This window comes from Paenibacillus lutimineralis (assembly GCF_003991425.1).
Classification (GTDB): domain Bacteria; phylum Bacillota; class Bacilli; order Paenibacillales; family Paenibacillaceae; genus Fontibacillus; species Fontibacillus lutimineralis.
The window spans coordinates 205,344-263,014 of record NZ_CP034346.1; the positions used below are offsets into that span (position 1 = coordinate 205,344).

The 57,671-nt window shown below is 44.2% G+C and carries 53 protein-coding genes, 1 tRNA gene and 1 other RNA gene (2 of these 55 cut by a window edge); 36 read left to right on the forward strand and 19 right to left on the reverse strand.

What is annotated here, in order from left to right:
- Both EI981_RS00970 and EI981_RS00975 read left to right on the forward strand, forming a co-directional pair.
- Positions 1 to 205 carry the final stretch of an ABC transporter permease gene (locus EI981_RS00970; protein ID WP_126994634.1) on the forward strand. Its footprint begins 602 nt before the window's first position, so 205 of the gene's 807 nt are visible here — the last part of the coding sequence; the start codon falls outside the window, past its left edge; its stop codon occupies positions 203 to 205.
- 714 nt (positions 206 to 919) lie between these two features.
- Positions 920 to 1,957 carry an ABC transporter substrate-binding protein gene (locus tag EI981_RS00975; protein WP_193556471.1) on the forward strand — a complete coding sequence of 346 codons (1,038 nt, stop codon included), beginning with the start codon at positions 920 to 922 and terminating at the stop codon, positions 1,955 to 1,957.
- A gap of 100 nt (positions 1,958 to 2,057) precedes the next feature.
- On the opposite strand, the gene EI981_RS00980 is transcribed toward EI981_RS00975, so the two are convergent.
- Positions 2,058 to 3,260, reverse strand: coding sequence for a DUF418 domain-containing protein (locus EI981_RS00980; RefSeq protein WP_227011637.1), 1,203 nt, complete (start codon positions 3,258 to 3,260; stop codon positions 2,058 to 2,060).
- A 130-nt stretch (positions 3,261 to 3,390) separates the two neighbouring features.
- On the opposite strand from EI981_RS00980, the gene EI981_RS00985 reads away from it, so the two are divergent.
- The 4 genes from EI981_RS00985 (at position 3,391) to EI981_RS29330 (ending at position 8,117) form a co-directional block, all read left to right on the forward strand.
- Positions 3,391 to 4,104, forward strand: coding sequence for a response regulator transcription factor (locus EI981_RS00985; RefSeq protein WP_126994638.1), 714 nt, complete (start codon positions 3,391 to 3,393; stop codon positions 4,102 to 4,104).
- The gene (locus EI981_RS00990) at positions 4,101 to 5,891 is read left to right on the forward strand and encodes a HAMP domain-containing sensor histidine kinase (RefSeq protein ID WP_126994641.1); all 1,791 of its coding nucleotides are present in this window, start codon (positions 4,101 to 4,103) and stop codon (positions 5,889 to 5,891) included. Before EI981_RS00985 ends, EI981_RS00990 begins: the two co-directional genes overlap by 4 nt.
- Before the next feature lie 2 nt (positions 5,892 to 5,893).
- Entirely contained in the window at positions 5,894 to 6,586 is a 693-nt protein-coding gene (locus tag EI981_RS00995; protein WP_126994643.1) for a YqeB family protein, read from the forward strand.
- A gap of 382 nt (positions 6,587 to 6,968) precedes the next feature.
- Positions 6,969 to 8,117 carry a PdaC/SigV domain-containing protein gene (locus EI981_RS29330; RefSeq protein WP_126994645.1) on the forward strand — a complete coding sequence of 383 codons (1,149 nt, stop codon included), beginning with the start codon at positions 6,969 to 6,971 and terminating at the stop codon, positions 8,115 to 8,117.
- A gap of 73 nt (positions 8,118 to 8,190) precedes the next feature.
- Here EI981_RS29330 and clpP read toward each other — a convergent pair whose 3' ends face one another.
- Positions 8,191 to 8,778: an ATP-dependent Clp endopeptidase proteolytic subunit ClpP gene (clpP, locus tag EI981_RS01005; protein ID WP_126994647.1), complete on the reverse strand. Its 588-nt coding sequence runs from the start codon at positions 8,776 to 8,778 to the stop codon at positions 8,191 to 8,193.
- Positions 8,779 to 8,977: 199 nt separating this feature from the next.
- Positions 8,978 to 9,052 (reverse strand) — tRNA-Arg (locus EI981_RS01010).
- Between the two features lie 247 nt (positions 9,053 to 9,299).
- On the opposite strand from EI981_RS01010, the gene EI981_RS30165 reads away from it, so the two are divergent.
- The 17 genes from EI981_RS30165 to EI981_RS01095 all read left to right on the forward strand — a co-directional run bounded on the left by EI981_RS30165 (position 9,300) and on the right by EI981_RS01095 (position 29,342).
- Positions 9,300 to 9,530, forward strand: coding sequence for an RHS repeat-associated core domain-containing protein (locus EI981_RS30165; protein WP_418789032.1), 231 nt, complete (start codon positions 9,300 to 9,302; stop codon positions 9,528 to 9,530).
- Between the two features lie 218 nt (positions 9,531 to 9,748).
- Complete coding sequence (locus EI981_RS01020) at positions 9,749 to 10,768, forward strand: LacI family DNA-binding transcriptional regulator (protein WP_126994649.1); 1,020 nt, start codon at positions 9,749 to 9,751, stop codon at positions 10,766 to 10,768.
- A 105-nt stretch (positions 10,769 to 10,873) separates the two neighbouring features.
- Positions 10,874 to 11,833, forward strand: coding sequence for an ABC transporter permease (locus EI981_RS01025; protein ID WP_126994651.1), 960 nt, complete (start codon positions 10,874 to 10,876; stop codon positions 11,831 to 11,833).
- Between the two features lie 13 nt (positions 11,834 to 11,846).
- Entirely contained in the window at positions 11,847 to 12,734 is an 888-nt protein-coding gene (locus EI981_RS01030) for a carbohydrate ABC transporter permease (protein ID WP_126994653.1), read from the forward strand.
- Between the two features lie 59 nt (positions 12,735 to 12,793).
- Positions 12,794 to 14,437: a type 2 periplasmic-binding domain-containing protein gene (locus EI981_RS01035; RefSeq protein WP_126994655.1), complete on the forward strand. Its 1,644-nt coding sequence runs from the start codon at positions 12,794 to 12,796 to the stop codon at positions 14,435 to 14,437.
- Positions 14,438 to 14,544: 107 nt separating this feature from the next.
- A complete protein-coding gene (locus EI981_RS01040; protein ID WP_126994657.1) occupies positions 14,545 to 15,888 on the forward strand; it encodes a glycoside hydrolase family 30 protein in 1,344 nt (447 codons plus the stop codon).
- A gap of 310 nt (positions 15,889 to 16,198) precedes the next feature.
- Positions 16,199 to 17,254, forward strand: coding sequence for a sugar-binding transcriptional regulator (locus EI981_RS01045; protein ID WP_126994659.1), 1,056 nt, complete (start codon positions 16,199 to 16,201; stop codon positions 17,252 to 17,254).
- Between the two features lie 80 nt (positions 17,255 to 17,334).
- Positions 17,335 to 18,345: a type I glyceraldehyde-3-phosphate dehydrogenase gene (gene gap, locus EI981_RS01050; RefSeq protein WP_126994661.1), complete on the forward strand. Its 1,011-nt coding sequence runs from the start codon at positions 17,335 to 17,337 to the stop codon at positions 18,343 to 18,345.
- A gap of 255 nt (positions 18,346 to 18,600) precedes the next feature.
- Entirely contained in the window at positions 18,601 to 19,782 is a 1,182-nt protein-coding gene (locus EI981_RS01055; RefSeq protein ID WP_126994663.1) for a phosphoglycerate kinase, read from the forward strand.
- A gap of 38 nt (positions 19,783 to 19,820) precedes the next feature.
- Positions 19,821 to 20,573 (forward strand): triose-phosphate isomerase, encoded by a 753-nt coding sequence (gene tpiA, locus EI981_RS01060; protein ID WP_126994665.1) that lies wholly within the window; start codon positions 19,821 to 19,823, stop codon positions 20,571 to 20,573.
- Position 20,574: 1 nt separating this feature from the next.
- Complete coding sequence (gpmI, locus tag EI981_RS01065) at positions 20,575 to 22,122, forward strand: 2,3-bisphosphoglycerate-independent phosphoglycerate mutase (protein ID WP_126994667.1); 1,548 nt, start codon at positions 20,575 to 20,577, stop codon at positions 22,120 to 22,122.
- A gap of 81 nt (positions 22,123 to 22,203) precedes the next feature.
- On the forward strand, positions 22,204 to 23,493 hold the full coding sequence (eno, locus tag EI981_RS01070) for a phosphopyruvate hydratase (protein ID WP_126994669.1): 1,290 nt from the start codon (positions 22,204 to 22,206) through the stop codon (positions 23,491 to 23,493).
- Between the two features lie 302 nt (positions 23,494 to 23,795).
- Positions 23,796 to 24,029, forward strand: a complete 234-nt coding sequence (secG, locus tag EI981_RS01075) for a preprotein translocase subunit SecG (protein ID WP_126994671.1) — start codon at positions 23,796 to 23,798, stop codon at positions 24,027 to 24,029.
- A gap of 225 nt (positions 24,030 to 24,254) precedes the next feature.
- Positions 24,255 to 27,086: a ribonuclease R gene (rnr, locus tag EI981_RS01080; protein ID WP_126994673.1), complete on the forward strand. Its 2,832-nt coding sequence runs from the start codon at positions 24,255 to 24,257 to the stop codon at positions 27,084 to 27,086.
- A gap of 610 nt (positions 27,087 to 27,696) precedes the next feature.
- Complete coding sequence (smpB, locus tag EI981_RS01085) at positions 27,697 to 28,176, forward strand: SsrA-binding protein SmpB (protein ID WP_126994675.1); 480 nt, start codon at positions 27,697 to 27,699, stop codon at positions 28,174 to 28,176.
- A gap of 157 nt (positions 28,177 to 28,333) precedes the next feature.
- Positions 28,334 to 28,698, forward strand: a transfer-messenger RNA (tmRNA) gene (gene ssrA, locus EI981_RS01090).
- A gap of 191 nt (positions 28,699 to 28,889) precedes the next feature.
- On the forward strand, positions 28,890 to 29,342 hold the full coding sequence (locus tag EI981_RS01095; RefSeq protein WP_227011638.1) for a hypothetical protein: 453 nt from the start codon (positions 28,890 to 28,892) through the stop codon (positions 29,340 to 29,342).
- A 148-nt stretch (positions 29,343 to 29,490) separates the two neighbouring features.
- Here EI981_RS01095 and EI981_RS01100 read toward each other — a convergent pair whose 3' ends face one another.
- Together EI981_RS01100 and EI981_RS01105 are read right to left on the reverse strand one after the other, a co-directional pair.
- Positions 29,491 to 30,312, reverse strand: coding sequence for an alpha/beta fold hydrolase (locus EI981_RS01100; protein ID WP_126994679.1), 822 nt, complete (start codon positions 30,310 to 30,312; stop codon positions 29,491 to 29,493).
- 27 nt (positions 30,313 to 30,339) lie between these two features.
- Complete coding sequence (locus EI981_RS01105; RefSeq protein WP_127004227.1) at positions 30,340 to 30,567, reverse strand: ribbon-helix-helix domain-containing protein; 228 nt, start codon at positions 30,565 to 30,567, stop codon at positions 30,340 to 30,342.
- Between the two features lie 170 nt (positions 30,568 to 30,737).
- On the opposite strand from EI981_RS01105, the gene EI981_RS01110 reads away from it, so the two are divergent.
- Entirely contained in the window at positions 30,738 to 31,349 is a 612-nt protein-coding gene (locus EI981_RS01110) for a DUF4352 domain-containing protein (RefSeq protein ID WP_126994681.1), read from the forward strand.
- A 206-nt stretch (positions 31,350 to 31,555) separates the two neighbouring features.
- On the opposite strand, the gene EI981_RS01115 is transcribed toward EI981_RS01110, so the two are convergent.
- Positions 31,556 to 33,574 (reverse strand): LTA synthase family protein, encoded by a 2,019-nt coding sequence (locus tag EI981_RS01115; RefSeq protein WP_162616044.1) that lies wholly within the window; start codon positions 33,572 to 33,574, stop codon positions 31,556 to 31,558.
- 299 nt (positions 33,575 to 33,873) lie between these two features.
- Here EI981_RS01115 and EI981_RS01120 point away from each other — a divergent pair, with 299 nt between their 5' ends.
- Positions 33,874 to 35,568 (forward strand): methyl-accepting chemotaxis protein, encoded by a 1,695-nt coding sequence (locus EI981_RS01120; protein WP_126994685.1) that lies wholly within the window; start codon positions 33,874 to 33,876, stop codon positions 35,566 to 35,568.
- A 13-nt stretch (positions 35,569 to 35,581) separates the two neighbouring features.
- Here the strand turns inward: EI981_RS01120 and EI981_RS28895 are convergent, their stop codons facing one another.
- The gene (locus tag EI981_RS28895; RefSeq protein WP_162616045.1) at positions 35,582 to 35,725 is read right to left on the reverse strand and encodes a hypothetical protein; all 144 of its coding nucleotides are present in this window, start codon (positions 35,723 to 35,725) and stop codon (positions 35,582 to 35,584) included.
- 57 nt (positions 35,726 to 35,782) lie between these two features.
- Between EI981_RS28895 and EI981_RS01125 the strand changes: the two genes are divergently transcribed.
- The 8 genes from EI981_RS01125 to EI981_RS01160 all read left to right on the forward strand — a co-directional run bounded on the left by EI981_RS01125 (position 35,783) and on the right by EI981_RS01160 (position 45,056).
- Positions 35,783 to 36,577 carry a helix-turn-helix domain-containing protein gene (locus EI981_RS01125; protein WP_126994687.1) on the forward strand — a complete coding sequence of 265 codons (795 nt, stop codon included), beginning with the start codon at positions 35,783 to 35,785 and terminating at the stop codon, positions 36,575 to 36,577.
- A gap of 88 nt (positions 36,578 to 36,665) precedes the next feature.
- Positions 36,666 to 37,055 carry a DUF8051 family protein gene (locus EI981_RS01130; protein WP_126994689.1) on the forward strand — a complete coding sequence of 130 codons (390 nt, stop codon included), beginning with the start codon at positions 36,666 to 36,668 and terminating at the stop codon, positions 37,053 to 37,055.
- A 531-nt stretch (positions 37,056 to 37,586) separates the two neighbouring features.
- Positions 37,587 to 39,353, forward strand: a complete 1,767-nt coding sequence (locus tag EI981_RS01135) for a sensor histidine kinase (protein ID WP_126994691.1) — start codon at positions 37,587 to 37,589, stop codon at positions 39,351 to 39,353.
- A gap of 21 nt (positions 39,354 to 39,374) precedes the next feature.
- Complete coding sequence (locus tag EI981_RS01140) at positions 39,375 to 40,958, forward strand: response regulator (RefSeq protein ID WP_126994693.1); 1,584 nt, start codon at positions 39,375 to 39,377, stop codon at positions 40,956 to 40,958.
- Between the two features lie 157 nt (positions 40,959 to 41,115).
- A complete protein-coding gene (locus tag EI981_RS01145; protein ID WP_227011639.1) occupies positions 41,116 to 42,390 on the forward strand; it encodes an ABC transporter substrate-binding protein in 1,275 nt (424 codons plus the stop codon).
- A 74-nt stretch (positions 42,391 to 42,464) separates the two neighbouring features.
- Positions 42,465 to 43,352, forward strand: coding sequence for a carbohydrate ABC transporter permease (locus EI981_RS01150; protein WP_126994695.1), 888 nt, complete (start codon positions 42,465 to 42,467; stop codon positions 43,350 to 43,352).
- A complete protein-coding gene (locus EI981_RS01155) occupies positions 43,352 to 44,188 on the forward strand; it encodes a carbohydrate ABC transporter permease (RefSeq protein WP_126994697.1) in 837 nt (278 codons plus the stop codon). Before EI981_RS01150 ends, EI981_RS01155 begins: the two co-directional genes overlap by 1 nt.
- Positions 44,189 to 44,201: 13 nt before the next feature.
- On the forward strand, positions 44,202 to 45,056 hold the full coding sequence (locus EI981_RS01160) for an MBL fold metallo-hydrolase (RefSeq protein ID WP_126994699.1): 855 nt from the start codon (positions 44,202 to 44,204) through the stop codon (positions 45,054 to 45,056).
- Between the two features lie 67 nt (positions 45,057 to 45,123).
- Here the strand turns inward: EI981_RS01160 and EI981_RS28900 are convergent, their stop codons facing one another.
- The 5 genes from EI981_RS28900 to EI981_RS01180 all read right to left on the reverse strand — a co-directional run bounded on the left by EI981_RS28900 (position 45,124) and on the right by EI981_RS01180 (position 48,866).
- Positions 45,124 to 45,291: a hypothetical protein gene (locus tag EI981_RS28900; protein WP_162616046.1), complete on the reverse strand. Its 168-nt coding sequence runs from the start codon at positions 45,289 to 45,291 to the stop codon at positions 45,124 to 45,126.
- 60 nt (positions 45,292 to 45,351) lie between these two features.
- Positions 45,352 to 46,101: a hypothetical protein gene (locus EI981_RS01165; protein WP_126994701.1), complete on the reverse strand. Its 750-nt coding sequence runs from the start codon at positions 46,099 to 46,101 to the stop codon at positions 45,352 to 45,354.
- Positions 46,098 to 46,970, reverse strand: a complete 873-nt coding sequence (locus EI981_RS01170) for an ImmA/IrrE family metallo-endopeptidase (protein WP_126994703.1) — start codon at positions 46,968 to 46,970, stop codon at positions 46,098 to 46,100. The genes EI981_RS01165 and EI981_RS01170 overlap by 4 nt, the downstream gene beginning before the upstream one ends.
- Positions 46,964 to 47,326: a helix-turn-helix domain-containing protein gene (locus tag EI981_RS01175; protein WP_126994705.1), complete on the reverse strand. Its 363-nt coding sequence runs from the start codon at positions 47,324 to 47,326 to the stop codon at positions 46,964 to 46,966. The genes EI981_RS01170 and EI981_RS01175 overlap by 7 nt, the downstream gene beginning before the upstream one ends.
- Before the next feature lie 550 nt (positions 47,327 to 47,876).
- Entirely contained in the window at positions 47,877 to 48,866 is a 990-nt protein-coding gene (locus tag EI981_RS01180; RefSeq protein ID WP_126994707.1) for a zinc-binding dehydrogenase, read from the reverse strand.
- A gap of 129 nt (positions 48,867 to 48,995) precedes the next feature.
- Here EI981_RS01180 and EI981_RS01185 point away from each other — a divergent pair, with 129 nt between their 5' ends.
- Positions 48,996 to 49,859 carry a LysR family transcriptional regulator gene (locus tag EI981_RS01185; protein ID WP_126994709.1) on the forward strand — a complete coding sequence of 288 codons (864 nt, stop codon included), beginning with the start codon at positions 48,996 to 48,998 and terminating at the stop codon, positions 49,857 to 49,859.
- Here EI981_RS01185 and EI981_RS29925 read toward each other — a convergent pair.
- The 5 genes from EI981_RS29925 to EI981_RS01210 form a co-directional block, all read right to left on the reverse strand.
- A complete protein-coding gene (locus EI981_RS29925; protein ID WP_162616047.1) occupies positions 49,842 to 50,267 on the reverse strand; it encodes a sulfatase-like hydrolase/transferase in 426 nt (141 codons plus the stop codon). The two genes, EI981_RS01185 and EI981_RS29925, sit on opposite strands and share 18 nt — an antisense overlap.
- Positions 50,264 to 51,019 carry an LTA synthase family protein gene (locus EI981_RS29930; RefSeq protein ID WP_250645656.1) on the reverse strand — a complete coding sequence of 252 codons (756 nt, stop codon included), beginning with the start codon at positions 51,017 to 51,019 and terminating at the stop codon, positions 50,264 to 50,266. Before EI981_RS29930 ends, EI981_RS29925 begins: the two co-directional genes overlap by 4 nt.
- Positions 51,020 to 51,033: 14 nt before the next feature.
- Entirely contained in the window at positions 51,034 to 51,360 is a 327-nt protein-coding gene (locus tag EI981_RS01200) for a hypothetical protein (RefSeq protein WP_126994716.1), read from the reverse strand.
- Between the two features lie 76 nt (positions 51,361 to 51,436).
- Positions 51,437 to 52,540 (reverse strand): hypothetical protein, encoded by a 1,104-nt coding sequence (locus EI981_RS01205; RefSeq protein ID WP_227011640.1) that lies wholly within the window; start codon positions 52,538 to 52,540, stop codon positions 51,437 to 51,439.
- A gap of 160 nt (positions 52,541 to 52,700) precedes the next feature.
- A complete protein-coding gene (locus tag EI981_RS01210) occupies positions 52,701 to 53,096 on the reverse strand; it encodes a VOC family protein (RefSeq protein WP_126994718.1) in 396 nt (131 codons plus the stop codon).
- A 260-nt stretch (positions 53,097 to 53,356) separates the two neighbouring features.
- Here EI981_RS01210 and EI981_RS01215 point away from each other — a divergent pair, with 260 nt between their 5' ends.
- Positions 53,357 to 55,147 carry a cadherin-like beta sandwich domain-containing protein gene (locus EI981_RS01215; RefSeq protein WP_162616048.1) on the forward strand — a complete coding sequence of 597 codons (1,791 nt, stop codon included), beginning with the start codon at positions 53,357 to 53,359 and terminating at the stop codon, positions 55,145 to 55,147.
- 30 nt (positions 55,148 to 55,177) lie between these two features.
- Positions 55,178 to 56,707: an S-layer homology domain-containing protein gene (locus EI981_RS01220; protein WP_126994722.1), complete on the forward strand. Its 1,530-nt coding sequence runs from the start codon at positions 55,178 to 55,180 to the stop codon at positions 56,705 to 56,707.
- A gap of 102 nt (positions 56,708 to 56,809) precedes the next feature.
- Here the strand turns inward: EI981_RS01220 and EI981_RS01225 are convergent, their stop codons facing one another.
- Both EI981_RS01225 and rnhA read right to left on the reverse strand, forming a co-directional pair.
- Complete coding sequence (locus EI981_RS01225; RefSeq protein ID WP_126994724.1) at positions 56,810 to 57,148, reverse strand: hypothetical protein; 339 nt, start codon at positions 57,146 to 57,148, stop codon at positions 56,810 to 56,812.
- Positions 57,149 to 57,189: 41 nt separating this feature from the next.
- Positions 57,190 to 57,671 carry the 3' portion of a ribonuclease H gene (gene rnhA / locus EI981_RS01230; RefSeq protein ID WP_126994726.1) on the reverse strand. The gene runs 163 nt beyond the window's last position, so the window shows 482 of its 645 coding nt (coding positions 164-645); its start codon lies beyond the right edge, outside the window; it ends in the stop codon at positions 57,190 to 57,192.

Below are 57,671 nucleotides of genomic sequence, written 5' to 3' on the forward strand. Positions count from 1 at the left end.
CTTCATGGTTAGCTTCTTCGTCAGCGGTCCAAATTCGACAACTCTGCCGATTTATATCTATGGACAGGTGAAAAGGGGTATTTCCCCGGAAATTAACGCATTATGTACGATATTGATTATCGTCAGCGTGACATTGATATTCCTGGCCCAATTTATTTTGAATAAGGGTAAGGGGCAAAAGAAGCAATCTGTACTTCCTTTCTAGAGAGGTAGTTCAAAAAGCCGCTTTTGATAAGAAAACCGATCGAAGTTATTCAAGGGTGAGCGACCGCGATTCAAAGGTAGGTTTTCTTGCGATATAGAATTTCATCAGCTACGCTGATAACGAATAAATTCTATATCTAACACGAAGTAACACTGAAAGCATATTCGACATCGAATCTTGAATTCAGTCGGGCCTTCCGGTGCTCACGTACAAACTACGTACGCTGCGCTCCTCAGTCCCTAGCTTCATCCAACCTTCTCGGTGCTGAAAACCGTCTTTTTGAACCTATACTGGAAGAGGAAGTTCAAAAAGCCGCTTTTGATAAGAAAACCGATCGAAGTCATTCAAGGATGAGCGACCGCGATTCAAAGGTAGGTTTTCTTGCGATATAGAATTTCATCAGCTACGCTGATAACGAATAAATTCTATATCTAACACGAAGTAACACTGAAAGCTTATTCGACATCGAATCTTGAATTCAGCCGGGCCTAAGCAAATGCTTACGGAGTAATGTTTCCTATGGAAACATCTCAGGTACTCACGTACCAACTACGTACGCTGCGCTCCTCAGTCCCTAGCTTCACCCAACCAAACCGACTTTTTGAACCTATTTGGAAGAGGTAGTTCAGGAGTTCGCTTTTGATTACGAAGTAAGAAAACTTTTTAAATATAATAAAGTTTTATGAAAGAGAGGAGATAAAGGAATTGAAAAGAATGAAGTGGGCTGGCTTGTTGCTGGCAGTAATGATGGTAGTTGGTTTGTTGTCCGGTTGCGGATCGTCTAAGGAGACGTTGAACATCTACAGTTGGGCAGACAATTTCGATATGGACGTCATTAAGGATTTTGAGAAGCAATACAATGTCAAGGTGAAGTATGATGTGTTCGCGAACAATGAGGACCTTCTGGCCAAGATCAAGGCAGGGGGTACGGGGTATGATCTGATTCAGCCTTCCGATTACATGGTTGAGACGATGATCAAGCAGAATTTGCTCGCTCCGCTCGATATGAACAACATTCCGAACTTTGAGAATATTGCTGATGCCTATAAGAATCCAACATTTGATCCTGGAAATAAATATTCCATCGTCTATATGTCAGGCGTAACGGGTATTGCTTACAATACAAAGTACGTTAAGGATGAAATTGATAGCTGGGAAGATCTCTGGGATCCTAAATATAAAGGCAAGGTTATTCTACTCGACGATAATCGTGAGATCATCGGAATGGCATTGAAGAAAGCCGGACATTCCAATAGCTCGAAGGATGAGTCGGAGATTACTGCAGCTGTTAACGATCTGAAGACACTACTGCCAAGCGTGCTCGCTTTTGATACAGATAATATTAAGCAAAAAATGATTCAGGAAGAGGGCTGGATCGGTACTGTATGGTCCGGGGATGCTTCCTTCATTGCTAAGGACAATCCGGATATCGCCTTCGTTATTCCGAAGGAAGGTAGTACAATCTTTGCGGATAACTATGCGATTCCTAAGGATGCCAAGCATAAGGAACTGGCCGAGAAGTTCATTAACTTCATGCTTGAGCCTGAAGTAAGTGCGAAGAACTATGAATCCATCGGATACAGTGATCCGAATAAGAATGCTACTCCGTTCCATAGTGCGGAATACAATGCTGACAAGATGATTAACTTGTCTGAGGACGAATTGTCACGTACAGAGTGGCTCGGCGATGTAGGCGATAAATTGAGTCTGTACGACCGGTTCTGGACTGAACTGAAGAGCGGTCGGGAATAAATCACGGATAGATTATAAGAATAGGCCTTCCCTTAAGCAGTTGAATGCTGAGGGAGGGCCTTTTTTGAGTCTCGTTTCAGATATTTACTATAAAAAAAGTTTACATTTCTACGGCTGGAGTGGTCTTCTTCCGCTTCGCCTTGCCGCTGAACGAGAAATAGGTCCACATACGCATAATCCGTTCAATCGCGCCAGATTTGAAGTGAGAATTATACCAAATGCTTACAAGCATCTGTAAGGCATAGATCAAGAACGCCAGTGCGCAGCCTAGAATAATGCCTATTTTACCGAACCAGCCTAATCCGTAGCCATAGAAAATCGTTGTGCAGATCACAGTTTGCATCAAATAGTTGGTGAGCGACAGCTTGCCTACAGCTTCAAAATATTCAAATAACCGTGACGAGGAGAATTTGGAATAGGTAAAGGCAAAAGCCATCATGTAGCCGATGGACAACAGGCTTCCTCCAACCAGCAGTCCAGTTCCCGCACCGATCTCCTCAGGATACAGGAGGTTGTATGATTTGAACAGAAGTCCAAGCGGTAGAAAAATCAGCATATATTTGCGGTAGATTGCGCCTTTCTGTTCAGGATCGGCAAACCACTGTCTTTTCGCAGCATACATGCCAAGCAGAAATAAAGGCATATGCAGCATCGGTGCAATCATGGTTAAAACCAACATTTCTGCTGGTGATTTGCCCATTGGATCGGCGGTTGCTCGATCATGCTTGATCTCCGCATAGCTTCCTTCGGCGTAAAGCGTAACTGTATTTTTAACATATGCCTCTATGCGCTGGTTCGTTTCCTGAGTACTCTTGGCTTCTTTATTTCCCGGAAATATCCCTAATAACCCCACCAATGTGAGCAAAACACAGGACCAAATGATCAGTGTCTTGGGTTTACGGTTCATAAAAATGAGAAGCAAAACCCCAATCATACCATAATAGAGCAAAATATCTCCTTCCCACAGAAAGGTACTGTGAAGGAACCCAATAACCCCTAGCAAAGCGAATCTGCGTAGTAAAGGCAGGCCAGCCTTCCTTTTCTTTGCGTTCAGGCTTTCTTTCATTTTAATCATGCCAAATCCGAATACAAACGTAAAAATCGGCATAAAACTTCCTTCTACTAACAATTGAACGAATTTATGAGCCGTTGATTCGACGGTTGTTACATGAAATAGATGAAGCAAATCCTTCCCATGCATCCCGTACTGAAAAATCAGCATATTGGCAAGTAGAATGCCAAGGAGACTGAACCCGCGTAAACAATCGATCAAACGTATCCTTTTACTTTTCAAATTGATCACCTCGGAATCAGTCTAACAGTGGGCATTGAACCGGAAATAAAGTTCAGCTTAACATTTGTTGAACAGCCAAAAATTTGTTTAGCTCGAATTAAGATCCGTCTGGTACAATGCTGTCTGAGGTGGTTATCAGATGTATAATGCCAAGATTCTGTTGGTTGATGATGAAAAGGCGATTGTTCAATTAATTGAAATGGTGCTGCGCAAGGAGGGCTTCCGCCATATTTATACGGCGTATAACGGTAAGGAAGCTTTGGAGATCGTTAAGCGTCACATGATAGATATTATTTTGCTGGATGTCATGCTGCCCGATCAGACGGGCTTCGATTTATGTCCGCAAATTCGTAATGCTTCTGATGCCCATATTATTTATTTAACGGCTCGAACTTCGGATCTCGATGTGTTGACAGGTTTTGCGACTGGCGGGGATGACTACGTGACCAAGCCGTTTAACCCGCTGGAGATCGCCGCCCGTGTGAAGGCAAGGCTGCGTAGAGGTGTTGTAACGCCTATACCGTCTAGACTGGAGGAGAGTCGCAGCCGTTACGAATTTGGCCGATTTGTTCTCGATGAGTTTTCGGGCATGCTGCTCGTAGAAGGTCAGGAGGTCCCTTGCCCAGCTCAGGCATATCAACTGCTGTTGTTCCTGTGCAAGCATCCCGGCATCGTCTTCTCGAAGGCGCAGCTCTATGAAGAGGTATGGGGAATGGACGGACTTGGGGATGACAACACCGTAATGGTGCATATTCGCAAGATTCGTGAGCGGATCGAAAAGGATCCGGGCAATCCCGAATACCTGCTGACGGTCCGCGGCCTCGGTTACAAGCTGGTGAAGGTGAGCATATGAGGAAGATCAGAACCCGTCTTGCCCTGCATTTTACCTATCAGCTATTGCTGCAGTGGGTGTTGATTATGCTGACCATGACGATTCTATTGCTGATCTTGTTCAACTATTTAGCCAACAACGATTTGAAGCGCACCTTCTCTACAGGGGCCGTGGATGCGATCAAGTCGGAGACCTTTATTCATAATGATGAAGTGAAGATGAACCGTCGCTGGAAGAATTTATTGAACGAGCAGGGATATTGGCTTCAGGTCGTCAATGATGCAGGGCGTGTGATTTATTCCTTGAATGCACCTACGGATTTGAAGACGATATACGGGGCTACGGAGCTGCTGAATATTCAGGAGACGCGCCGGTTTGATTCCTACCGGGTGATGGCCTCGCTGGAACCGGAGACGGATGGTTCGAAATCTGTCCTATATTTATTGGGAAGACAGGATCTGGGTACGAAGCTGCTGGATGAATGGTATCAGAAGTATAACCGGAACGGGCTAGTTCGAGAGGATGCCATGGCAGGGCTGGAGCAGCAGTTGGATGGCAATGACGATTATTTGCAGGTCGTGGATAAAGACGGGGTAATACTGCAATCTATCGGGCACTCGGACAATAGTGAAATAAATAGATATCAACCCCTTGACTTGGTGTCGATTCGCTCGGAGCCAGGCATCTATCCGACGGAATTATCAGCTCAGTATGATGGCGATACAGGCTATACTTGGCTACTGCATCAAGGTAAACCAGGGCGGACTATAGAGAAACAGTCAATTTTTTATGACATTATCTTGGCACTTGTTATTTTTGGGGCCGGTGTCATGGTGGTGACGTTGGCGGTGTCGATCTGGCATGGATACCGTTACGGGCAACCGCTAACTCTGTTCGCCAGCTGGTTCGAACGGATGAGCGAGGGCAGGTACAGTGAAGCGCTGACGGAGAAGGAACGTAAGAAGGTATTCCGGCGTAACGGCAAAATCCGCATGCGGTACAGACTTTATAAAGAGGTTATCGCTGGATTTTACGAAATGGCTACCAAGCTGGATGCCTCACAGCGGGATCGTAGGCTGCTGGAACAAACTCGGGAGGAGTGGATGGTCGGCATTTCCCATGATCTGAGGACGCCGCTATCGTCGATTCAAGGTTATGGTCATCTGTTGGAGAGCGGACAATTCACCTGGAATGAAGCCGAGCTGAAAGAGATGGGCAAGGTCATCCGGGAAAAAGGCGATTTTATGCTGGAGCTGCTCCAGGATTTCTCGTTAACCTTTCAGATTAAAAACAATGCAGAACGAATGGTGCTGGAGCCGATTGAGATGAACGAGTTCGTTCGTCGTTCTGTCCTCCGGTATGTCAATGATGCTACGATTGATACGGCAATGTTCTCTTATGAGGAATATGACGATGAACTGACTATAATGGCAAATCCAAAGTGGTTCCGGCGTATGCTGGACAACATTATTACCAATGCCGTGAAGCACAATCCTGAGGGAACGGAGATCACAGTAAGCACCGGTGCTGAGGGAGATTACGCCTGGATTTGTGTATCAGACAATGGCCAGGGAATGGATGAAGATACGCGGAGCAATCTGTTCGAGCGGTATTATCGTGGCACAAGTACGGATGAGACAACCGATGGTGCAGGCCTGGGCATGAGTATCGCCCAAGCGATCGTAATTGCCCATAAAGGGCAGATTCGGGTAGAGTCGGAGCCGCAGCAGGGTGCCAAGGTGATCATGAAGTTCCCGCGGAAAATAACGAAAGAAACGGCAGATGGTTGTTCAGGAAGGGGAGAATAACGTTGCATAATCAATCGCAATGGACGGAGCTAGGGGTCTCCAGGAAGGACAAAATAATAATTTGGACATTGTTTCCGATTCTCGGGGCAGTGGCTGGCTGGTTTATTCCAGTGCTGGCCAAATGGGTAGTAGCATTACCGTGGTTTCCTTTTCAGGGGCTGTTCAAGTTGATCTCTTCTATGCACGGGGCATGGGGATCGACCGTGATGACGGTGCTTGGCTTTGTTGGCGGAGGGGTTCTTGCCATGATTGCTGTTAAGGAAAGTTTGCAGATTCGTCTCTCTGATCGGGAAGTCCGGTTGAAGATTCACGATGAGGAGCGAGTCTTCGAGAGGCAGGAGGTGTCCGCAATCTTTCTGGATCATAAGCAGTTGGTCCTCTTAGATATGAATGGTCGCGAACTTCTCCGGGAAGAAGCGGATGGGAAGCCAAAAGCTTTAGCTGAGGCGTTCATCCGGGCTGGATATGACTGGCGGGAGCGAGACCCATTTGCTCATGAATATGCGCGATGGGTAGCCGATACTCCAGGGCTGTCCCCAGGTGCAAACGCATTATTCCTAGCAAGGGAGAAAGCTATCGGTAGAGATGATAAAGAGGATGCAGAGGATTTGCGCCAGGAGCTTTCCAAGTTGGGTGTTACGGTTCGTGACGAAAAAAAGCGGCAGTATTGGCGCATGCATGGACGAAGACCCTGAGTTGATCATGCTAACGAAACTACCAATCGTTATTTGGGCATAAAGTAGCCTTTAAAAAATCTAGCGAAACAGGATATCGCTATTTGAAGAAAAAAGGTCTTTTTTAACCCCAATTAGCATGAATAACGCTCCACAGTTTCGTTAGATTTAAATAATGCGTATTTGCCTTCAATAGCGTTTCCTAGTTTCGTTAGATTAAGTCCGAAGTAGATTAAACATGTTACGGATTTCGTTCTTCCATAGGTAACTAACCCAAGCTGAATATTTTTCTCCTAGTTCTAATTATCGTCCACTATAAAAGCAACAATATGTCGTTATTTGCATGATTTATGGATGATAGGGGAAAAATTGGGATAGCTATGAAAGGAGGACGAGAAGTCCAATGACAACTAGGATCTCAAAGGTGATCGCTGCTGCTCTGGCTGTTGTGTTAATAGCTGTAATTACTATAAGCGGTCTGGAAGGCTCTGTAGCCGCATTGGCTGCTGCATCGAACAACATAACAGGTAAAACAGGCGGATCAGCGACCAAGCTGCAGGGGGCAACTGTGCGGAACTCTGACCAGGAGCCTGCTTATGTGCAGATTACCTTAAAGGGCAAGCCGCTCAAGCTGCAGGGCATACAAGGGCAACAGGATGTGCTTGTTCCGCTGGAGCTCATCGAGAGAGGATTAAAGGTAAAGGTCAAATACGATAAAGGCAGCAATCGCTACTTCTTGAGACGGGATCATGTTGTAGTCCAACTTACCCCAAAAGAGGATGGAGCCTGGGCGGTTGTAAACGGGAGTACACAAGTGCTTCCGTATGAATGGAATGAGCTGAATGGGCAGCCTTATGTATCGGTCAAGGTGCTGACGGATCATCTGGGATTTACCTCGACCTATGATGCGTCCAAGAAGACGTTGGACCTCGTTCCACATAAGCTGAACAACATCAGAGTGACTACCCGTGTGGTCGATAAATCGATCCCGGAGGCCACGATCAAAGTGGAGTACCCTCAGGTCAGTGAATTAAAGAATAAGAGCGCAGAGCGGAAAATTAACGGTATTCTGCAGAGCAAGACGGATGAATTTATCAAGCAATCGCTGCAAGAGACGAAGTCAGGTCCTCCAGTAAGTGGACACACTTATCAATTCTTAGGCAACTATACGGTAACCTTCAATCGCGATGGGCTGTTAAGCATCCTGCTGCAATACTATTCGTACACAGAAGGAGCTCATGGCAACCCTACTCGTGAAGGCTTGACCTTCCGGCTAAGTGATGGGGAGCTGTTAACGCTCGATGAGGTGCTGAAGGATAATCCGGATTATCGTAAAATTGTCGATCCGGCGATTACCAAGCAATTGGAGGCGACCGAGGGGTACTTTGGCGGTTTCAAGACGATTGGCGAGAATCCGAGCTATTATCTGAAGAACGATGGTGTCGTAATCTTCTTGCCGTTGTACGAATATTTGCCATATGTGAACGGATTCCCTGAGTTCTATTTCCCTTTCTCAGAGCTTGGAGTGAAACCGTCGAAAATCGCTAGGTAGAAGCCCATAATGACATGAAGACAATAAGAACAGCAGGTCTGGAAGTCCAGGCCTGCTGTTCTTATTGTCCTTATTAAGCGTTAGCTTTATCGATAACCTTGTCGACCAGTCCGTATTCCATAGCTTCTACAGCACTCATGAAATTGTCACGGTCAGTATCACGCTCGATTTGCTCCAGCGGCTTGCCAGTACGTTCGGAAAGAATTCGATTCAGATTGTCGCGCATTTTGAGAATGCGGCGGGCGCGGATCTCAATATCCGTCGCTTGACCTTCTGCACCACCGAGCGGCTGGTGGATCATAATCTCACTGTTCGGCAGAGCGAATCGCTTGCCTGGTGCGCCTGCATTCAGCAGGAAAGCGCCCATGGAAGCAGCTAATCCAACGCAGATTGTAGATACATCGGATTTGATGAATTGCATCGTATCGTAAATGGCCATACCGGCAGTAATCGAACCGCCAGGGCTGTTGATGTACAAGTGAATGTCTTTGCCGGGATCTTCGGCATCCAGGAATAGCATCTGTGCAATAATAGAATTCGCTACGACGTCATTGACCTGTGTACCGAGGAAAATGATGCGGTCTTTCAGCAATCTGGAATAAATGTCGTAAGCACGTTCGCCACGGTTACTCTGTTCAACAACCATTGGAATATAACTCACCGATAAACCCTCCTTATTATTAGCCCCATAGGGAATCTTTCCCTTGGTTTCAAGTCTGTTCATATATTAGTTCGATCAATTCCAGAATTGACGGAATTGATGATTTGTAATCCCATAATAACTAATTTTTTATCAAAAGTCAAAGATAGTCAAACTCAAGGTAATAAAAAAGCCCTTAACGGGTTTTGTATAAAAAATATGGCGCGCCCGCGAGGAATCGAACCTCGATCTCAGGCTCCGGAGGCCTACGTCATATCCATTGGACCACGGGCGCATGAATTTTGTGCAACAAAGATGATTATATGGCATCCGAGCATAAAATGCAAGAAAAATTCATCACTCAATAAATTTGACTATATGGAGCTGGGTTACTATTGTAGCCCTTTTTTAGAGTATCCAAATTTATCATATTGTTGTTAAATATTCAGGGTATGTAGTTTCTCCTGTGAAAAGACGATACATATCGTTATGATGAGTTCGGTGTTCTGGATAACAGTACTCCGCCAAGTAACCGACTAGCCATGAACTTCGGATATAGAGGCTATGTGAACGAAGGTAATGGTCTCTACTTCGCTCAAGCTCGTTATTACAACCCGGAGATCGGGTGGTTTGTGAGTGAGGATACGTATAAGGGGGATGTTTGGAGTCTGCAGAGTTTGAATTGGTATGTGTATGTGGAGAATAATCCTGTGAGGTATGTGGATCCTAGCGGGTATTTTCCTAATCCTTATATTGGAACTAGCAAAACATAATCTAGATGCATGTATTGAAAACGATTTAATAATTCCATAATATCAGAATACAATTAATAAACATATATCCCTGAATCTCTATATTGAATGGCAGAAAATAGAGGACTAGTGTACTAAAAATAAGATTTTTGAGATGCAAAATATAGCTATTGTCTTTGAAAGCGTTTTATGTTAATTTAAATCTATAAAAACGTTTTTGTTAAAAAGGACGATCACTAATGGCGAAAGTTACAATTAAAGATGTTGCTAGAGAGGCTGGGGTATCCATTTCCACAGTTTCCAATGCATTGAACGATGTGGATGTGCTGACTCCGGAGACGAAATCGCATGTACTCAAGGTAGCGAAGCGCATGAACTATGTGCCGAACTTAAATGGGAAGCTGCTGAAGTCAGGGAAGACGAAGATGCTAGGCTTCTTTACAACCAGCGTGTCGGGGCCGTATTTTTACATTTTGGTTGAGTCGATGGCCCGTGAATGTGAGCGTCTCGGTTATGGCTTGAACGTATTCGTTACCAAGGATAAGCAGGTCATTATGAGCAATATTCTTGGCCGGCGTGTCGATGGGGTAGTTATATACGAAGAGCTCAAAATTGATGAGAATGACATCGCTGCTATGGAGAAAGACAAGATTAAGGCGGTATTTCTGGATCGGGTCATTGAGAACGAGACGATGGGAAGCGTGATATTCGATTCCTATGTGGCTGGTTATGAGGCTGCTAAATATTTGATCAGTCTAGGACATAAGAAAATCGCTTATATATCAGGCGTTGATACGATGTATGACAGCGTACAGCGGCGAGAGGGTTATTTGGCTGCACTTCGGGACCATCAGCTGGAGACGGATGAAGATTACATTTTGCAGGGCTATTTCGAGGAAGAAGGCTCTTATAATGCGGTGAAATCATTCCTCCGTTCGCATCATGACAAAGTACCGGACGCATACCTAGCTGGGAACGACCTGAGCGCAATTGGATGTATCCGCGCCTTAAAGTCAGAGGGTTACAGAGTTCCGGAGGATGTAAGTGTCATGGGCTTTGACGATATTGAAATTGCTCAATATTTCTCGCCGCCGCTAACGACGGTAAGGAACCAGATTGCAAGGCAGGGGATGCTTGCCATCGATCACCTAGTACGATTGATTCAGAAGAAGGAGCAGGGCAAACTGCAGAAGCTATCTAGCGAGATTGTAGTGCGCGGTTCTTGTCAGGTAAAGATAAAGCGGGATGATCTTATATAGATAGACAAATATAGGGTCATTCCTATTTTTGCAGCGGTAAGGTAATTTTTTTGCAAAAATAAAAACGTTTTTATCTAATTCGCTATCAAGAAGGGGGAATCTTAAATGGAGAAATTAGCCGGAGTACCTGCTAAGAAGCCTATGGGACAAAGGATTAAGCAATTTTGTGTAGACTTCAAGAATCAATGGGAAATTCAATCGATGATTATCCCGGGCGTTATTTTTATGATTATTTTTTGTTACATACCTATTTACGGTCTAACGATCGCTTTCAAGAACTACACCGTCATCGATACACTGGATTCCGCGCCTTGGGTAGGCCTTGAGAATTTCAGAATCATTCTGTCGGATAGATATTTCTGGGATTCCGTGATCAATACGCTAGGCATCAGCTTCCTGAAGCTATTGATCGGCTTCATTATCCCCATCATATTGGCAATTATGATCTATGAACTGGGCATGGGGCGGTTCAAGAAGATGGTACAGACGATCTCGTATCTTCCGCACTTCCTGTCCTGGATCGTACTCGGCGGGATGTTGATTACCTGGCTCTCCACGTCGGGATTGTTCAACCAGATCTTAATCGGGCTTGGGGTGATCACTAACCCGCAAAATATTTTGCTCGATCCAGGTAAGTACTGGTGGATTGCTACATTGTCGGATATCTGGAAGGAAGCAGGCTGGGGTACGATTCTGTATTTGGCGATTATGGCTAAGATCGATCCGACCTATTATGAGGCAGCGAAAATCGATGGTGCGAGCCGTATGAGACAGATCTGGAACATTACACTGCCGAACATGAAGATGATTATAAGCTTGAACTTGATCCTGACTGTAAGCGGTTTATTGGGATCGAACCTCGATCAGACCCTCGTTCTGATGAACTCGCAGAACCGTGTCAGAGCAGAAGTTATCAATTCCTATGTGTATCGTATGGGGATGACGCAAGGCGACTTCTCATATGCAACTGCGGTTGGTTTAGGCGTCTCTATCGTCTCAGTCATTCTGCTTGTTACCGCAAACAAGGTGACAAGTAAATTAAACGACAACCAATCGGTTTTATAGAGGGGGCATTCTTGTGAATCGAAATACGCTTAAAAAAGACATCGATAGTCGAATATTTGACACTGTGAATGTAACGCTGCTCCTGATCTTTAGCATTATTATCATCGTTCCGCTATGGAATGTTATTGTATCTTCCTTCAGTTCAGGAAGGTCGCTCGCTGAGGGTGGATTCATCTTCTGGCCGAAGGAATTCTCGCTTGAGAACTATGAAGCCGTATTCAGGGATTCAAGCATCTGGCAATCCTTCTTCATATCTGTTGCCAAGACAGTTGTTGGGGTTGTCACCCACGTCTTCTTCTGTGCAATGATCGGTTACGGTCTTAGCAAACAGAAGGTTCGCGGCCGCAAGCTGTATGTGACGATGGGTGTCATTACGATGTTCTTCTCCGGCGGGATGATTCCAACATACCTGTTGATCAAATCGCTCGGCTTGCTGAACAGCTTCTGGGTATATATCATACCGGCATTATTCAGTTATTACGACGTAATTATCCTGATGAACTTCTTCCGCAACGTGCCAGATTCGTTAGAAGAATCGGCCAAGATCGACGGGGCAGGGGACTGGCGTGTATTCCTGAAAATATTCATCCCTCTGTCCATGCCAGCGATTGCGACGATTGCGCTGTTCAACGGGGTTGGTCAATGGAACGACTTCATGACAACGAAGCTGTATGTGACAGATAAGAGTCTTTATCCGCTGCAGATGAAGCTGTATGAAATTATCGTTCAGTCACAAACCCAGTCGATGCAGAATATCGGGGGTTCGGCGGTAATTGAGACGACGACCAAAGGGGTCCAACTAGCAACGATTGTCATTACGACATTGCCGATCGTTGTGATGTATCCAATATTACAGAAGTACTTCATCTCAGGCATGATGCTAGGGGCGGTCAAAGAGTAAGGATACTTCTGAATAGTCGCACAATCTTAAAGTTCTATCTATCAAAGGGAGGGTAAAACATGAAAGAGAGCAAGAAGAGCATTAGAAGAACGGGGATTAAGCTTGGTATTGCCTTGATGGCTGTAGCTTTAATTGTTAGCGGTTGCGGCGGCTCCAAGGGCGGCAGCAAGAAAGGCGAATTGGCTTCCATTGAAGACCGTTACACGCCAAGCGCGGATACGCCGGCATGGCAGTTGGATAAGAAAGAAGAGCCGACCGAGTTGACTTGGTATGTGAACGCAGACTGGTGGAACACGGAATTTGGTAAAGATGTCGTAACGAAGAAGATCCAGGAGGATCTGAACGTGAAAATCAAGTTCATTACTGGTGATGACACCAAGTTGAACACCTTCTTCGCCGGTGGTGAAATGCCGGATCTGATCACGACATTTGGTGCCAACTCTCCTGTCGTACAGAAGGCTGACACATGGGCATACTCCTTAAATGATCTGGCTGAGAAGTATGATCCCTATTTCAATAAAGTAGCGGCGCAGGATACGCTGAACTGGTTCAAGCTGAAGGACGGCAAGACCTATGGATATCCGGACTATTCTAATACGCAGGTTGACTATGATAGCGGGCAGATCCCGGCTAAGACAGCGTTCGTAATCCGTAAGGACGTATATGAAGCGCTGGGTAAACCAAGCATGGGAACACCAGAGGAATTTCAAAGTGTACTGAAGGATATTAAAGCGAAGTTCCCGAGCTTGGTTTCATTTGGCTTCAACTCCATCGGGGAAGGCACTGGATCTCTGGGTGACGTATTGCAGGACTTCATTGGCGTACCGCTCGAAGATAGCAATGGTGGCTTCTACAACCGTAACTTGGACGAAGACTATCAGACATGGTTGAAGACCCTGAACGCGGTTTATAGAGAGGGTAGCATTAGTGATGATAGCTTCGCTGATGACGGCCCAGCGTTCGAAGAGAAGGTTAAATCCGGTAAATATGCAACGATGCTTCTTGACGGAACACCGCAGCAAGGCGGCAACCTGCAGATCTTCCTGAGTGCTAATCAGGGCAAAGAATATATTGCGATTGATGGACCACAAAGTACAGTTGGCAACCAGCCAACATTGAACCAGTCTGGTATTACTGGCTGGATGGTTAACTTCATTACGAAGGATTGTAAGGACCCTGCCAAGGCGATTCAAATTTTCACCTACCTACTTAGTGACGAAGGCCAAATGCTGGTGAACTACGGAATCGAAGGTGAGACTTATAAATCGATCGGCGACGGCAAATATGAGTTGTTGCCTGAAGTGAAGGATCTGCAATTGAACAACCCGGACAAATTCAAGAAGGAATATCGCATGGGCGAGTTCATTTTCTTCGGTCATGACCGTTATAAAGCACTCAGCACAGACTCCTTCCCTGAATCGATTAAGCAGATGCAAGAGTGGGGCAAGGGTAAGCTAGTACCGCACTTCATATTGGAAAATATCGATCCGGATCAAGGCAGCCTTGAAGCACGTTCGCTTAGCGCCATCAACACGAAGTGGAATACAACGATGGTTAGCATGATTCGCTCGAAGGATGACAATGAATTCAACAACAATCTAGCATCCTATAAGTCCTTCCTGGATGAGAACAACTGGGATAAGGTCTTGAAGGTCCGTACGGAGAAAATGCAACAAAATAAAGAAAAATTGGGTATGAAATAATATTTTCAATCTATTGAGCGGGCCCTTCAAGCAGGGGCCTTCTTCATTCAAAACAGGTTTGGCATGGCTAGACATACAAGATCACAATAGAAGTGGAGGAAACATACATGCTGAAGCTAAGCATCTATCAGTCGAATGGTGAGAATGAACTGTTCGTCAGCAGAACCCCAGAGCAACTAAAGGCGATCTCGACAGAGCGCCCAGTAAGTACAGTAGCGATTGATGAGCAGAAGACCTATCAGGTCATGGACGGATTTGGGGCTTCTTTTACCGATTCAGCGGCTTATTTGATTCATCAAGTATTGGATGAGGAGCAAAGGGGCGAATTGATGAGTAGGCTGTTCGATTCCGACCAAGGTATTGGACTATCGGTTCTACGCAACCCGATGGGCGCGTCCGACTATGCTCGTGAGATATACAGCTATAATGATCTTCCGGAGAACGAGACAGATCTGGAACTGGAGCGATTCTCTATTTCCCATGACGAAGAGGATATCATTCCTCTGCTGCAAGAAGCTGTGAGGCTCAACCCTGAGATTAAGCTGATGGCTTCGCCATGGAGCGCTCCGGGCTGGATGAAGACAAGCGGCCATATGATCGGCGGGGAGCTTAAGAAGGAGTACTATCCAGTCTACGCCGAATATTTCGTGCGTTATATTAAGTCCTATGCTTCGCATGGTCTGCCGACTTATGCAGTAACGCCGCAAAATGAAGCCTTGTTCGTGCCTGGTCACTATCCTGGCATGCTGATGTTACCTGAGGCGCAGAGTGACTTTATTAAGAACCATCTGAAGCCTGGATTGGTCAGAAATCAGATCGATACGAAAATATTGTGCTACGACCATAACTGGGAACGCCCGGATTATCCCCTGACTGTACTAGAGCAAGCGCATGATGAAGTGGATGGCGTTGCCTGGCATTGGTATGGTGGCATTCCATCAGCACAGAGCGACGTTCATCAGGCTTACCCGACGAAGGAAGTTCATTTCACTGAAGGCTCTGGCGGCGAGTGGATTCCGGCCTTCGAACCCGCGTTCTCCAATGTGATGAGGACAGGTATTGAGATTCTGCGGAATCATAGTAAATCATTCGTGCTATGGAATATGGCTCTGGACGAGCATAATGGACCTACGGTTCCTGGCTTTGGACAGAGTACCTGCCGTGGGATCGTGCTGGTGAATCAGCAGACTCATGAACTGACCTACACGTTGGACTACTATGCATTGGCTCATTTCAGCAAGTTCGTTCGCCCTAAGGCGGTACGTATCGCTTCCAGCAGCTATGACAGCATTCGGTCGGTTGCATTTAAGAATACCGATGGATCCATTGCGGTTATTCTATTTAATGATAGTGAGCAGGAAGGCAACGTTGAGTTGAAACTGCAGGAAGAATCTGTATTAAGCTTCCAGATAGAAGCCAAAAGTGCGATGACGGTTTTCATCCAAAAATAAATAGTATGACTCTTCCTCATGAGGGCCTCTCTTATTGTGAATAGATGCACAAACTATTTGCGGATTAGAGGCTCCTTTTGCGCGTGAAACAGGCATTTGTGCAGTGTAGGGGTCTGATCTCCAGATCTCTATTATGAAGTGATATTCAATTGCATGTATAAGTGGTTATAGTATTGAGAAATATACGGACGTCAGGCTTGCAACTGGAATAAAAATTGGTTAAAATGACAGTGGGACTTAAAAAGTTAACCCGGGACATTTTAAGACCAGGAGAAGGAGAGAGAAGACGAAGCTTGCAGGAGTGGAAAGCATGCGTGAAATTTTAGAAATGCAAAGGCAGCTTCTTCCTGATCTCATGGAAATTCTCAAGAAAAGGTATACCATTCTTCACCAGATCATGTTGTCGGATGTGATCGGCCGCAGAACGCTAGCGGTCTCACTGAACATGACAGAGCGTGTGTTGCGGGCCGAGACGGATCTCCTGAAGGCTCAGGGCCTGATAGAAATCGAGAATATAGGCATGAGAATCAGTGATTCGGGCAGAAAACTACTGGAGGACTTAGAGCCAGTAGTGAAGGAAATCTTCGGTCTGGCCAATCTGGAGGAGATAATCCGCAACAATTACGGACTTCGTAAGGTTGTGGTGGTTGCCGGTGATAGCGAGGCTTCCCCGCTCGTTAAGCGCGAACTAGGGAAGGCTGGTGCCAAGGCTTTGCTCCATGCGATGCAAGGTGATGATGTTGTCGCTGTAACAGGCGGGACAACACTGGCAGAAGTTGCGGAGCAGCTTACTCCGCCAGCGAATATATCACTGAAGCAGAGCTGGTTCGTTCCAGCACGGGGCGGGCTTGGTGAAAGTCTGGAGATTCAAGCGAACACGATCGCCTCTGGCATGGCTAAGAGGGTCGGAGCTGGATACAGACTGCTGCATGTACCTGATCTTCTGGGAAAAGACGCATATGATTCATTGGTACATGATCCGAACATCCATGATATCGTGGATATGATCCGCCAGGCGCGGATTATCGTACACGGCATCGGGGATGCTATGCAGATGGCTCGGCGCCGCAAATTGGAGCAGCCGGTCATTGAAGAGCTGCAGAGAGATGGAGCCCTTGCTGAATCTTTTGGCTACTATTTCAATAAAGATGGCGTCGTCGTTCATAAGATGTTGACCCTCGGACTTCGTCTGGAGGACATCATGAAGGCCGATACGGTCGTGGGCATTGCCGGAGGCAAGGATAAGGCGAAGGCTATTCACGCCGTACTTAAGTTCGGGCACGAGGATATTCTCGTTGTGGACGAAGTAGCGGCAGTTGAGATTGTGAGAGAGATTGAGCGGCAGGGGACAATCGAAAGCGAATAAGCAGCATTACTATGGTTTACTCATGACAGGCTTACTTGCCTTGTCTTGATTAATAAAAAAGAACACTGGGAGGATCAATCATGAGTGTAAAAGTAGGTATTAATGGATTTGGACGTATTGGACGTTTGGCTTTCCGTCGTATTCAAAATGTTGAAGGCATCGAAGTAGTAGCAATCAATGACCTGACAGACGCTAAAATGTTGGCTCATTTGTTGAAATATGATACTACGCAAGGCAAATTTGACGGCGAAGTTGAAGTTCATGACGGCTTCTTCAAAGTTAATGGTAAAGAAGTTAAGGTTCTTGCTAACCGCAACCCTGAAGAATTGCCTTGGGGCGAGCTTGGCGTAGACATCGTTCTTGAGTGCACAGGCTTCTTCACAACGAAAGAAAAAGCTGAACTTCACCTTAAAGGCGGCGCTAAAAAAGTCGTTATCTCCGCTCCAGCTACTGGCGACATGAAGACTGTTGTATACAACGTTAACCATGAAATCCTTGATGGCTCCGAAACTGTTATCTCCGGTGCTTCTTGCACAACGAACTGCTTGGCTCCTATGGCTAAAGTACTTCAAGACAAATTCGGCATCGTAGAAGGCTTGATGACTACGATCCACGCATATACTGGCGACCAAAACACTTTGGATGCTCCTCATGCGAAAGGCGACTTCCGTCGTGCTCGCGCAGCTGCTGAGAACATCATCCCTAACACAACTGGTGCTGCAAAAGCAATCGGTCTGGTTATCCCAGAATTGCAAGGTAAATTGGATGGCGCGGCTCAACGCGTTCCAGTTGCAACTGGTTCCTTGACTGAGTTGGTTACCGTTCTTGAGAAGAACGTAACTGTTGACGAGATCAACGCTGCAATGAAGGCAGCTAGTGACCCAGAAACTTATGGATATACTGAAGATGAAATCGTATCTTCCGACATCAAGGGTATGACTTTCGGTTCCCTGTTCGATGCTACGCAAACTAAAGTATTGACTGTTGGCGACAAACAACTTGTTAAAACTGTAGCTTGGTACGACAACGAAATGTCCTACACTGCTCAATTGGTTCGTTCCCTGGAATACTTCGCAAAGAAAGTAAAGTAATTCCTGTTTATTGAAATATCACATACCAAAGAGGAGCGACCTGTTATAAGGACTCCTCTTTGGTTCATGGATTGATTATAAATTATTATGAAAATCTAAGTTTTTAGATGGACATTCACACACACATATAAATTAGATAGAGAGCAATACCGCTTAGGAGAGAAATCGAAGTCATATTTGAATTTGTGAGGGACCGGCCATTTCATAACTTTATGAGGAGCGGCACCGCGCATATTTAATAGGAGGAACGTGGAGATGAACAAGAAAAGCGTACGTGATGTGGAAGTAACCGGCAAACGCGTATTTGTGCGTGTAGATTTTAACGTGCCTATGCAAGATGGCCAGATTACAGATGATACTCGTATTCGTGAGACTTTGCCAACGGTTAAGTACTTGATCGAGAATGGTGCGAAAGTAATTCTTGCTAGCCACCTTGGCCGTCCAAAGGGTCAAGTGAACGAATCCATGCGTCTGACTGCTCCAGCTCAGCGCTTGTCCGAATTGCTCGGCAAAGAAGTTGCTAAGGCTAACGAAGCTGTAGGCGACGCAGTTAAAGCAAAAGTAGCAGCTATGAACAACGGCGACGTATTGGTGCTTGAGAATGTTCGTTTCTACCCAGGTGAAGAGAAGAATGATCCTGAACTGGCTAAGCAATTCGCAGAACTGGCTGATTTGTTCGTGAACGATGCGTTCGGCGCGGCTCACCGTGCACATGCTTCGACAGAAGGTATCGCTCATTTCTTGCCTGCAGTATCTGGCCTTTTGATGGAGAAAGAATTGTCCGTTCTTGGCAAAGCATTGTCTAACCCAGATCGTCCTTTCACCGCAATTATTGGTGGATCCAAAGTTAAGGATAAGATCGACGTAATCGACAACTTGCTTAACATCGCTGACAACGTATTGATCGGCGGCGGTCTGACTTACACCTTCTTCAAGGCACAAGGCCATGAAATCGGCAAATCTCTGCTGGATGACACGAAGCTGGACGCTGCACTTGGTTTCATTGAGAAAGCGAAGAAGCTCGGCAAGAACTTCTATCTTCCAGTGGACTGTATCGCAGCTGATGATTTCAGTGCTGACGCTAATTTTAAAGCTGTAGATATCGATAGCATTCCTGCTGATTGGGAAGGCGTGGATATCGGGCCGAAGACACGTGAAATTTACGCTGACGTAATCAAGAACTCCAAATTGGTTGTATGGAACGGACCAATGGGCGTATTTGAAATCGACAACTTCGCGAACGGAACAAAAGAAGTTGCTGAAGCTTGCGCAACAACTGAAGGCTACACGATTATCGGTGGCGGTGATTCCGCAGCAGCAGCCGAGAAATTCCATTTGGCCGATAAAATGAACCACATCTCCACTGGCGGTGGCGCTTCCCTGGAATTTATGGAAGGTAAGGCGCTTCCAGGCGTAGTGGCTCTGAACGATAAATAAGCTGATCTAAACTATGTAACATAAAGGAGTTGAGCCGCATGAGAACACCGATTATTGCAGGGAACTGGAAGATGTTCAAGACTGTTCCTGAAGCAAAAGCATTCTTCGAAGCGGTAAAAGGTAAAGCGGAGGTAGACGGCGTGGAGAGCGTAATTTGCGCTCCATTTACGAACCTTCCGGCTTTGGTGGAAGCAGCCAAAGGAACGTCGATCAAGATCGGCGCTCAGAACCTGCATTTCGAAGATGAAGGTGCATTCACCGGAGAAATTAGCGGAGGAATGCTGAAAGAGCTGGGCGTAGACTATGTCATTATCGGACACTCCGAGCGCCGCGCTTATTTTGCAGAAACCGATGAGATTGTTAATAAGAAAGTACATGCTGCATTCAAGCATGGCTTGACACCAATCCCTTGCGTAGGCGAGAAGCTGGAAGAGCGTGAAGCTGGCAAGACGAAGGATGTAGTTAAGGGTCAAACCGAGGCTGCCCTGAAAGGATTGACTGCTGAACAAGCTGCTGAAGTCGTTATCGCTTATGAGCCAATCTGGGCGATCGGCACTGGCAAATCTTCTACTTCTGAAGATGCCAACGAAGTTATCTCTTACATCCGCAGCCTAGTACAAGGCTTGTACAATGATGAGGTAGCTGGCAAGATCCGTATCCAATACGGCGGAAGTGTGAAACCTGAGAACGTGAAGGAATATATGGGCCAAAGCGATATCGATGGCGCGCTTGTTGGCGGTGCCAGCCTGCAGCCGGCTTCTTATATTCAATTGGTTGAGGGGGCAAAGTAAGATGACGACTCCAAAACCGGTAGCATTAATCATCATGGACGGCTTCGGGCTTCGTAAGGAAGTAGAAGGCAACGCGGTTGCTCAAGCGAATAAGCCTAACTATGACCGTTATTTGAAGCAATATCCGAATACTACCCTGACCGCTAGCGGTGAAGCGGTAGGGCTTCCAGAAGGCCAAATGGGTAACTCCGAAGTAGGTCACCTTAACATCGGCGCCGGCCGGATCGTATATCAAGACTTGACCCGGATCTCGAAGTCGATTCGCGAAGGTGAATTCTTTGAGAACGAAACCTTAGTAAATGCGATACGCAGTGCCAAGAACAAAGGCAAGAAGCTTCATCTATATGGCCTTCTGTCTGATGGCGGCGTGCACAGCCATATTAACCATATGCTGGCGATGCTCGACCTGGCTAAGAAAGAAGATATGCATGAAGTCTATATTCATGCCTTCCTCGATGGCCGTGATGTAGCTCCAGACAGTTCGAAGAGATATCTGGAGATTCTGATCAACAAGATCAATGAAATCGGCGTTGGCAAGATCGCCACGGTTCAAGGTCGTTACTATGCGATGGACCGTGACAAGCGTTGGGAACGTGTAGAGAAATCCTACCGTGCTATCGTATATGGCGAAGGACCGAAATACACCGATCCGATAAAAGCGGTTACGGAATCTTACGAGAAATCCGTATTTGACGAATTCGTTATGCCGACTGTCATCGCAGACGAGAATGATCAACCTGTTGGTTTGGTTGAATCGGAAGATTCCGTAATCTTCCTGAACTTCCGTCCTGACCGTGCAATTCAATTGTCCAACGCATTTACGAACGAAGATTTCCGCGGCTTCGACCGTGGGCCAAAATGTCCGAAGAATCTTCACTTCGTATGCTTGACGCTCTTCTCGGAGACGGTAAATGGATATGTTGCCTATTCTCCTAAGAATCTGGATAACACATTCGGTGAAGTGCTTGTACAGAACGGTAAAAATCAGCTTCGCATCGCTGAAACTGAGAAGTACCCACACGTTACATTCTTCTTCAGCGGCGGACGCGATGTTGAACTTCCAGGCGAGACTCGCGTACTAATCAATTCGCCGAAGGTGGCAACTTATGACCTTCAGCCGGAGATGAGTGCCTATGAAGTGGCCGAGGCTTGTGTGAAGGAAATCGAGAAGGATGTGCACGACGCAATCATTCTCAACTTCGCTAACCCGGACATGGTAGGTCACTCCGGTATGCTGGAACCAACTATCAAGGCGGTTGAAGTAACCGACGAATGCGTAGGCAAAGTCGTTGATGCTGTAACAGCCAAAGGTGGCGCAGTAATTATCATCGCTGACCACGGCAACGCAGACATGGAATTCGACGAGAATGGACGTCCGCATACAGCTCATACTACCAACCCTGTACCATTTATCGTTACTGACGAGAACGTGGTGCTTCGTGAAGGCGGTATTCTGGCTGACGTGGCTCCAACCTTGCTTGACCTGATGGGACTTCCTCAACCGGAAGAAATGACGGGTCAATCGATGATTGCTAGCCGTAAAGCATAAATATTAGGGTCTTATTGCAAGATACCTAAATATATAACCAAATCAAATCAATATAAATCACCCAACAAAGGAGATATTTCAATGACGATTATTTCTGACGTATACGCTCGCGAAGTCCTTGACTCCCGCGGTAACCCAACTGTAGAAGTTGAAGTTTATCTTGAATCCGGTGCGATCGGCCGCGCTATCGTTCCATCCGGTGCTTCCACTGGTGCCCATGAAGCTGTTGAGCTTCGTGACGACGACAAATCCCGTTACCTTGGTAAAGGTGTTCTCAAAGCTGTAGAAAATGTAAATGAACATATCGCTCCAGAGGTTATCGGTATGGATGCTCTTGATCAATTGGGTATCGATAAATTGATGATCACTTTGGACGGAACGCCTAACAAAGGTAAATTCGGCGCTAACGCAATCCTGGCTGTATCGATGGCAGTAGCTCGCGCAGCAGCAGACGCTTTGGATCTTCCTTTGTACGTGTACCTTGGCGGATTCAACGCAAAACAATTGCCAGTTCCAATGATGAACATCGTTAACGGTGGCGCTCATGCCGACAACAACGTTGACGTTCAAGAATTTATGGTCTTGCCTGTAGGTGCTCCTACTTTCAAGGAAGCTCTTCGTACTGGCGCAGAAATCTTCCACAACCTGAAATCCGTATTGAAGGCTAAAGGTCTGAATACGGCTGTTGGTGACGAAGGCGGATTTGCTCCTAACTTCACTTCCAACGAAGACGCATTGTCCTCTATCATGGAAGCTATCGAAAAAGCGGGTTACAAACCAGGTGTTGACGTATTCCTGGGTATGGACGTAGCTTCGACTGAATTCTTCAAAGATGGCAAATACCATCTTGAAGGCGAAGGCAAATCCTACACTTCTGCAGAATTCGTTGACCTGCTTGCTTCTTGGGTTGATAAATACCCAATCATCACAATCGAAGACGGATGCTCCGAGGACGATTGGGAAGGTTGGAAGCTTCTTACTGAGAAGCTCGGCAACAAGATCCAACTCGTTGGTGATGACTTGTTCGTAACGAACACTGAGCGTCTTGAAAAAGGCATCAACGAAGGAATCGGTAACTCCATCTTGATCAAGGTTAACCAAATCGGTACGTTGACTGAAACCTTCGATGCTATCGAAATGGCTAAACGTGCTGGTTACACAGCTGTTATCTCCCACCGTTCCGGCGAATCCGAAGACAGCACAATCGCTGACATCGCGGTTGCTACGAACGCTGGCCAAATCAAGACGGGTGCTCCTTCCCGTACTGACCGTATTGCGAAGTACAACCAATTGCTTCGTATCGAAGACCAATTGGGCGAGCTTGCTCAATACAACGGCTTGAAATCCTTCTACAACTTGAAGCGTTCTTAAGATATAGAGGATTCCACCTAAATGCTGCTTACTTTCAATGCACCAAGTCAGTCAACAAGATGAACGGAGCAGCTTCATAAATATGTCAGTCACCTAAGAATCTTGCAACATTACTAGCTAGTTCGAACATCATAGTCAGTCAATAAGGAAGGACCTATCCGAGACGTCGGGAGGTCCTTTCCTGTATTTCGGTTGTTATTCTCTGGGTATTGTGCTACAATAATAATGCTGTTTTTATATCTAAATTTAAGTTGGTAAGGAAATATAATTTCCGCGAGTTCTGACTTAGGAGGTGGATTTGGATGAATGTCTTTTTAGAGGTACTGCTCGTTATTTTCTCTGTAGGTCTGATTGTAATTGTATTGCTGCAGGAAGGGAAGAGCGCAGGTCTCGCCGGCGCCATCTCCGGGGGTGCAGAACATCTCTTCGGTAAGAAGAAGGCACGCGGTATGGAACTGGTGCTTGAACGGACCACAGTAGTGTTGGCCGCGGGTTTCTTCATTATGGCGATCGTCGTAGCTATATTCGCGAAGTAGCCTGTTACTTAACAAATGTAATGAAGGGTTGTCCTTATCGTTAAGATATTAGGGACAACCCTTTTTTGTTGTATACAAGTCTTGGGTTGTTCGCTAAAAAGGGATGCGGAAATGGCATTTCGTGTATACTAGAGTAGAGAAAACTATTGGAAATTATATTCAGGCAATGATGGAACATTCAAATACATACCGGTAAATTGGACAGCCGGCCTGAGGTGGGAATTTATGATAACGGAAACAGAACTGCTCGCGTTCATGCGCGAACAGGCATATAAACCGATGACGTATCAAGAATTGGAGCAGTATTTTCAAATATCTGATGCTGCGGAGTTCAAAGAATTTCTGAAGCTGTTGAATCGGTTAGAGCAAGATGGGAAAATTGTATTAACAAGAAGCCATCGTTACGGGGTTCCCGAACGGATGAATCTGGTTAGAGGGCGTTTGCAGGCGCATGCCAAAGGCTTTGCATTTCTAATTCCAGAGGACCGCGAGCATCCGGATGTATATATTCATGCTAATGATCTGAAAAGTGCAATGAATGGCGATACGGTATTAGTGCGCATTAATTCCAAGAGCGTAGCCGGAGGCAAACTGGAGGGCGAAGTCATCCGCATTGTGACACGGGCGGTCGTCCAGGTGGTCGGCGTCTTTCAGAGCTTTGAGACGTATGGCTTTGTGTTGCCGGACGATAAACGGATTAATCGCGATATTTTTATTCCGAAGGAATCCTTTGCCGGGGCGGTCGATGGCGAGAAGGTCGTCGTCCGTATCGTGAATTATCCAGAGGGAAGATCGGCTGCGGAGGGCGAGATTATTGAGATTCTTGGGCATAAGGATGACCCGGGAGTTGATATTCTGTCCATTATTCGCAAGCATCAATTGCCTGAGGCATTCCCGGATGAGGTAATGGCGGAAGCGACGGATGCGCCAGATGAGATTGCTGAGGAAGAGATCGCGAAGCAGAGGCGGCGTGATTTACGTAACAAAGTGATCGTTACGATCGACGGTGAGGACGCCAAGGACCTGGATGATGCGGTCAATGTGGAGCTGCTGCCTAACGGTCATTACAAGCTTGGCGTGCATATTGCCGATGTAGGCTACTATGTCAGAGAAGGCTCCAAGCTGGATCATGAGGCTTATAATCGCGGCTGTAGCGTCTACTTGGTCGATCGGGTAATCCCTATGCTGCCGCACCGGCTGTCAAATGGGATATGCTCCCTGAATCCGAAGGTGGACCGCTTCACGCTGTCCTGCGAGATGGAGTTCGATGAGAAGCTTCACGTCGTGAAGCATGATGTTTTTACAAGTGTGATCCGTACAACGGAGCGTATGACTTATACCAATGTCCGTAAAATATTGCTCGAAGAAGATCCAGAGGTTACTGAGCGTTACAGCGATCTGGTCGATATGTTTAAGACGATGCGCGAACTGGCGATGAAGCTGCGTTCGAAACGGATGAAGCGCGGGGCGGTCGATTTTGATTTTGAAGAATCAAAGGTGCTCGTGGATGAGAACGGCAAAGTAACCGATATCGTTAAACGGGAGCGTTCGATTGCTGAACAGATCATCGAGGAATTCATGCTGGCAGCGAATGAGACGGTGGCGGAGCATTTCCACTGGCTGAAGGTGCCGTTCATCTACCGAATTCATGAAGATCCGGATCAGGAGAAGTTGATGAACTTTATGGCCTTCGCTGCTAACTTTGGCCATGCCGTGAAGGGCGGGAAGGGCAATAAGGTGCATCCGCGCGCTCTACAGAAGCTGCTTGAGGACATCCAAGGCACGAAGGAGCAGACGGTAATCAGCACGATGATGCTGCGGTCGATGAAGCAGGCGAAGTATGATGCAGAGAGCACGGGGCATTTCGGACTGGCTGCGGAGTTCTATACGCACTTCACCTCGCCGATCCGCCGTTACCCTGACCTTGTGATTCATCGGATTATTCGAGAGGTAATAGAACATAACGGCGTGCTGCCTGCAGATCGGCAGGAGTATCTGAACAGCCGGATGCAGGAGATTGCACAGCAATCTTCCGAGCGCGAGCGCGTCGCTGTCGAGGCGGAACGGGATACGGAACAGCTTAAGAAGGCCGAGTATATGCTCGATAAGGTCGGGGAAGTATTCCCTGGCATGATCAGCAGTGTAACGAGCTTCGGGATGTTCATCGAGCTTGAGAATACAGTAGAAGGTCTGATTCACATCAGTACGATGACGGATGATTACTATCATTTCCATGAGCAGCATATGGCGTTGATCGGGGAGCGGACTTCGCGAATCTTCCGGATCGGCGATGAGGTCGAGATCCGAGTGGCGCGTGTGAATATGGACGAGCATACGATTGATTTTGAGCTCGTCGATATGAAGCCGCGGAAACGGGAGGGCTCCTTCGGCGGCGAAGGCGGTGGACGCGACGAGCGTGGCGGTGGCGGCTTCCGAGCAGGCAAACGGCGTGGCGGCAGAGCTAGCGATGGTGAGGGCAACGGTGCCGGTGCTCGCGCTGGAGCTGGGGGTAAGTCCAGTGGCAAGCCAGGAAAGGTCGGCAAGGCCGGAGACAAGACCCGAGGCAAGTCTGGCGGAAAGAGTGGTAAAGTAGGCAAGACAGATAAGTCGGTCAAAGGTAAAAATGGTAAGTTGGGTAAGGGCCCGGCAACAACTAGTGCGGATCAGGCTAGTGCCGGCGAGAATTGGATAGATAGTATACCTATTGATAATGGAACGTACAAGGCAAAACGTGGCAAGCGCAAGGGTTCCGCGGGCGACGGCTCAGGCGATTCGTCGGCGGTGAGCTTTGGCTTCGGCTCCGGCAAGGGCGGCTATGCCGCCGGGTCGGTTGCCGTCAGTCGCGATGGCGGTGGTGGCTATCGCACCGGCGAGAAGCGCTCGCGGCGGCCTGAGCGTGCGAGCGAGGAGAACATCGTCGGCGGAGGGGTTGCCGCCGATGAGGCTACGACAGCGTCACCGCGTAAGGGACGTGGCGGCAAGAGCAGCGGCAGCGGCCGCAAAGCCCAGTCTGGTGGCAATAGCACCGCTGCTTTTGTACGCAAGAAGAGAAAGTAAGCCTGGGTTTTATCGAGGATAGAATGCAGAGTTAATACGTGTAGTCGGGAAAAAACGTGTTGGAAGGGCGGGTGGAGCCAGGTGCTGCATCCGCTCTTTTTCTTTTTAGTTCCTTGTTAAGTCGGATTGTTGAAAAGACCTTTGATTTCATTCGTGGCGTCCTCCGTATGAGAACTTTTTATCTAAATGTCTTTTGAAAGGTGGACACTCAGCTGGAGTAGAGTTAAGTGTAGACAGGTAATGGAGATGAAAGGACACTTTTTGGATTTGTCCGTGTGGAAGAGACGAAGTGGGGAGAAGATGTATCATCAGGAAAAAACTTTTCACAACATGATGAGGATCTCATTGAATTCGCCCATTCTGATATACATTGATATATCAAATTGTTATATCTGTATTCGTGTTATATCGTATATATATTTGTGTATTATATAATGAATGATTACACGACATACCATAATTTTTGTTGTTAGCTGATCTAAGGAGTTTCATGGCTTTTTTGGTGATAGCTGTGGAACAGGCGGATTCTTGATTTTAGACCGTAGAGTTGGTACAATTAATCTCTAGCGTACTTGATCAAATCGGCTGAACGACGAGGAGGAGAATGGACATGGGTAAGAAAAATGATGGCAAGGTTTTAGCGCAGAATAAAAAAGCTTCCCATGACTACTTCATCGAAGAAACCTTTGAGGCAGGTATGGTGCTGACGGGCACGGAGATTAAATCTGTTCGCAATGCCCGGGTGAATATTAATGATGCTTTTGCAACGATTCGTAATGGTGAGATTCATATTCATAACATGCATATTAGTCCTTTTGAGCAAGGGAATCGGCACAATCCAACGGATCCGACCCGGGCTCGCAAGCTGCTGATGCATAAGGCACAGATTAACAAGCTCCTCGGTCTCTCCAAGCAAGAAGGCTACTCGATTGTTCCGCTGAAGATTTATGTTCGCAACGGATACGCGAAGCTGCTGATCGGGCTTGGTAAAGGGAAGAAGCAATACGACAAGCGTGAGGCGGCCGCCAAGCGGGATGCACAGCGCGATATTCAGCGTATTTTGCGCGAGAAGCAGAAAGTGGCAAGATAGACACTCAGGTCATTGGATAGGCTATATATTGCCTGTTCTTCCTTCAAGTCCATAATCAATGCGGACTCGAAGTGTGTTATACTAAGTGATGTAAGAAAGTAATGATTTATGGATGCACCTTTGCCGGATACTCTTGAGATCCAGCCTTTTATAATACGGGGGCGTTTTTGGATTCGACGGGGGTAGTTCGAGCATGGGTAGCGGGTAGTGGGGACGCGTCCGCTTCATCAACGCTAAAGCCAATTAAACGGCAAACAACAAAACAACTTCGCATTAGCAGCTTAATAACCTGTTAGCGAGCTCCTCCTCTGCATCGCCCATGTGCCGAGACAGGGGCCCAACTTTAGTGGGATACGCTGTCACATCTCCGCCTGGGGTGTGCTGAAGAAGACAATCAGGCTGACCTTAGCGATAGCCGGTTACGGGGCGCTTGCTAAGGTGACATCAAAACCGTGACTACACCCGTAGACACCTATGTGGCGTTGCCTTCGGACAGGGGTTCGACTCCCCTCGCCTCCATTGTTAAAACCCAGTCCCAATAAGGGCTGGGTTTTTATTATGCCTGAAATTGTAGACACGAGACTTTGGTGATCTCAATTTTTGTAATTCTTGTAGACGAGTTGAACAAAAGATTCCTGATTTATGGTATTAATAAGTATATTACAACTTTTGTAAAAAAAATTTGAAAGGATAAAGTTATGAGCAATTTAATAATGAAACATTGGTCTGCTGAACAACGTGAGTTGCCTGGAATGAATTGCATTGCTTTTCCAAATGGAAAAATAATCATTTTAAATGTCGCGACATATTACAATCCTAACAACAATGAACGCAAGGTTTACTGTTCTCCCCAGTGTGATACGACTATTGAAAGTATCGAAAAATATGACGCCGAATGCTGGACAATGGTTGATGCATGGACGAATATTGACTATCAAGGCGGTAAAATCTATGGCGGGGATGGGCAAATGGGAAATGAAGGCTTCATTGCTTGCACAGATGCAAATGACAATTTGGTTTGGGGTATCTTTTTTGATGAGACAAATCCTATAAAAAAATTAAGTATCAAAGATAAAACATTAATTGCTATTAATGAACATGAAGATATGAGGATTCAAATCAATTTGGACACCCTTGTAGATATTAAGATGACATATCTTAGGTAACTCACTTAGATGGAGACAGGGGTTCGATTCCCCTCGCCTCCATCGATACTATCAGAAAAAGCACCGTGTCAGGTGCTCTGTTTGTGTCTTCATTTCTGAATAGCTTGGTACCTGAAATATCCAATTAATCCGTTTATATCGCTACACGTTAAAGTTCTATGCTGTCAGAGCTTCTATTTGAAAGGAAATCAAGAACTAATTGATTGAATTCATGCGGCTCCTCGATAAATGGGAGGTGGCCACAGTCCTGCATCATGATTTTGGATGATAGCTTTATGCTGTTATGCAAGTTTTCGGCTGTCTTTATGTTAAATGGATGATCTTGGTCAGAAGTGATTATAAGGGTCGGAATGTTAATCTCTCGTAATCGGCTGATGGCGTAGGGTTTAACAGTGGTAGAGAGGTTTGGAGAGAAACGACAGAAGTTGCTAGTTTTCCTAACATTATTGAGAACTTTTTTTCGAGCTTCTTCTTTTCTTTTGGAAGGAAAGAAGTATTGCCAGAAACGATTCGTGATGAATGATTCGATAGCTTTCTTATGTCCTTTCAGACGAACATTGAAAAAATTTTTTATTCCTTGCCACGTCATGTTCATAGGATAAGGATTGCCGTTTATAGAGGGCGAGGCCAGAATAAGGGCCTGAACTAGATGGGGGTATGTGAGAGTAAAGTCTATAGCAACGCCTCCACCCAAGGATGAACCAATTAGAGTAACATTATGCAACCTTAGGGATTCAATTAGTGCTTTTAGATCATCGACATTAGCAAATGAAGAGTTTGGTGTGCTGGAAAGACCATATCCCCGTAAATCATAGCGGATTATTTTATAATGTTTGGAAAAAGTGTCAACCTGTTCGTTCCAAATTTGATGATCATTGAAGTTTCCATGAATCAGAAAAATCGGATCACCTTTTCCTGAAACTGTATAAAAAAGTCGCCCATCGTCTAAGTTTAAATAGTCCTGAATCATAGAATTGAACCTCCTTCACCTACCAATTTACAAGAGATCGGCATTATGAAGGTTGTCTTCTATAATAGATCTCAGCACTTCGGAAATGGAATAATCACCTTTGTGGCAGTAGCGGTCGATTTCTTCCCAATATTCCTGCGGCAAGGTTAATGATATTTTTCGAGTTGTACCTATTGGCTTGCGGCCTGCCCCTTTGCGGCTACCTCCCCTGTTACCAGTCAGACAACCCGTATCTTTGTTATTTATTAACTCCATCATGTCATCACCCATCAATATAGTTCCATATAATTATTTCACAGTCAATTAATGCTACCTTAATCAAACTCTTTGCCTATTAGAGAGAAAGGCAAAACATTGAAAAAATGAAACTTAAGAACCAAGAAACTCGTAATATGTTGTAATATGTAGAAAAGGGGGAGAAAGTTTTGAGAAAGACTAGTTTAGGAATTTTACTTTTGGCATTGTTATTACTGGTTACTGCATGTGGAGGTGCTGCCTCTACATCAACAGGAACGCAGAATGCTAATACTTCTGTAAAGGATCAAGGCCCTGCAGAGAACGCAAATAATGAGCAATCAGGTGACGTTGATACAGCAGAAGAGACTAAGGAGCCTGAAGAGCCGAAAGAGGTTGTTTACAAAGTAGGGGACAAGTTCAATTTAGGCAATTGGGAAGTTGTGCTGGACTCCTTTGAATTCAATCAAAAAGTCAGTGATACATACTTTTCTTCTAGTGCGGACGAGGGCAATAAGTTTCTAATTTTAAATTACACAGTTACCAATGAAGGAACGGAAGCAGACAACTTTACGTCAATGATTGGCGGAGTCGAAATGAAGGCGATATTTAAGGACAAATATGAGTATAAATATACGGTCACGATGATAGACCAAGACCTTAGCAAAGAAAGTGTTAAGCCACTATCTTCAAAAACCGGATTTGTTGTAATGGAAGTTCCTGACGAAGTAGCTAAATCAGAAGATGCTTTGATTCTAAAGCTGGCAAAAGATAAGGACAATGCCACTATTAATTTAAGATAGCTGGAGTTGCTACTAGTATGAAAGAAACCGCAAGCGTAAGGGATTTCTCCCCAGGGCTTGCGGTTTTTTTGCTATTTTATTGGATTGTCCGGGAGGCCTGCACATAAGGGAATTAGCCATAAAATCACAAAAAGATGACGGACTTTGTTCAAAACCTCAAGACGTTATCAACAAAGCCGGTGTAAAGCTCCGGTGGTATTCAGTGCTCAACCGCCAACGTTGTTCTCAGATTTGAACTTCTTCAGCAAATTACCAAAGATAAGATCATCGGACAGTTTGTATAATTGCTGGGCCCGATTGTACAGATTCGAACAGGCTGTCGCATCAGCTGGGGTGGAGTCGCTCATGCGGTAGCATTTGCCGCCCTCCAGAGTTCCTTTACCCCCGTCTGCGAACCAATATTCGCCGTCTGTTGCCGAACCGTCGCGGAACGGCACGAACCGCTCGCCTCCAGCAAGCAGATTTTTCCCTGTCATGTAAGGCTGTTCGACATCGATGCCAAGCAAATGCAGCACCGTCGGCGCGACGTCGGTCATGCCGCCAACTTCGGAGCGAACTTCGGCCATTTGCCCGCCGGGCAGATGAATGATCAATGGCACGCTTTTTTTCAACTGCTCGAATTCAAGCGAATCGTAATTGCCCACCGCGAATTCCGGAAGCTCGCTATCGTTCTTCACCAAGCCGCTATCATGGTCGCCGTAGATCACCAGTACCGTATTGTCCCACAGACCTTTATCTTTCAGGTCTTTAACTAATTCACCGATCGCTTGGTCCATATAATGAATCGTGTGGATATAATCCATAAATAGAGGATCGCTGTAAGAAGGCATTGTTATTGTTTTGTGCTTCTCAGGCAAATAGAACGGATGGTGGCTGGTTAACGTGACGGCAAATCCAAAGAACGGCTTGTTTACCGATGAATCCAAAAACCCTACAGTCTGCTTCAAGAATCCGATATCGTTAAGCCCCCAGCCGATCCTCTCTTTCTTTTCGTCATATACGAAATCGCTTGCGCTGTAAAAACGGTTGTACCCGATATTCCGGTACATCACATTCCGGTTCCAGAAGCCGGCGCGGAACGCATGGAATGCAGCGGTATCGTAACCGTTCCGTTTCAGGATCGAAGGCAACGCATCGTAATCATTCTTCGGAAACCGGACATAGACTGAACCGGCAGCCAGCGGCTGCAGCGATGTTTTCACGGTAAACTCGGCATCGGATGTCCGGCCTTGTGCGGTCTGATGATAAAAATGATCGAAATAAAGACTCTCCTTGACCAACTCGTTCAAGTTCGGCGTAATGACCTGCCCGTCTATACTTTGGTTAATGACGAAATTCTGCAGCGCTTCAACCTGCACGATAAGGACGTTCTTCCCTTCAGCTATGCCGCGGTAAGACGTCTCGGCTCTGATGGCAGCGTCGTGCTCCCGGAACCACTGCTTGTACATGTTGTAATCGTTGGCGTTTACGGAGTAACTCTGAAACAAGCCCTCGACAGAACGGTACGTATCGAATGCGTGAAATCCGATTAGTCCGGTACGCTTGTAGATGGTTTCAGCCGATACAGCTTTTTTGAAAAAATCAGAGCCGCCGTACTTGTCCAGGATATGGAGCGGATACCACGCGGTTACAGCGCCAAGCGCTGCAACAATAACGAACATGGAGCTCTTGGTGATTACGTTCCTGGCGGACAGCTTGGGCTTAGTGCGGCCCAAACGGCGGAAAATGATCACGCCGAGCGTCAAAGTAACTACGGCCTCGGCCAGAAAGATCAAATCCGTGCTTCGAAACAGTGCTTTGATGCTGCTGTTCACATCCCCAAGCTGACCGATCTGGGTAAAGACAACGATTGACAGCAGATCTTCGAAGTAACGGAAATACATCAGATCAGCAAGTACAATCAGCAGGATGACCGTATTCATGATCGTGAGCGCTAGAATCCGCGCTCTCCGGCGAAGAAGCAGTGTCCAGGAGGCCAATAAAATACCGGTGCCAAGACTGATCATGCCGATATCGAGGACAAGCGGTCCTTTCGGCCCGCCGGCAAACAGAAATTTGAGCAACGCCTTGGCAAAGCCAACAACGCCTTCTCTGAAAAGAACGGAATCGGTATATTTGGCGAAAAGATACATATTTAACATGAAAAAGAACAGAAACAAAACCAAGTCGAGACTGTAGACAATAGATTTGCCTACCGTTACTACGGATCGTCGCAAAGAAGACACCCAGTGTCCCACCTCTCTAGTGAATACTGAAAGCTCTATTCTACTTGATAGAATCGGGGGGATCAACTTAAGTTTCATGTCAAGGCGGCCCACTTCTTTGATCAGTATCTAATTATTGCCCCTTCTCAGTTACTGCCACATAGATGTCCAATATACACACACGTACTTGCTACGAAAGTTGTAAATAGGATTAAAATACACATCTTTAGAAATGGATATAAAGGCCTATTTTTTGTCGAATAAAGTCGACCGATAAAGTCTAATAAGGGCTTTTTCATAATAAAGGAGTGGGGCTTAGAATGAAGATTTCTACCTGGCTTAAAGCGATGAGTGGAGTGTTTATTTTTCTGACGGTCCTGAACGGAATTAGTGTGTATAGTCTTCAAAAGAGCGTAGCGCAGGAACGCACTACTGTAAAAAGGCAAGCAGAATTCAAGCAATTAGGAATCGATTTAGCCAACTCCTCGGACTATTTGACTAACGAAGTAAGGGCTTTCGTGCAGTTCGGAGATAAAGTCCACTATGACAACTACTGGAAGGAAGTAAATGAGACCAAAACGAGAGAGCATGTAGTGGAGAGATTAACTGCATTGGGCGCGCCTAAAGAAGAGCTGGATCTTATTTCACAGTCAAAAGAAATTTCGGATGCCCTTGTCAAGACAGAATATGATGCAATGAAAGCTGTAGAGGACAAAGATTTTACCAAAGCCAGGGAACTCATGTTTAACAGCAATTACGATACAACTAAAAAGACCATTATGAAGCCGCTTGAGCAGTTTCAACAAAAGATGAATACTAGAGCGGAAAATGAGGCAAACGCTGCAAAGCAAAAAGCAAGCCAGATGCTTACGGTAACAGTTCTAGTGCTTATAATTACATTTGGAGCATTACTTGCAATATTTATTATTATTTTTGTAAAGTTGAAACCGCTTAAGTTAGTCAATAAAAAGATCACCGAAATTGCTCAGAGCGGGGGTGATCTTACTGGACGACTGGATTACTCCGGCAAGGATGAAATTGGAGAAATATCGAAATCCTTAAATGCTATGTTGGAAACCCTGCAATCCATTATTATAGATGTCCGTAATGCCTCCCGTAGTGTAATGAGTTCATCGAGTAAATTGGTCGAAAATACGAAAGAAACTGCAAGTGCGACAGAGGAAATTACGAGACAGGGTGTAGGTATTGAGCAAGGGGCGACAACATCAGTACAAAGCACACTGGATGCTTCACATGCAATCAATGAAATGTCTGTAGGTGTGCAGCGTATTGCCGGATCCGCGGAGGATCTTGCTAATGTCGCAACTGAGACGGAGAAAGAGGCGGCAAGCGGCGTGAACTTTATACAGGAAGTTAGCAAGCAGATGGCTCAAATTAGCGATTCTGTAAGTTCAACAGTAGACATCGTATCCAATTTGAAAGATCGCTCATCTCATATTGAGAAAATTGTTAGTGCCATCACGGAAATATCGAATCAAACGAATTTGCTTGCGTTAAATGCTTCCATTGAAGCGGCAAGAGCAGGCGAACATGGAAGAGGCTTTTCTGTAGTGGCCAGCGAAATTAGGAAATTGGCGGAGCACTCCTCTGCTTCGACAGGGCAAATATTCGGATTGCTGCAAGATATTACGAAAGACTCTCAAGAAACTGAACGAGCGATGCAGGAAGTGACGAGTGAAGTATTGAATGGGCAGAAGAAGATGGAAGAAGCAATTGAATCATTTGAAAATATTTTGAAATCCACTCAGAAAGTGGCTTGGCAAGTTCAGGAGGTTTCCGCTATTAGCGAAGAAATGGCGGCAGGCTCAGAAGAAATTGCAGCATCTGTTACTGAAATGGCAACTATAGCTGAAGAATCGCTTACAGGAGTGAAAGCGGTGAACGATATGACTGCAAAGCAAAGCTCCTTAGTTCAGGAGGTTGCTTCACTTACGGACTTGCTTAGCAAAGATTCGCAAAGCTTGGAAGCTCTCGTTATGAAATTTAAAGTGTAAAATGAATAGAACGTCAGCCAACGATACCTAAATCACCTTCCAAAACAATCTCAATAGCGCAGCGGCGAATTGTGGCTTTGAACAGCCACGGTTCGCCTCCATTCATACCATCAGAAAAGCGACCTAGTGAGGTCGCTTTTTTGCTTGTCATATTCATGTTATAAAGAGGGTATGACATAGTGTGTGAAACCTGATGTTTAAGGAGATGCTTACGATGATTCGAACCTTTGAACCTATAAATGCCTTGCATAAGATAGTGGACTATATCTGGGTCGTAGATTTCGATTTTCTCACAGATGACAACAGAGAAGATATTATTATACCGCTGGGGTACATCAATATCATTTTCAATTATGGGTCTGCTTACAGGCTGGTAGGAGAAGATCAGGAAATGGTGATCCCCGATGCAGTTATGATTGGTCAAATGAAAAGGGTGAAACATGTTCGATATGGACAACAGCTGCATCAAATCGGGATTTCATTAACTCCGTTAGGGTTTATACAATTGTTTCATGTGCCAAGCCTCGAATTGACGGAACGAATCGTACAGGCCATCGACGTAGACCCTGATCTAGATGAGCTGTACCGAATGATGATGAGATCTAAAGATGTGGAGCAACATATTCCGGTAATCAATCATTATTTGCTGCAAAAATTGGCGTTAAATAAGAAGGACACTGGTCGCATAGAGAAAATGCTTACATATGTAGAACAAGAGTATGAAAACTTGAACATTGTGAGTATGGCAAATTTTTTTGGTATTTCAGTAAGTACGTTGGAGCGTTTCTTCAAAAAACATATCGGACTGACCCCAAAGGCCTATGGAGATATTGTGAAGTTCAGAAAACATGTTGAGGATGAAGGATTGAGGGAGGATATGCAGTATCGTTACTATGATCAGTCTCACCTAATCAAAACATCCAGGAAATTTGCAGGCAAAACAGTCAAAGAGCTAGAGAAACTGCCACATGAATTAACCCTTCGTTATGTATGGCATGGTCAGAAGTGAAAATGCCATAGGTGCTGATTTTTTACAATACATGTTCTTTCCTTCCTGATAATCTGAAGACACTAATAGATGAGAGGAAGAGATAACGATGCAGGACATCATGATCATGGCAAGTTTAGTAGTGTTTTTAAATGTAACATTACTCACGATACTGGTGCCGGGAGGACCGATTGAGAATAGAGATTTCTCAAAATTAAAAGGAGTCGTGTTCTGGGGCTTTAATCTGTTTCTGATTTCACTGGGGATTGTTTCGTTTATCGCGTGCTATCTCTTGTTGATTTCCCATTCTAATGCCATTTTCATCACGCAAATTATCGCTGTTTTATATTTTATCGTATACACCATTGACTTAGCGGGCATGTTTCCAAAATCACCTACTAAGATGTCTAAGCCGCTTATGCTTTTCGAAATTATAAATACAACCATGGCTGTATTTCTCTTCCTCTTCGTAACAGCGATTGGTCAAGCTGGAGCATGAGGGCGTTGACATCAAAACCGTGACTACACCCACCGCGAAGCGCCCACCTATGTGGCGTTGCCTTCGGACAGGGGTTCGACTCCCCTCGCCTCTATACATAAAATCCACAACCGAATGAGGTTGTGGATTTTTGCATTTATAGAAAATAGAAGAACAAGCTAACCCAAACGAAAGTGGAGATGAAAACCGTTACCTTCATGGGATTAAACTACGAACTGTATATTCAAGGAATTGGTGAATATTTCTCGGAATAAATCATAGCGGATTTCAGTCACGCAACGCTGAAACAGATCGATCTCATCAAACCGACTATCGATCAATTGCAACGGTCCGGCATTGACTTTAGTGAATTTTACGGCCTTGTCGTCAATCCAGAAGATTTGCAGCGATACACCATGCCAGTCTATATAGCATTTTTAATTTATTGAAGAAAACTGTACTGTTGATGTATATTTAGTCAAAATGTCATTTGTGTACCACATATAAAACAAAGGAGAAGCTAAACATCAAGTGTGAGGAGCGAATGAAATTATGATAAAACTTTTTTTAGATAGAAATCCAATTAAATACAAAATTATATATTCAATTTTGCCGTTTCTAATTATTAGTTACGCTATATTGCTTTGTAGTATTGTATTCGGTATGTATTTTCAAATGAAGTCAACTGTTTCGGAGCAATTTTATCAGCATGTGATTGATAAAGGTGATCAGCTAGATGCCTATCTGAAAGATATGGATGAAGCATCTGTTACTGTTCTGTACAATAAAAAGGTTCAAAAGGCGATTGAGAATATTGAAGGTTCAATGGATTTTTATGAATATAACCAATGGAAAAGTGTTATTCTGCAGTCGTTGGAAAATTCGACCATATTGAATAACAGAGCGAATGTTTATCGGATTATGATACAAAATACACAAGGTGAATTGATTACAAATCATGAACTCTATCCTTTTAATAAAGACGATGTTGACACTAAGATTGAGAATGTAAAGGATGAATCAAGGGTACGCCATGGTAATGTTTATTTAAGTTATGATCGCAATGAGCACAATTCCCTGATATTATCCCGCATGGTGTATGAAAATAATTTGGATCGACAGGATCATGAGATTGCCTTGTTTATAATGGATATCAATTTGAACAAAATTGTGGAAATGTTTAAAAGGAATAGTAATACAGATCAGATGGCTTTTCTATTGTTCTCGGATAAAGAAGAATTAGTACTGAATACATCATTGTTGACAGAAGAAGATTGTTTGATTCTGCTAAAGGAAAAAGAACTCAAGAGTCATAAGAATACGTATACGCCAGTGATATATGAGCTTAGTTATAGTGGGTACAAAATGATTGGCGTTATTAATAATACCAATGTTTACCAGCAAGTGCACACGCTCCTATATGTACAGCTGGGATGGATTGTGCTTTCTATCGTGATTATTGCAGTATCCATTGTAGTTACTTCAAATACAATTTCTAAGCAATTTGATAAATTTATCAGGAAGATTAGGGGTACCAGTCAGTTGGATGATACAGCATATATTCATTTTTCTACAAAGGATGAATTCCATACACTGGCTGAAGTATACAATCTCATGCTGGTCCGAATTAATGCTTTGAAGGATACGATTAATGCCAAAGAGATACTGGCACAGAATGCGCAACTGAAAGCGTTTCAAGCACAGATTAATCCGCATTTTCTATATAATACACTTGATTGTATAGGCGGATTGGTAGATTTGGGGAAACCTGAGGAGACAAAGAAGACGATATCATGCCTAGCTAGTATTATGCGTATGTCCATTAAGGGCAATGATTTTCTGACGGTAAAAGAAGATATAGAATATATAACTCAATATATCTATATTCAGAAAATCCGTTGTCAGGATAGGGTGTTATTTTTAGTAGATGTAGATGAAAGTATTAATGATTATTTGGTTCCCAAACTAATTCTACAACCGTTGATTGAGAACTCTGTACTACATGGTGTTGGTGATATGCGATCAGGAGGAATGGTTATGCTGACAGGCACATCTGAAGATGATTATTTGGTGTTTAAAGTGCAGGACAATGGCAAAGGATTTTCTGAAGATGTAATTCAGCGGTTCAAAGAGCAAGAAGGGGAAGGTTCATCGAGAAGCGAGGAACGAGTAAACAAAGAAGCGAAGGGATCGATGGGACTTTGGAACATACAAGAAAGAATTAGACACTTGTGCGGGAAAAAATATGGACTCGAAATTCGCAATTTATCAAAGGGTGGATCGGCTGTGACGGTGATAATCCCTAAAAAATCACTTTAATTGAAAGGACGGGGATATAAAATGAAAATTTTGATAGTTGATGACGAGTTGGTTTTACGAGAAAAGTTAGAGAAAATTGTTCTTAATTCGGGTTTGCCTTTTCAAGAGGTTTATACGGCAAAGGATGCGTTTGAAGCAATTGATATTATGAATGAAGGAGTACCTGATATTGTGATGACCGATATTCGTATGCCGCAGAAAAGCGGCTTAGAACTCGCACAATATATTCATGAATATACCCCTGAAGTGATGGTTATTATTATCACTGGCTACTCAGAGTTTGAATACGCCAAGGCGGCTATTGCCAATAACGTATTTGAATATTTATTGAAGCCGATTGATCGAGATCAAACAATTGCTTGTTTGAAGAAATGCGTTCGTTTATTGAAATCTCGCAACAAGGAAAGAAATATGTATCATATTTTCAAAAAATATTTCTCAGATAACTATGATACGGTGAAAAAACAATTTTTTGAAAATCTATTTTTTAATATGGTGGAAAGCAGCCCAGAAGCACTTAAGCATCAGTTAGCGGCATTTCAAATTACTCTGACCGCCTATCGAGCTGTGAATATTAAATGTATTTCATCACAGGGATCTTCTTTTGTAGAGGAAGCTTATTATTTTTCGCATATATTGGAGAAATATTTTAACGAGCAGTTAGAACAAGCTATTGTATACTGCTTTGGAACAATTACGCACTTGCTTTGGCCTGTCCGCAGTCCAGATGAAAATCAGGATGCGGATGAGTTGGTTAAGCTTCTTACTGATGCAACTAGAAATATGGAAGATAATTATCCGGTTAGACTAATATGTGGTATTAGCCAGATTAGTACAACACTCGCCGATATTAAGTCATTAAGGCAACAAGCATCATTTTGTCTAGAGGTAATGGATAAAGAAGCAGAACAGGGGATTGTATTTTATGAAGCGCTTTCGGAAACAAAGGATTCTTTTAGTGAACAAATAACACAATTGATCGGGTATATCAAAATAAGGAATTACAATCTGGCAGTTTCTTGTGTAGAAAAAATATTCAAGGAAAAGGATGTAAAGATTGATTATTTTTACGATATCATAAACTTGATTTTGCTTAATGTTTCGATCTTTCTCCACGAAGTACAAATGGATACAGAGCAGATAAAGGAAGTCTGCGGGCGTATGAGCAAGAACATTCAAAATAAAAAAGAGTCTGCTGTTTTATTAGAAGAATTGAAGAAATGGATCCAGGAATTGTGTGATATACTTCAGGAATTTATGCAGAATAAGCAAAATTTCATGATCAATACGATCTATGATTATATTAATAAAAATTATGGCAACCAAATCGGCTTGTCTGATGTCGCGTCTCATGTGGGGCGTAATTCCTCTTATATCAGTCGCATAATCAAGCAGGAGGTTGGAGAAACTTTTACGCATATTTTGACTCAAAAACGAATAAACGAGGCTAAGCGTTTATTAAAACACACCAATTTGAAGGTGATAGAAATCGCTGAAAACTGTGGCTTTCCTAATATCCGTTATTTTAATCGGGTATTTGTAGAGAAGGTCGGGATGACGGCAAATAACTATCGGAAGGTAGTTCGTACCTTTTCAGAAGAGTAGAGAGAAGACGAAATTACGGATTAAGTGATGTCATAAAAAGTGTACAAAAAGTAATAAAGTATGCCCTTAACGCTGCAAGATCGCAACGCTATAATAAGCCTATGAAATAAAACAATTTGCAAATTGTAAAAAATTCAAAATTGAAAGGGATTTCAATGTGAAAAAATCACTAAGTTTAATGCTTATATTTGTATTGCTTGTGCTTCCGGCTTGTGGAACTAATGACCGCAGCGGCACGGAGAATGGGAATGCCGAAGGTGACGAACGAGTCACGGTTAAGCTCGCAGTTTGGGCTTCAGGTGCGGCTGACAATTTTGCTAAGGCAGCTGAAGAATTTAATAAGAGACAAAATAAAATCAATTTTGTGATCGATATGCAGACAAGTTATACAGAATATCTCGGTGCAAAAGTAGCTTCGAATGATTTGCCTGATTTATTCTTCTTGAACCCGTACAGTGAAGTACAGCAATTTGCAAGAAATGGGAAAATTCTAGATTTATCAGACCGCAAATTTAACGATCAACTGTATGATTCGATGAAGGCATCGGGAACCTATGAAAGCAAAATGTATGCGTTTCCAACGGTTTTAGAAATGCTTGGCATCTATTATAATCAAGACTTGTTTAAAGAAGCTGGAATTGAAAAAGTTCCAGAAACATTTGACGAAATGAAAGAAGCAGTTGATAAGTTGAATGCCAAAAACATTACCCCATTTGCTGCAACATTCAAAGATAGCTGGACTCTGATGCATATGCTAAGCACCTTGCAAGGAGCGATTCTAGGCGATGATATGGATGACTGGATAGCCGATATGAATGCTGGAAAAGGGACTTATGATGTAGAAGGCTCTAATCGTGTGTATGAGTTCCTGGATTTGATCAAGGAGAATTCCGGAAAAAACTATATGGATGCGGATTCAACGACTGGCTTCAATGCATTGGCAAATGGTGAGGCAGCGATGTTGTTGTCTGGTGAATTTGCTTTACTAAACTTGTCTAGCATTAATCCTGATCTACCCGTTGGTTTGTTCGCAGTACCGGTGACTGATAACAGTGCAGATGCAAAACTGGATGTGGATGTAGGTATTTCTATTGCTGTAAATAAGGATAGCAAAAATTTAGAGGCGGCTTTGGAAGTACTGGATTATATCAGTGATAATAACGACAAGAATGGATGGTTCCATCATGTAAGTGATAGTTTAGGTAGTTCACCGCCAGCAATGCCTTTTGAAATGACCAAGGAATACCCGTACTTTAAAGATTATACGAATTACATGAACGCTGGTAAAGTTCGCGGTTGGAATTACTTGCAACTTCCATCAGGCTTCGGAAGTACTGCTGGAGAGACCATTCAGGGGTATATGATGAATGGATTGGATAGCAAGCAAACGATGCAGGCATTGGATAATGGAGTGAAAGAGTTATTGCAGTAGTATAAATTGGAAAGCTGTTGTAAAACAAGAATTGTATTTTGCAACAGCTTTTCTTAAAGTTAGGGGATCGTCTAATGTCAGATTTGTTACACAAGAAAAATCAGAAGTTTTACTATCTACTTATTGTACCTGCATTTGGATTGTATATGTTTGCGTTGATAATTCCGCTTGCCTTAGGAACAATTCCATCCTCTTTTCAAAAGTGGAGTCTTTTGGAGCAAGATAAAACGTTCATCGGTTTTGACAATTATATAAAGCTTTTCAGTGATGCTACCTTTCTCCATTCACTCGTGTTCACAATTGTATTGGCTTTATTTACGATTCTAGGAACGAATATTATTTCTTTTTTCGTAGCGCTGCTGCTAGACAACAAAGTGTATGGGAAAAGTATTACGCGGTCGTTTTTCTTTATTCCGAATATTATAAGTGGCGTTATCGTTGCATTCGTATGGTCATTTATATTTACAGGTGCAATACCCACTATAGCGGACAAACTTGGGATGATATGGCTGGCAGAACTCAGTTGGTTTGGTTCAGGAGGAACAGCAGCCTTTACCGTGATTCTGGTAAGCATATGGCAGGCAACTGGATTTTTAATGATCTTATATATTGCGGGTTTGCAGACAATACCAAAAGATGTTGTTGAAGCGGCCCAATTAGACGGATGTACAGGATTTCGCAAAGTACGTTTGATTTATATCCCGTTACTGATGCCGACGTTTACCATTAATTTATTTGTATCCATTGCAGGAGCATTTAAGGCTTTTGATATCCCGCTGGCATTAACAGGAGGGGGTCCGTTTAAAAGTACCCAAACGGTTGCACTAAATATATATAATGATGCTTTTAAAACGTATCAGACAGGTTACGCTTCTGCAAAATCCGTTATTTTATTATTGATTGTTGCGGTGATTGCAATTATCCAGTTACGTGTGACACGGAAGAGGGAAGTGCAATATTAATGAAATTATTAAAAAAGAGAAAAACTCTGTTGTGGACCCGAAGTATAATGTCCTTCTTGCTTGGAGTATTGTTTATGATGCCGGTTTTCTTGATTATTATGAATTCATTTAAACCAAACAAGGAGATATTGGCTTCTTTTATATCATTGCCAAAGAGCCTTTATATTGATAATTTCGTAGAAGCGCTAAAAATAATGAATTTTAATATTGTGTTTCGTAATACGATACTAGTAACGGTATTCACAGTTTTGCTTACTTGTGTAGTTTCCTTTCTGTGTGCGTACGGTCTTACTCATATTAAAAAGAAATTTTCCGACAAAATTTATCTGTTGTTTGTTCTTGGACAAATTATTCCGTTTCACACAGTGATGATTTCTGTCGCTGTCTTAGCAGCGAAAACGCATTTGAATAATTCGCTTCTTGGGCTGGTTATATTTAACAGTGGGTTTTTTACGGCATTTGGTGTTATGACCTATGTGGGTTTTCTAAAATCGGTACCTCGTGAACTGGAAGAATCAGCAGCGTTAGATGGATGTGGACCGGCTCGAACTATGATCCAAATCATATTTCCACTATTAAAATCGACAACGGTTACCTTAGCGGTATTGTTCTTTTTATGGACGTGGAATGATTACTTGTTACCATCCATATTGATTGGGGAAGAAAAATTAAGAACAATTACGGTGAATCTCTATGTTTTTAAATCAGCTACTAATGCACAGTGGAATTTATTGATTGCAGGACTGACAGTATCAATGCTTCCGGTAATCTTGGTTTATATTGTGGCGCAGAAATTTATAACAAGCGGACTGACTGCAGGAGCAATTAAGAGTTGAGGAGGACACATGAATGGATACGAAAGAAATCTCATATAAAGATAATACAAATATAGAAGTCATAGACGGATTCATTGTACAGCAGGTATCCAACGATGTATGGGCAATTGATGAATTCGGGATTGATTTGATGTATCTGATTATTGGTGAGGAAAGAGCACTTCTATTAGATACCGGACTGGGGCTTGGAAATATACGCAAAGTCGTAGAGTCCCTTACAAAGCTGCCGATTATTGTTGTGAACTCCCATCATCATTATGACCATGTTGGAGGGAATAATCGATTTGAGCAGATTTATGCTTATAAAGAAGCGATTCCTGTCATATTGGAGCAGAATACAGCGGAATACAGAAAAAGTTTTTTTGAATCACAGGCAAAGCGAAGGGAATATTCCGGTTGTGACACTTTTGAAGAAGATATGATTCGAGTGGGGAAATTTCAAATGATTGCGATCGAAGAAGGCTATGTGTTTGATCTGGGGAACAGAACGTTGGAAGTGCTCTTTACGCCGGGACATACGAAGGATTGCATCTGTTTATTGGATCGAGAGAATCGATTGCTTTTTTCAGCTGATACTCTTGTGAGCACACCTACGCTTTTATTTGATCATTATTCAGCTGACTTGGGGGTTTATCAGCAATCATTGAAGAAGCTTTGGGATTATCGGGGAGAGTATGAATTAATATTTCCCGGACATTTCTTAAGACCAATTGGAACCATTTATTTGGAGAATATGATGACTTGTGTAGAGCACATTATGGAGAATAACCAAATCGGTGTGAGACGAGATATCAGTGATACGGGATGTTTTGGATACTATTACAAATATAAAAGAGCATCAGTAATATATGGACCTAATAAGATCTAGCTTCAATTTAATCATGCAGAAGTCCGACGACCTATACAAGATCCTCGGACTTTTTTCTTGATGAAATTTAGTCGATCATTGCAAGCTGGAGCAGCGTATGAATGAATACGACTGCCGTCTGCGCGCGTGTCGTTTCACCCTTGGGACTGAAAGCATGTTCACCAGTGTTTGTCATCAAGCGAACATCATCCAGATAGGACGCGTCCACACATTCGATATCCTTATAGCCATGCAAGCCCATAATCTCCTTACAGGAAAAATCGTAATCGGGCCATATTCTTGTCCCTCGACAAAATTAGGAAGACCTATAAGGAATAGGTTTGCCAGTGCTTTTTTGAATTTCGGATGCGTATAAACCATCCATTAGCTGATAGAATTCTCCCCATTGAGGATTATCCTGTTTTTCCTTTTTAGTAAGATAATATAAATACTTATAAATCATTTTCAAACCATTGACACCATCTTCGGGTTCTACCATTTCCATCCGCCGTAAATAATACAAGAGTTCATAAATTTCAATTGCCCCAACATTTGCCAACCCAATCGTTTCTTTGGTTGGTGATTCCAAGAGTCTCAACGCTCTCGAATCATGAGAGGCAAAAAAGTTAAGTGGTTTTGTAGCGATATAGGCTAAAGACTTAACTTCACCACGATCATCAGCGTTATCTAACTCAGGTTCATAGGCAGTATGGGCAGCGATCGCTTTTTCAAATGACTGTCTATAAATTTCTTTATCCGGTTCAAATTCGCTATCTTCCATAACAATAAGATGGCCCTGATCTATTCTACTTAGTGCATAATTTCTTGAGTCGCTACTTACGAGCTCATTAAAAACCACTCTATGAATGGATAGATAAGGGAAAGTAAGAAAAAGCGGATCAAGCCAAAACTTTTGAAATGATTTAAAGGGAATGGCAGACGAACCTCTGACTGTGTTTGAACGATCAAAAGAAATAAAGAAATTAGCATCAAGAGGTATCTGTTGAGTATAGTCGTTAATAAGCGAAACAAGAGCTGGGTTCTGATCGGTTACATTGACTCTCAATCCTCTTCCTCCTTAAATAGGAGGGCCAGATCGTCATCATCATCTAAGTCGGCTTCTTCCATTAACTTGTAGTCCTCTAAGGATTTTCCGAATAGATTTAGATCGTCTGAAAGTTCACTAAGTGATACTTTTCCTTCTTCATAATTCTCAATAAGTTTTCCTAAATTCTCTCCTTCAACCCCAAATAGATTGGTTTTGGTATTGAGTTGTTGGAAAGCCTTTGAGTTTATATTTGAGCCAAGAGCATAATAAATGCCTTCGTGGTCTCTTGCATCAATTTTTAGAAGGTCTTCAAGTACGGTTTTCGAGATTGCACCAACTTCTTGTAAACGACGAACGATTGCTTTAAAAGGCAACCGGTAATCACAATGTATCTCCGCAATTAGGCGCAGCAGCGCATTTGTAGTCCAGCCTTTTAAATCTTGATTGCCTTTGTTCTTTTCCTTAACCTCATGTACAAGTTTTTCGGTAGGAAGGAGAAATTCAGCTGCAAATCGGTTCGCCTTTAATTCCCTGATGTCACTTGAATGATCAAGGCCTCTACATAAAACAAAAGGGTCTGAAGATTCGAAATGGTGATATAATTCATGAGCTAGTGCAAAAATTTGTTTATCCCAAAAATCCGTTGTATTCAAACCGATATAACAAATCGAATACCCATCGTCTTCTTTGGAAGAAAGATAAAGAGCTGCAAGAGGGTTATCAGACTCTTCTCCTTCATTCAAAAAGGGAATCTGTATCAACTGAATGCCCAGTGTTCGTATAACTTTGAAAAGGTTATCTCCTAACGGCCCCATACCAAGCTCCAACACTCTACGTTTTTCTTTGGCAAGCTCTTCAATGGTATAAAGATCTTCTTTTGTTAACACGAAGTCATTTCCTCTCTCTGTCTCTTTCTCAAACGATCATGTTTTCTGAGGCAAAGCATCATAGAAATCATTTTGTCGAAGTTTACACGTTCATTTTCAGTCGTTGCGCTCCCCATCATCGCAAGGAATACCTTCTTCTCATCCGGATTTTCCTCAATATCTTTTAAAGAAAAACGCAGGGCTTCCATAAGAATATTCAATTGTTCAATGCTTGGATAAAAACGGCCGTTCTCTATGCGACTTAATGTATCTTTGTTTATATTGGTCTCCCCACTCAATTCCTCTAACGTAATCTTTCGTACATTTTTACGTTTATGATGTACAATCCCAGAAAGTTTTGTAAGTGAGATACTCATATTAAATCCCTCCAAACTATTTGTAAATAAATTATACTTTGTATATATTTTTAAAACAAGTTTATTTTTAAAATTATACAAATCATATATTAAACGAGGGAACTCGTTTGTTTATTATCTATAAATTATTAGGTGAATTAGCTTTTCTGGAAACTCTGGTAAAAAACCATTGCTTTTACAAATGACAATGAGCGTACAGCCTATTTGCTTACAAAATCATTTTTAATGTTGAATGAATACCATTTACGAATGGGACCTAAATATGCAGTGGAGTTTATAGTAGATATTGCGAAAGGTTTATATTGGAGAAGATCGCTTATATTTTGGAAAAAAATTCTGGAGAAAGATGATATATTTGGTTCACTAGGGAGACATTAAACTGTGACTACACCCACCACGAAGTGCCCATCTATGTGGCGTTGACTTCGGACAGAGGGGCGATTCTCCTCGCCTCCATACATAAAATCCACAACCGAAAGGTTGTGGATTTTTGCTTTTATAGAAAATAGAAGAACAAGCTGACCCAAACGAAATTACTACTTTCAGAGTCTCAATCTATTCTTATTCCAATATTCCCAGATTGCTCCCCCTGTTGCATTCGCTGAAAGGCTTGAAGAGTGTCTTGTAAAGGATAGACACTATCAATAATAGGGCGTATCGAGTGGCGTTCCATAAATTCAAGCATAGCAATAAACTCTTCACTGCTTCCCATAGAGGTGCCGATGATACTGATTTGGGGGTAAAATATAGACCGTACCGCTAGTTCCATTCGATCTCCTGAGCTTGCTCCATACGTGACGATACGGCCATTCGGCTTAATGACATCAAAGTAATGCTGGAACGTCGCTGGCCCGATACTGTCTAGGATGAGATCCACTGTTTCTCCTCTCATACTTTCCTTCCAATCGCTATGACTGTCAAAGGCATGATCTGCCCCATGTGCAAGAGCAGCTTGCCTTTTTGTTTCACTACGTGATGTGACACTGACTCGTGCACCTGCTGCTGAAGCCATAAGCATGGCATAAGTCGCCACACCTCCACCAATACCTGGAATAAGGATATGATCTCCTTGCTTTAAGCTACCTCTTGTGAACAAAGCCCGATAAGCTGTCAAGGCAGACAAGGGCAGCACCCCAGCTTCTTCCCATGACAAGTAAGCTGGTTTGCTGACGGCATTTTGCGCAGGGATGATGATAGACTCGGCGAATGTACCGTCTGAAGGACCGCCCACTATGGCTGGAACGGTCGGGACATCATGGGTAGCTTCCCATCCGATACACGGATTAATGATGACATCGGTACCTACTGTAATGTTTGTTACGCACTCACCTACCGCTTCAATTCTACCCGCGCCATCAGAACCCATAATTAGGGGAACATCCTTATTTGTTCGATCCGCCATGAGAAATAAGTCTCGATGATTCAACCCAGCAGTTCTCAGCCTTACTTTTACTTCGCCGAGGCCCGGCTGTTTGTCAATAACGTCTTCATATGTTAAGCCCTTCAAGCCGTTCATCCCAGCATGTATGATTGCTTTCATCCTAACTCCTCCAGTAATTCGTATTTCGATGAATCTATTGTGAATTGTACAGAGTGGGAATCATACAGTAAAATGAACAAAACCGAATGTGAGTATCATAAATGATCATACCAAGCAGGTGAAATAGAAATGGAAAGCGGAGATTTAAGAATATTTCAAGCTGTAGCTCGAGAGGGGAGTATAACCAAGGCTGCGCAAATGTTGAATTATGTACAGTCTAATGTGACGAACCGAATTCAGTATCTGGAGGCGCAGTTGAAAACCCCCCTTTTTCGGCGATCCAATCGAGGGATGACGCTAACTCCTGCTGGCGAGAATTTACTGGGATATGCGGATAAAATACTGATTCTGATAGACGAGGCAGTGAAATCTACACAATACTCGGACCATCCTTCAGGGCCTCTTCGGATCGGTTCCATTGAAACGACTGCGGTCATTCATCTGACGCCTCTATTGGCCGAATATCAATCACAATATCCAGATGTTAATGTATCACTCATTACAGGTGTGACACATGCTCTCTTACAAAAGGTGCTGGATTACGAGCTTGATGGGGCTTTTGTATATGGACCAATTGACCATCCTGACATAGAACATGTCGCGGCTTTTAAAGAGGAGTTGGTGCTGATATCGGAGCCGGGAAAAAGCAACATGGACGAGCTGCTTTCGAAGCCGATGTTGTTTTTCGATGTTGGATGTACGCATCGGGAAAAAGCGGAGAGTTTTCTGAGAGGAACTGGTCTGGCCACATATCAGATTATGGAATTTGGCACATTAGCAGTTATTCTAGATGGGGTTTCCACTGGTCTCGGTGTGTCTATGCTACCACGATCATCGATTGCCAAGGCGGAAGAGCAGGGCATCATCGCTTCTCACCGTTTGCCTGAAGAGTACCGAGATTTGCAGGTATGGTTTGTGCATAGACATGACTCAATTTACTCAAGTGCATTGACAAGGCTAATACAATACTTGAAGCTAAGCATTAATAGTTAACCCGGAACTATCGATAGCGTCGAGTATCTGCCCGCCGGGCAGATGAATGATCAATGGCACACTTTTTTTCAACTGCTCGAATTCAAGCGAATCGTAATTGCCCACCGCGAATTCCGGAAGCTCGCTATCATTCTTCACCAAGCTGCTGTCGTGGTCGCCGTAGATCACCATCACCGTATTGTCCCACAAACCGTTAGCCTTCAGGTCTTTCACCAATTCCCCGATCGCTTGGTCCATATAATGAATCGCGTGGATATAATCCTTAAATAGAGGATCGCTGTAAGAAGGCATTGTCATTGTTTTGTGCTGCTCGGGTAAATAGAACGGATGGTGGCTGGTCAACGTGACAGCAAATCCAAAAAACGGTTGGTTTACCGACGAATCCAAAAACCCTACGGTCTGCTTCAAAATCCGATATCGTTAAGACCCCAGCCGATCCTCTCTTTCTTTTCGTCATATACGAAATCGCTCGCGCTGTAAAAACGGTTGTACCCGATATTCCGGTACATCACATTCCGGTTCCAGAAGCCGGCGCGGAACGCATGGAATGCAGCGGTATCGTAACCGTTCCGTTTCAGGATCGAAGGCAGCGCTTCGTAATCATTCTTCGGAAACCGGATATAGACCGAACCGGCAGCTAGCGGCTGCAGCGATGCTTTCACGGTAAACTCGGCATCGGATGTCCGGCCTTGCGCGTTCTGATGATAAAAGTGATCGAAATAAAGACTCTCTTTGGCCAGCTCGTTCAAGTTCGGCGTAATGATCTGCCCGTCTATACTTTTGTTAATGACGAAGCTCTGCAACGCTTCGATCTGTACAATAAGGACGTTCTTCCCTTTAGCTATGCCGCGGTAAGGCGTATCAGCTCCGATAGCGGCATTGTGCTCCCGGAACCACTGCTTGTATATGTTGTAATCGTTGGCGTTCACGGTGTAACTCTGAAACAAGCCCTCAATCGAACGGTACGTATCGAATGTGTGAAATCCGATCAGCCCAGTCCCAAGCGCCGCAACAATAACGAACATGGAGCTCTTGGCGATCACGTTCGCGGCGGACAGCTTGGGCTTAGTGCGATCCAAACTGCGGAAAGTGATTATACCGAGCGTCAAAGTGACTACGGCCTCGGCCAGAAAGATCCAATCCGTACTTCGAAACAGCACTTTGATGCTGCTGTTCACATCCCCAAGCTGGCCGTATTCATGATCGTCAGCGCTAGAATCCGCGCTCTCCGGCGAAGAAGTAGTGCCCAGGACGCCAATAAAATAGCGGTGCCAAGACTGACCACGCCGATATCGAGGACAAGCGCGCCGGCAAACAGAAATTTGAGCAACGCCTTGGCGAAGCCAACAACACCTTCTCTGAAAAGAACGGAATCGGTATACTTGGCGAAGAGATACATATTTAACATGAAATAGAACAGAAACAACACCAAGTCGAGACGTAGAGAATCGATTTGCCTACCGTCTCGACGGACCGTCGCAAAGAAGACACTAGGTGCCACACCTCTCTTAAAAAATACTAGAAATTCTTTTTTACTTGATAGTATCGACTTGTTTGTTCGATCTTGATGTTAGGTCTCACTCTGTTGCAAACTCCTCCGTTGACGGATTTCCTCTCCATACATACCCATCGGAGCGGTAGTAAGTTCTTATGACGGAGCCGTCTGTTCTTGTAATGTCCATTATAAAAACCTGTTCCTTTTCTATCAGCATGGGATAATTGTCGTAAGGCAGCAGATCGCCTGTTTTCGGTCTATCCTTGAAATCGTCATATGCGTTTTCTAAACGCCAGAACTCCCTGGATGCAAAATCTTTAAACCCAGTCATGTCCTGCTTTCCGAAATATGATGCCTTATAATTTTTTCCACTAACCTCGATTGTATCTACTCTGTATGGGTCAATGTCCTTTGCCAAACTAGATAAATCCTCCGATCGGATCGCATCGCCATAATGCTCCATTAGTTGATTCGCCATGCTTGGAACAGTATTAGTGGAGTTCAAAGAATTAAGTCCAGTGTGGGATGATCCATAAATCCCCATAATACTCTCACCGCTCAGTTTATCAAATTCGTAAATAAAGTTCTCACTCATCATGTTTTCGCGATACGCCTCATCGGAGTTTTCGTAATAATATATCCCCTGTTCAATGACTTTCTGCACGAACTGGTATTGCTCAGAATCCTCCAGTTTGCTTTTTTGAAGCTGGTTCATAAATCGTTCACCAGTACTAGAGTACTGGTGTCCGACATCAGTCCCGTGGAAGACTGTTTGGGGGCACTCGCGTTTTATCTTCTGATAAAATGCTTTTGAATAAGGGTTGTGTGAGGCTGTGCCCTTCCAATCATCAAAGATTTCATCAAGTATATCGTCGTTATCCGACTGCATCCACATGTTCAAAAATTCGGCGGTATAGTAAGGAAGTTCAACAAATAAATGCTGCATGTTTTCGTTGTGGTAGTGTTCGTACCACAATTCAAATTCTTTATCCAATATCTTTTCTACGCCATGCTGTTCCCCATATAGGTAAATCTGCGCAGTTGAATGTGACAAGGGCATGGTCGATGAGGATGGGGATACCCCACCCCGCGCAGGACTTTTTGAACAAGCCGTCAGCGCAAGTATCACAACCAATACAATAAACGCAAGGATATTTGCATTTTTCATCAACTTACCAAATCGCATAATATGACCTCCTTTAGCCACCTAAAAGCTAATGCGTCGTTCCTTTATAACTTAATTTAGATATTTAATGATCAGATTACTATTGTATACTTCACATTCCTATGAATATATTGAAACCCCGACCTTAAGCAGTCGGGGTTTTCGATGTGTGAGGTTACATTTATTTCGCGTTCTTGTCGGGCTGATGAATACCGAATGTATTTCCTTCTGTATCGATGTAATACCCTTGCCAAGCCATTCCGGGTAACGCGTACTTGGGCAATGCGAGCTTGCCTCCAAGATTAAGAATTTTTGCCTCGGTTGAGTCGTAATCTTCCACTCCTATAGTACATGCATAGCCGTTCATAGGCTGACCGGGTTGTGGGGAAGCACCGTGACGTTTCATCAAAGCGCCGTTGATTCCTAATTCATTTTCATCGCCTGTCACAGCTCCGAAATAGGGCATTCCAGCATAGTCGCTCCAATCCTCAAACGTCCATTCAAATACCTCTCCATAAAATTTTTTAGCGCGTTCCATATCATCGACATGAATCTCGAAGTGAACTAATCTACCCATGATTACCTCCTATGTTTTGGTTTCCTTGCAATTTTTATATTGTTTTATTGGCTATATTCATCTTTATCTCCTTCTAACTAGCACAATATACCATTTTGTAACATGACAAAAATACTGACGATACTCACTATTTAATAGTCGCTTTTTGTAATATATTAATTTGAAGTTATAGGAAGCTGATGGGATTCTTTATAAGAAAGGACGAAAGAGCGGTGACGAAAATAAGTAGGAAATTAGCGGTAGTAGTTTTAGCTATTCTTTTGACTACGGGCATAATTCCGGTGAAGTTCGGCGTAGGCATTGGTGACATGTCTGCCGTTGCAGCGGCTGTAAGTATCACCGGTCAGGATGGGATAGGATATAGCGGCCCCATAGCAGCGAATGAAGTGGTGGGGACCACTTTTACAGGGTATCAGGATTGGCCAAGCGGATTTACAAGGGGATTCTCTGCCTTTGCCGGAGGTGTCTATGACGGCACGAATATATGGATGATCCCTTACAATGCCGACCGATTGATCAAGGTCAATCCATCCACTGGGGAAATGACGGGATATAGCAATTGGCCCGCCGACCTCACGAGGGGGAGCGATGCCTTTGCTGGAGGCGTTTATGACGGAACTAACATATGGCTCATTCCATTTAGTGCAAATCAGGTCGTTAAAGTTAACGCGACTACCGGTGCTATGACAGGGTATAGTGGTTGGCCAAATGGATTGAGAGGCAGCGATCAATTTATAGGGGGCGCTTTTGATGGTACCAACATATGGCTCACCCCCTATTCCGGCAGTCGTTTGATCAAGGTGGATACAATGACTGGAGCCATGACCAGTTATAATAGTTGGCCAAGCGGTACAACCCTTGGCAGTTATCCATTCTATGGTTCTATTTTCGATGGCACTAGTCTTTGGCTGATTCCGAGTGGAGCCAATCGACTAATCAAAGTTGACCCGGCAACCGGGGACATGACTGGATTCAACAATTGGCCGAGCGGGTTCACCAAAGGTTCGGATGCCTTCTGGGGAGGCGTCTTTGATGGAACGAATATTTGGCTGATCCCGAATAATGCCACTCATGTGGTTAAGGTCAATACGGCAACCGGAGTCATGACTGGATACAACGAATGGCCTAGCAGATTTACAAAAGGGAGCGGCGCCTTTGCAGGCGGCGTGTATGATGGTACGAATATATGGTTGGTGCCGTTGTCGGCTAGTATTTTGGTTAAGATCAATGCCGCGACTGGAGAAATGACTGGATTCAACAATTGGCCAAGCGGCTTTACGAAAGGCAGCAATGCGTTTCTGGGCGGCGTGTATGATGGTGAAAATGTTTGGATGATTCCGTTTTATGCCGACCGTCTGATGAAATTCGGGGATAGCTCGGATTTGAGTGGACTGACGCTCAGTGCCGGTATATTGTCGCCGACATTCAGTGCGGGGACAACGGACTATACGGCAAGTGTAGGTAATGAAGTGACAAACATAGATGTTACGCCCTCGCTAGCGGATGCGGCTGCAACGGTGACGGTGAACGGTATGTTGGCCACAGATGGTCAGCCACAATCGTTAGCACTGAACGTTGGGGACAACACGGTAACGATTACGATTACAACAAGTAACGGTCATACGAAAACTTACACTGTCACGGTGACGCGGGCAGCGGCGGCAAGCGCCGATTTGAGCAGCCTCATGCTAAGTAGCGGTATGTTGTCGCCGACATTCAGCGCGGGGACAACGGACTATACGGCAAGCGTCAGCCATGAAGTAACGAGCGTCGACGTCACGCCGACGGCGGCGGACACCGGCGCCACGATCACAGTGAACGGAGCGGCTGTCGCGAGTGGTCAATCGCAAGCAACGGCGCTGAACGTTGGAGACAACGCGATCACGGTTCAAGTCACCGCGAAGGATGGCATTACGAATAAAAACTACGATGTCACGGTAACGCGAGCGACATACGGTAGTGCCGATTTAAGCGGACTGGGGCTGAGCGCAGGCACATTGTCGCCCGCATTCAGTGCAGCGACAACGAACTATGGCAAGCGTAGGGAATGAAGTGGCGAGCATCGACGTTATCCCGACGGTGTGGTGGATGCTAATGCAACGATCACAGTGAATGGTTCGGCCGTTACAAACGGACAAGCTATAACGACGGCGCTGAACGTTGGGGCCAACACGATCACGGTTCAAGTCACCGGAAAGAACGGCACCACTCAGAAGAGCTACAGCATCACGGTAACGCGGGTGAATAACACGGATAACGGAAACAATAATAACGGCAATAACGGTAGTAACAGTAATAACAGCAGCAATAGTAATAACAGCAACAGTGGCGGGACTCAAGGTACAATCAGCACGGATACGTATACGCCAATACTAATCAACGGCAAAGGGATGGACGTTGGAAGGTTAACAACTTCACAAAGGAATGAGCAGACTGTTACTACTATAACCATCGATCCAAGCAAGTTCGGTGAGGTACTAAAGCTTAACGGTGAACGCTCCGTTGTGACGATCCCGTTCAACAGCGATTCCGATGTTTTGATAGGTGAGTTAAATGGCCTTCTAATTAAAATGATGGAAGAACATAATTTTGATCTGGAAATCAAGTCAGAAGACGCCAGCTACAGAATTCCAGCTCAGCAAATTAATATTGATGCCATTTCACGACAAGCTGGGACGTCGGTGGCGCTCAAAGATATAACAGTTCAGGTGGAAATAGCCTCATCCACTAAGGAAAACGTCAAGTTCGCCCAAGATGCAGCCCAAAATTCGAACGTTACCCTGATCGTTCCACCGTTTGATTTTACTGTGAGAGCCATCTATGGCAATCAACAGGTAGAGGTGGCCGAGTTTAATGCTTATATCGAGCGTTTGATCGCTATACCGGATAGCGTCGATCCGAGCCGAATTACGACAGGCGTAGTTATCAATACGGATGGAACGCTTCGTCATGTGCCTACAAAGCTGATTCAGGAAGAGGGCAAATATTTTGCAATCATCAGTAGCTTAACGAATAGTACTTATTCGTTAATATCGAACAATGTGGAATTTAATGATGTCGCCCATCATTGGGGCAAGCAAGCGATTAACGACATGGGTTCGCGTTTGATCGTGCAAGGTACAGGAGAGGGGATATTCAGCCCTGACAAACCGATAACTCGAGCCGAATTCGCGGCAATTGTCATACGAGGACTAGGCTTACAGCCAGGAACTGACGCTACAGGCTTTGTGGATGTACAAGCTTCGGATTGGTATAGCGATGCAGTCGGGACTGCGAGACAGTATCAATTAATTACCGGATTTGAAGATGGCAGCTTCCGACCGATGGAGATGATCACACGCGAGCAAGCAATGATAATCATTTCTAAGGCAATGACGCTTACTGGATTAAAGAATCGGCTGCCGGTTCAGGAAGCAAACGTAACGCTTCAATCATTCACAGATGGCGGACAAGTATCCGCATGGGCGCAGGGCGATGTAGCAGCCTGTATCCTGGCGGGAGTTGTCACGGGTAGAAGCGACGCTACCATTGCTTCGAAGGCAGACGTTACTAGAGCCGAAGTAACGATCATGCTGCAACAATTGTTGAAGAAATCTGATCTGATCTTATAGGTGAAGCATCATCATGCCATTAGAAAAGCGACCGTTACTGGTCGCTTTTTTGTTCCTTTGTATTTAGTGGTTAAGCCGCCATACGGGTAGGTGTCATATCCTCTACGAATTTGTCTTTTTCAAAAGTTCCTTTATTTCACGAACTTGTTCCTCAGTCATTTGTTGCGATTGATAAATTGTATTTAGCTGTTCTTCTACTTTTTCTAGTCGAAGTTGGGCTTCTTGCTGGATTTTCTCGGTGTTCTTTTGCGTTTTGGAGTTATCCATAATGACCAGAATTGTGAGTCCTGCACTAAAAATTGTGAGTCCTCTAGCAATTTGATTCAAATCTAGTTGATTCATGGCGAATAGGCAATCGGCAAGTCCTGCTCCTATCAATATGCCGCCGATCGTTACAATCCCAGTCCATTTCCACTTATCGGGGATAATATTGTGCTTCATCAAGAGAGATCTCCTTCAGCTAGTACTATATAACTTACTGATCACTTTCGGCCGAAATCTGCTTTGATCTCGCCCCAGGCTTCGGTATTCCATTTCAATACCTTGTTTTTATAAGTGTTTGAACGGAGCCAATTCAGAGCTCGGTCTGCAAGCTCCCAAATCTCTTTCGTAGAAGGGTCTCTTACAAGATTAGAGTTGATTTCTTTCTTTTTTAGCCAGCTAAGAGCGGTTCTAGAGTCTGAGTAGACGGTCTTGTTGCTGCCCTTTTCCTTTAAATAGGCTAGTCCGTGAATAATCGCAATGAATTCTCCGAGATTATTGGTACCTTTTTGTATGGGACCGTGATAAAAGAGGAGTTCGCCTGTTTGTGTATCTACGCCTTTATATTCAACGATCCCTGGATTTCCACTGCAACCGACATCGACACTTATGCTATCCATATCTATGTTTTCAGTTTGATTTTTTATGAGTGATTCTTGTTTCTGCTGGACGGGCTTAGCAGTGCCTTTTTGTCCCCAATGCT

What these genes read in the sequence shown, in the direction of transcription:
- EI981_RS00975 (WP_193556471.1), top strand. Translation starts at nt 920, where the DNA reads ATGAAGTGGGCTGGCTTGTTGCTGGCAGTAATGATGGTAGTTGGTTTG.
- EI981_RS00985 (WP_126994638.1), top strand. Translation starts at nt 3,391, where the DNA reads ATGTATAATGCCAAGATTCTGTTGGTTGATGATGAAAAGGCGATTGTT.
- EI981_RS00990 (WP_126994641.1), top strand. Translation starts at nt 4,101, where the DNA reads ATGAGGAAGATCAGAACCCGTCTTGCCCTGCATTTTACCTATCAGCTA.
- EI981_RS29330 (WP_126994645.1), top strand. Translation starts at nt 6,969, where the DNA reads ATGACAACTAGGATCTCAAAGGTGATCGCTGCTGCTCTGGCTGTTGTG.
- EI981_RS30165 (WP_418789032.1), top strand. Translation starts at nt 9,300, where the DNA reads ATGAACTTCGGATATAGAGGCTATGTGAACGAAGGTAATGGTCTCTAC.
- EI981_RS01020 (WP_126994649.1), top strand. Translation starts at nt 9,749, where the DNA reads ATGGCGAAAGTTACAATTAAAGATGTTGCTAGAGAGGCTGGGGTATCC.
- EI981_RS01025 (WP_126994651.1), top strand. Translation starts at nt 10,874, where the DNA reads ATGGAGAAATTAGCCGGAGTACCTGCTAAGAAGCCTATGGGACAAAGG.
- EI981_RS01035 (WP_126994655.1), top strand. Translation starts at nt 12,794, where the DNA reads ATGAAAGAGAGCAAGAAGAGCATTAGAAGAACGGGGATTAAGCTTGGT.
- EI981_RS01040 (WP_126994657.1), top strand. Translation starts at nt 14,545, where the DNA reads ATGCTGAAGCTAAGCATCTATCAGTCGAATGGTGAGAATGAACTGTTC.
- EI981_RS01045 (WP_126994659.1), top strand. Translation starts at nt 16,199, where the DNA reads ATGCGTGAAATTTTAGAAATGCAAAGGCAGCTTCTTCCTGATCTCATG.
- gap (WP_126994661.1), top strand. Translation starts at nt 17,335, where the DNA reads ATGAGTGTAAAAGTAGGTATTAATGGATTTGGACGTATTGGACGTTTG.
- EI981_RS01055 (WP_126994663.1), top strand. Translation starts at nt 18,601, where the DNA reads ATGAACAAGAAAAGCGTACGTGATGTGGAAGTAACCGGCAAACGCGTA.
- tpiA (WP_126994665.1), top strand. Translation starts at nt 19,821, where the DNA reads ATGAGAACACCGATTATTGCAGGGAACTGGAAGATGTTCAAGACTGTT.
- gpmI (WP_126994667.1), top strand. Translation starts at nt 20,575, where the DNA reads ATGACGACTCCAAAACCGGTAGCATTAATCATCATGGACGGCTTCGGG.
- eno (WP_126994669.1), top strand. Translation starts at nt 22,204, where the DNA reads ATGACGATTATTTCTGACGTATACGCTCGCGAAGTCCTTGACTCCCGC.
- secG (WP_126994671.1), top strand. Translation starts at nt 23,796, where the DNA reads ATGAATGTCTTTTTAGAGGTACTGCTCGTTATTTTCTCTGTAGGTCTG.
- rnr (WP_126994673.1), top strand. Translation starts at nt 24,255, where the DNA reads ATGATAACGGAAACAGAACTGCTCGCGTTCATGCGCGAACAGGCATAT.
- smpB (WP_126994675.1), top strand. Translation starts at nt 27,697, where the DNA reads ATGGGTAAGAAAAATGATGGCAAGGTTTTAGCGCAGAATAAAAAAGCT.
- EI981_RS01095 (WP_227011638.1), top strand. Translation starts at nt 28,890, where the DNA reads ATGAAACATTGGTCTGCTGAACAACGTGAGTTGCCTGGAATGAATTGC.
- EI981_RS01100 (WP_126994679.1), bottom strand. Translation starts at nt 30,312, where the DNA reads ATGATTCAGGACTATTTAAACTTAGACGATGGGCGACTTTTTTATACA.
- EI981_RS01105 (WP_127004227.1), bottom strand. Translation starts at nt 30,567, where the DNA reads ATGGAGTTAATAAATAACAAAGATACGGGTTGTCTGACTGGTAACAGG.
- EI981_RS01120 (WP_126994685.1), top strand. Translation starts at nt 33,874, where the DNA reads ATGAAGATTTCTACCTGGCTTAAAGCGATGAGTGGAGTGTTTATTTTT.
- EI981_RS28895 (WP_162616045.1), bottom strand. Translation starts at nt 35,725, where the DNA reads ATGAATATGACAAGCAAAAAAGCGACCTCACTAGGTCGCTTTTCTGAT.
- EI981_RS01125 (WP_126994687.1), top strand. Translation starts at nt 35,783, where the DNA reads ATGATTCGAACCTTTGAACCTATAAATGCCTTGCATAAGATAGTGGAC.
- EI981_RS01130 (WP_126994689.1), top strand. Translation starts at nt 36,666, where the DNA reads ATGCAGGACATCATGATCATGGCAAGTTTAGTAGTGTTTTTAAATGTA.
- EI981_RS01135 (WP_126994691.1), top strand. Translation starts at nt 37,587, where the DNA reads ATGATAAAACTTTTTTTAGATAGAAATCCAATTAAATACAAAATTATA.
- EI981_RS01140 (WP_126994693.1), top strand. Translation starts at nt 39,375, where the DNA reads ATGAAAATTTTGATAGTTGATGACGAGTTGGTTTTACGAGAAAAGTTA.
- EI981_RS01150 (WP_126994695.1), top strand. Translation starts at nt 42,465, where the DNA reads ATGTCAGATTTGTTACACAAGAAAAATCAGAAGTTTTACTATCTACTT.
- EI981_RS01155 (WP_126994697.1), top strand. Translation starts at nt 43,352, where the DNA reads ATGAAATTATTAAAAAAGAGAAAAACTCTGTTGTGGACCCGAAGTATA.
- EI981_RS01160 (WP_126994699.1), top strand. Translation starts at nt 44,202, where the DNA reads ATGGATACGAAAGAAATCTCATATAAAGATAATACAAATATAGAAGTC.
- EI981_RS01175 (WP_126994705.1), bottom strand. Translation starts at nt 47,326, where the DNA reads ATGAGTATCTCACTTACAAAACTTTCTGGGATTGTACATCATAAACGT.
- EI981_RS01180 (WP_126994707.1), bottom strand. Translation starts at nt 48,866, where the DNA reads ATGAAAGCAATCATACATGCTGGGATGAACGGCTTGAAGGGCTTAACA.
- EI981_RS01185 (WP_126994709.1), top strand. Translation starts at nt 48,996, where the DNA reads ATGGAAAGCGGAGATTTAAGAATATTTCAAGCTGTAGCTCGAGAGGGG.
- EI981_RS01205 (WP_227011640.1), bottom strand. Translation starts at nt 52,540, where the DNA reads ATGCGATTTGGTAAGTTGATGAAAAATGCAAATATCCTTGCGTTTATT.
- EI981_RS01210 (WP_126994718.1), bottom strand. Translation starts at nt 53,096, where the DNA reads ATGGGTAGATTAGTTCACTTCGAGATTCATGTCGATGATATGGAACGC.
- EI981_RS01225 (WP_126994724.1), bottom strand. Translation starts at nt 57,148, where the DNA reads ATGAAGCACAATATTATCCCCGATAAGTGGAAATGGACTGGGATTGTA.